57 protein-coding genes, 1 tRNA gene and 1 pseudogene (1 of these 59 running past the window's edge) are annotated in these 56,897 nt (G+C 67.4%); 23 read left to right on the forward strand and 36 right to left on the reverse strand.

Annotated elements, in window-relative coordinates:
• Positions 1-100: 100 nt before the first annotated feature.
• Positions 101-934: pseudogene (locus AU195_RS03210) on the reverse strand (type IV toxin-antitoxin system AbiEi family antitoxin); the annotation flags it as partial.
• Positions 935-1,212: 278 nt separating this feature from the next.
• Positions 1,213-2,022, reverse strand: a complete 810-nt coding sequence (locus AU195_RS03215; protein ID WP_059157625.1) for a crotonase/enoyl-CoA hydratase family protein — start codon at positions 2,020-2,022, stop codon at positions 1,213-1,215.
• A 69-nt stretch (positions 2,023-2,091) separates the two neighbouring features.
• Between AU195_RS03215 and AU195_RS03220 the strand changes: the two genes are divergently transcribed.
• Positions 2,092-3,741: an acyl-CoA synthetase gene (locus AU195_RS03220; RefSeq protein WP_059157626.1), complete on the forward strand. Its 1,650-nt coding sequence runs from the start codon at positions 2,092-2,094 to the stop codon at positions 3,739-3,741.
• Between the two features lie 2 nt (positions 3,742-3,743).
• Positions 3,744-4,865 carry an NAD(P)H-dependent flavin oxidoreductase gene (locus AU195_RS03225; RefSeq protein WP_059157627.1) on the forward strand — a complete coding sequence of 374 codons (1,122 nt, stop codon included), beginning with the start codon at positions 3,744-3,746 and terminating at the stop codon, positions 4,863-4,865.
• Between the two features lie 132 nt (positions 4,866-4,997).
• Here AU195_RS03225 and fadD17 read toward each other — a convergent pair whose 3' ends face one another.
• The 3 genes from fadD17 to AU195_RS03240 are packed head-to-tail and all read right to left on the reverse strand — an operon-like array spanning position 4,998 to position 8,788.
• A complete protein-coding gene (gene fadD17, locus AU195_RS03230; protein WP_059157731.1) occupies positions 4,998-6,500 on the reverse strand; it encodes a long-chain-fatty-acid--CoA ligase FadD17 in 1,503 nt (500 codons plus the stop codon).
• A 2-nt stretch (positions 6,501-6,502) separates the two neighbouring features.
• Positions 6,503-7,600: an acyl-CoA dehydrogenase family protein gene (locus AU195_RS03235; protein ID WP_059157628.1), complete on the reverse strand. Its 1,098-nt coding sequence runs from the start codon at positions 7,598-7,600 to the stop codon at positions 6,503-6,505.
• 9 nt (positions 7,601-7,609) lie between these two features.
• Entirely contained in the window at positions 7,610-8,788 is a 1,179-nt protein-coding gene (locus AU195_RS03240) for an acyl-CoA dehydrogenase family protein (protein ID WP_059157629.1), read from the reverse strand.
• Between the two features lie 179 nt (positions 8,789-8,967).
• Between AU195_RS03240 and AU195_RS03245 the strand changes: the two genes are divergently transcribed.
• The 12 genes from AU195_RS03245 to AU195_RS03300 all read left to right on the forward strand — a co-directional run bounded on the left by AU195_RS03245 (position 8,968) and on the right by AU195_RS03300 (position 20,744).
• Positions 8,968-9,159, forward strand: a complete 192-nt coding sequence (locus tag AU195_RS03245) for a ferredoxin (protein WP_059157630.1) — start codon at positions 8,968-8,970, stop codon at positions 9,157-9,159.
• Positions 9,160-9,173: 14 nt separating this feature from the next.
• Entirely contained in the window at positions 9,174-10,097 is a 924-nt protein-coding gene (locus AU195_RS03250) for a 3-oxoacyl-ACP reductase (RefSeq protein ID WP_059157631.1), read from the forward strand.
• Between the two features lie 261 nt (positions 10,098-10,358).
• Positions 10,359-11,123, forward strand: a complete 765-nt coding sequence (locus AU195_RS03255; protein ID WP_059157632.1) for an MlaE family ABC transporter permease — start codon at positions 10,359-10,361, stop codon at positions 11,121-11,123.
• Between the two features lie 34 nt (positions 11,124-11,157).
• Positions 11,158-12,000 (forward strand): MlaE family ABC transporter permease, encoded by an 843-nt coding sequence (locus AU195_RS03260; RefSeq protein ID WP_059157633.1) that lies wholly within the window; start codon positions 11,158-11,160, stop codon positions 11,998-12,000.
• A 3-nt stretch (positions 12,001-12,003) separates the two neighbouring features.
• Positions 12,004-13,206, forward strand: coding sequence for an MCE family protein (locus AU195_RS03265; protein ID WP_059157634.1), 1,203 nt, complete (start codon positions 12,004-12,006; stop codon positions 13,204-13,206).
• Positions 13,206-14,240, forward strand: coding sequence for an MCE family protein (locus AU195_RS03270; RefSeq protein ID WP_059157635.1), 1,035 nt, complete (start codon positions 13,206-13,208; stop codon positions 14,238-14,240). Before AU195_RS03265 ends, AU195_RS03270 begins: the two co-directional genes overlap by 1 nt.
• Complete coding sequence (locus AU195_RS03275; protein WP_059157636.1) at positions 14,233-15,291, forward strand: virulence factor Mce family protein; 1,059 nt, start codon at positions 14,233-14,235, stop codon at positions 15,289-15,291. Before AU195_RS03270 ends, AU195_RS03275 begins: the two co-directional genes overlap by 8 nt.
• A 37-nt stretch (positions 15,292-15,328) precedes the next feature.
• Positions 15,329-16,627: an MCE family protein gene (locus AU195_RS03280; protein WP_059157732.1), complete on the forward strand. Its 1,299-nt coding sequence runs from the start codon at positions 15,329-15,331 to the stop codon at positions 16,625-16,627.
• On the forward strand, positions 16,624-17,811 hold the full coding sequence (locus AU195_RS03285; protein ID WP_082702949.1) for an MCE family protein: 1,188 nt from the start codon (positions 16,624-16,626) through the stop codon (positions 17,809-17,811). Before AU195_RS03280 ends, AU195_RS03285 begins: the two co-directional genes overlap by 4 nt.
• Entirely contained in the window at positions 17,811-19,565 is a 1,755-nt protein-coding gene (locus tag AU195_RS03290; protein ID WP_059157637.1) for an MCE family protein, read from the forward strand. The genes AU195_RS03285 and AU195_RS03290 overlap by 1 nt, the downstream gene beginning before the upstream one ends.
• A 1-nt stretch (position 19,566) precedes the next feature.
• Positions 19,567-20,250, forward strand: coding sequence for an Rv1363c family protein (locus tag AU195_RS03295; protein ID WP_059157638.1), 684 nt, complete (start codon positions 19,567-19,569; stop codon positions 20,248-20,250).
• Entirely contained in the window at positions 20,250-20,744 is a 495-nt protein-coding gene (locus AU195_RS03300) for an Rv1363c family protein (protein ID WP_059157639.1), read from the forward strand. The genes AU195_RS03295 and AU195_RS03300 overlap by 1 nt, the downstream gene beginning before the upstream one ends.
• A 2-nt stretch (positions 20,745-20,746) precedes the next feature.
• On the opposite strand, the gene AU195_RS03305 is transcribed toward AU195_RS03300, so the two are convergent.
• Together AU195_RS03305 and AU195_RS25890 are read right to left on the reverse strand one after the other, a co-directional pair.
• Positions 20,747-22,210, reverse strand: coding sequence for an alpha,alpha-trehalose-phosphate synthase (UDP-forming) (locus AU195_RS03305; protein ID WP_059157640.1), 1,464 nt, complete (start codon positions 22,208-22,210; stop codon positions 20,747-20,749).
• A complete protein-coding gene (locus tag AU195_RS25890; protein ID WP_011857095.1) occupies positions 22,211-22,375 on the reverse strand; it encodes a hypothetical protein in 165 nt (54 codons plus the stop codon).
• A gap of 58 nt (positions 22,376-22,433) precedes the next feature.
• Here AU195_RS25890 and AU195_RS03310 point away from each other — a divergent pair, with 58 nt between their 5' ends.
• Both AU195_RS03310 and AU195_RS03315 read left to right on the forward strand, forming a co-directional pair.
• Entirely contained in the window at positions 22,434-23,330 is an 897-nt protein-coding gene (locus tag AU195_RS03310; protein WP_059157641.1) for an enoyl-CoA hydratase, read from the forward strand.
• Positions 23,331-23,391: 61 nt separating this feature from the next.
• The gene (locus tag AU195_RS03315) at positions 23,392-24,228 is read left to right on the forward strand and encodes an SDR family oxidoreductase (protein WP_059157642.1); all 837 of its coding nucleotides are present in this window, start codon (positions 23,392-23,394) and stop codon (positions 24,226-24,228) included.
• On the opposite strand, the gene AU195_RS03320 is transcribed toward AU195_RS03315, so the two are convergent.
• The 5 genes from AU195_RS03320 to AU195_RS03340 are packed head-to-tail and all read right to left on the reverse strand — an operon-like array spanning position 24,211 to position 29,032.
• Positions 24,211-24,615 carry a DUF6632 domain-containing protein gene (locus tag AU195_RS03320; protein ID WP_059157643.1) on the reverse strand — a complete coding sequence of 135 codons (405 nt, stop codon included), beginning with the start codon at positions 24,613-24,615 and terminating at the stop codon, positions 24,211-24,213. The genes AU195_RS03315 and AU195_RS03320 overlap by 18 nt on opposite strands.
• A gap of 17 nt (positions 24,616-24,632) precedes the next feature.
• On the reverse strand, positions 24,633-25,127 hold the full coding sequence (locus tag AU195_RS03325) for a (2Fe-2S)-binding protein (protein WP_059157644.1): 495 nt from the start codon (positions 25,125-25,127) through the stop codon (positions 24,633-24,635).
• Positions 25,120-26,010, reverse strand: a complete 891-nt coding sequence (locus AU195_RS03330; protein ID WP_059157645.1) for an FAD binding domain-containing protein — start codon at positions 26,008-26,010, stop codon at positions 25,120-25,122. The genes AU195_RS03325 and AU195_RS03330 overlap by 8 nt, the downstream gene beginning before the upstream one ends.
• Positions 26,007-26,702, reverse strand: coding sequence for an SRPBCC family protein (locus AU195_RS03335; RefSeq protein ID WP_059157646.1), 696 nt, complete (start codon positions 26,700-26,702; stop codon positions 26,007-26,009). Before AU195_RS03335 ends, AU195_RS03330 begins: the two co-directional genes overlap by 4 nt.
• Before the next feature lie 2 nt (positions 26,703-26,704).
• Entirely contained in the window at positions 26,705-29,032 is a 2,328-nt protein-coding gene (locus AU195_RS03340; RefSeq protein WP_059157734.1) for a xanthine dehydrogenase family protein molybdopterin-binding subunit, read from the reverse strand.
• 265 nt (positions 29,033-29,297) lie between these two features.
• Between AU195_RS03340 and AU195_RS03345 the strand changes: the two genes are divergently transcribed.
• Positions 29,298-30,578: a spinster family MFS transporter gene (locus tag AU195_RS03345; RefSeq protein ID WP_286149115.1), complete on the forward strand. Its 1,281-nt coding sequence runs from the start codon at positions 29,298-29,300 to the stop codon at positions 30,576-30,578.
• Here the strand turns inward: AU195_RS03345 and AU195_RS03350 are convergent.
• From AU195_RS03350 to AU195_RS25030, 12 genes are all read right to left on the reverse strand, one after another.
• Entirely contained in the window at positions 30,489-30,974 is a 486-nt protein-coding gene (locus tag AU195_RS03350) for a YkvA family protein (RefSeq protein WP_157531013.1), read from the reverse strand. The two genes, AU195_RS03345 and AU195_RS03350, sit on opposite strands and share 90 nt — an antisense overlap.
• Positions 30,975-30,983: 9 nt before the next feature.
• Positions 30,984-32,663: an alpha-amylase family glycosyl hydrolase gene (locus AU195_RS03355; protein WP_059157647.1), complete on the reverse strand. Its 1,680-nt coding sequence runs from the start codon at positions 32,661-32,663 to the stop codon at positions 30,984-30,986.
• Positions 32,660-33,649 carry a TIGR03885 family FMN-dependent LLM class oxidoreductase gene (locus tag AU195_RS03360; protein ID WP_059157648.1) on the reverse strand — a complete coding sequence of 330 codons (990 nt, stop codon included), beginning with the start codon at positions 33,647-33,649 and terminating at the stop codon, positions 32,660-32,662. The genes AU195_RS03355 and AU195_RS03360 overlap by 4 nt, the downstream gene beginning before the upstream one ends.
• A 51-nt stretch (positions 33,650-33,700) precedes the next feature.
• Positions 33,701-34,132, reverse strand: coding sequence for a hypothetical protein (locus tag AU195_RS03365; protein ID WP_059157649.1), 432 nt, complete (start codon positions 34,130-34,132; stop codon positions 33,701-33,703).
• Positions 34,133-35,084: 952 nt separating this feature from the next.
• Complete coding sequence (locus AU195_RS03375; RefSeq protein ID WP_059157651.1) at positions 35,085-35,285, reverse strand: hypothetical protein; 201 nt, start codon at positions 35,283-35,285, stop codon at positions 35,085-35,087.
• A gap of 1,256 nt (positions 35,286-36,541) precedes the next feature.
• Positions 36,542-37,372: a phage major capsid protein gene (locus AU195_RS03380; protein WP_059157652.1), complete on the reverse strand. Its 831-nt coding sequence runs from the start codon at positions 37,370-37,372 to the stop codon at positions 36,542-36,544.
• Positions 37,373-37,498: 126 nt separating this feature from the next.
• Entirely contained in the window at positions 37,499-37,996 is a 498-nt protein-coding gene (locus AU195_RS03385) for a hypothetical protein (protein ID WP_059157653.1), read from the reverse strand.
• Positions 37,989-38,336 carry a hypothetical protein gene (locus tag AU195_RS03390; protein WP_059157654.1) on the reverse strand — a complete coding sequence of 116 codons (348 nt, stop codon included), beginning with the start codon at positions 38,334-38,336 and terminating at the stop codon, positions 37,989-37,991. Before AU195_RS03390 ends, AU195_RS03385 begins: the two co-directional genes overlap by 8 nt.
• 124 nt (positions 38,337-38,460) lie before the next feature.
• A complete protein-coding gene (locus AU195_RS03395; RefSeq protein ID WP_059157655.1) occupies positions 38,461-40,245 on the reverse strand; it encodes a hypothetical protein in 1,785 nt (594 codons plus the stop codon).
• Positions 40,242-40,613, reverse strand: coding sequence for a DUF2742 domain-containing protein (locus AU195_RS03400; protein ID WP_082702951.1), 372 nt, complete (start codon positions 40,611-40,613; stop codon positions 40,242-40,244). Before AU195_RS03400 ends, AU195_RS03395 begins: the two co-directional genes overlap by 4 nt.
• Positions 40,603-41,229 (reverse strand): hypothetical protein, encoded by a 627-nt coding sequence (locus AU195_RS03405; RefSeq protein ID WP_059157657.1) that lies wholly within the window; start codon positions 41,227-41,229, stop codon positions 40,603-40,605. The genes AU195_RS03400 and AU195_RS03405 overlap by 11 nt, the downstream gene beginning before the upstream one ends.
• Before the next feature lie 71 nt (positions 41,230-41,300).
• Positions 41,301-41,543, reverse strand: coding sequence for a hypothetical protein (locus tag AU195_RS25030; protein WP_082702952.1), 243 nt, complete (start codon positions 41,541-41,543; stop codon positions 41,301-41,303).
• A gap of 494 nt (positions 41,544-42,037) precedes the next feature.
• Here AU195_RS25030 and AU195_RS26045 point away from each other — a divergent pair, with 494 nt between their 5' ends.
• Entirely contained in the window at positions 42,038-42,592 is a 555-nt protein-coding gene (locus tag AU195_RS26045) for a helix-turn-helix domain-containing protein (RefSeq protein ID WP_216636373.1), read from the forward strand.
• On the forward strand, positions 42,579-43,709 hold the full coding sequence (locus AU195_RS03415) for a site-specific integrase (protein ID WP_059157659.1): 1,131 nt from the start codon (positions 42,579-42,581) through the stop codon (positions 43,707-43,709). The genes AU195_RS26045 and AU195_RS03415 overlap by 14 nt, the downstream gene beginning before the upstream one ends.
• 37 nt (positions 43,710-43,746) lie before the next feature.
• Here the strand turns inward: AU195_RS03415 and AU195_RS03420 are convergent.
• Positions 43,747-43,818, reverse strand: a tRNA-Thr gene (locus AU195_RS03420).
• Positions 43,819-43,840: 22 nt separating this feature from the next.
• On the reverse strand, positions 43,841-44,584 hold the full coding sequence (locus AU195_RS03425; protein ID WP_059157660.1) for an MlaD family protein: 744 nt from the start codon (positions 44,582-44,584) through the stop codon (positions 43,841-43,843).
• A 95-nt stretch (positions 44,585-44,679) separates the two neighbouring features.
• Here AU195_RS03425 and AU195_RS03430 point away from each other — a divergent pair, with 95 nt between their 5' ends.
• Together AU195_RS03430 and AU195_RS03435 are read left to right on the forward strand one after the other, a co-directional pair.
• Positions 44,680-45,399 (forward strand): response regulator transcription factor, encoded by a 720-nt coding sequence (locus tag AU195_RS03430; RefSeq protein ID WP_059157661.1) that lies wholly within the window; start codon positions 44,680-44,682, stop codon positions 45,397-45,399.
• 97 nt (positions 45,400-45,496) lie between these two features.
• Positions 45,497-46,918 carry a sensor histidine kinase gene (locus AU195_RS03435; RefSeq protein ID WP_059157662.1) on the forward strand — a complete coding sequence of 474 codons (1,422 nt, stop codon included), beginning with the start codon at positions 45,497-45,499 and terminating at the stop codon, positions 46,916-46,918.
• A gap of 3 nt (positions 46,919-46,921) precedes the next feature.
• Here AU195_RS03435 and AU195_RS03440 read toward each other — a convergent pair whose 3' ends face one another.
• The 10 genes from AU195_RS03440 to AU195_RS03485 form a co-directional block, all read right to left on the reverse strand.
• A complete protein-coding gene (locus tag AU195_RS03440) occupies positions 46,922-47,326 on the reverse strand; it encodes an HIT family protein (RefSeq protein WP_059157736.1) in 405 nt (134 codons plus the stop codon).
• Between the two features lie 116 nt (positions 47,327-47,442).
• Positions 47,443-48,285 carry an SDR family NAD(P)-dependent oxidoreductase gene (locus tag AU195_RS03445; RefSeq protein ID WP_082702954.1) on the reverse strand — a complete coding sequence of 281 codons (843 nt, stop codon included), beginning with the start codon at positions 48,283-48,285 and terminating at the stop codon, positions 47,443-47,445.
• A gap of 13 nt (positions 48,286-48,298) precedes the next feature.
• Complete coding sequence (locus AU195_RS03450) at positions 48,299-48,724, reverse strand: nuclear transport factor 2 family protein (RefSeq protein WP_059157664.1); 426 nt, start codon at positions 48,722-48,724, stop codon at positions 48,299-48,301.
• A 3-nt stretch (positions 48,725-48,727) separates the two neighbouring features.
• Complete coding sequence (locus tag AU195_RS03455) at positions 48,728-49,855, reverse strand: NDMA-dependent alcohol dehydrogenase (RefSeq protein WP_059157665.1); 1,128 nt, start codon at positions 49,853-49,855, stop codon at positions 48,728-48,730.
• Between the two features lie 101 nt (positions 49,856-49,956).
• Positions 49,957-50,496, reverse strand: coding sequence for a nuclear transport factor 2-like protein (locus AU195_RS03460; RefSeq protein WP_059157666.1), 540 nt, complete (start codon positions 50,494-50,496; stop codon positions 49,957-49,959).
• A 58-nt stretch (positions 50,497-50,554) separates the two neighbouring features.
• Positions 50,555-50,767: a ferredoxin gene (locus AU195_RS03465; protein ID WP_059157667.1), complete on the reverse strand. Its 213-nt coding sequence runs from the start codon at positions 50,765-50,767 to the stop codon at positions 50,555-50,557.
• Between the two features lie 5 nt (positions 50,768-50,772).
• Positions 50,773-52,128 carry a lanosterol 14-alpha demethylase gene (gene cyp51 / locus AU195_RS03470; protein WP_059157668.1) on the reverse strand — a complete coding sequence of 452 codons (1,356 nt, stop codon included), beginning with the start codon at positions 52,126-52,128 and terminating at the stop codon, positions 50,773-50,775.
• Positions 52,125-52,949 carry an SDR family oxidoreductase gene (locus AU195_RS03475; RefSeq protein ID WP_059157669.1) on the reverse strand — a complete coding sequence of 275 codons (825 nt, stop codon included), beginning with the start codon at positions 52,947-52,949 and terminating at the stop codon, positions 52,125-52,127. Before AU195_RS03475 ends, cyp51 begins: the two co-directional genes overlap by 4 nt.
• Positions 52,949-54,154 carry a cytochrome P450 gene (locus AU195_RS03480; protein WP_059157670.1) on the reverse strand — a complete coding sequence of 402 codons (1,206 nt, stop codon included), beginning with the start codon at positions 54,152-54,154 and terminating at the stop codon, positions 52,949-52,951. Before AU195_RS03480 ends, AU195_RS03475 begins: the two co-directional genes overlap by 1 nt.
• Positions 54,155-54,200: 46 nt before the next feature.
• Positions 54,201-54,785: a TetR family transcriptional regulator gene (locus AU195_RS03485; protein ID WP_059157671.1), complete on the reverse strand. Its 585-nt coding sequence runs from the start codon at positions 54,783-54,785 to the stop codon at positions 54,201-54,203.
• A gap of 142 nt (positions 54,786-54,927) precedes the next feature.
• Here AU195_RS03485 and AU195_RS03490 point away from each other — a divergent pair, with 142 nt between their 5' ends.
• Positions 54,928-56,397, forward strand: a complete 1,470-nt coding sequence (locus AU195_RS03490) for an aldehyde dehydrogenase (protein WP_059157672.1) — start codon at positions 54,928-54,930, stop codon at positions 56,395-56,397.
• Between the two features lie 9 nt (positions 56,398-56,406).
• Positions 56,407-56,897 carry the 5' portion of an SDR family oxidoreductase gene (locus tag AU195_RS03495; protein WP_059157673.1) on the forward strand. 271 nt of this gene lie beyond the right edge of the window, so 491 of the gene's 762 nt are visible here — the first part of the coding sequence; its start codon is at positions 56,407-56,409; its stop codon lies off the right edge, out of view.

Consider the following 56,897-nt stretch of genomic DNA (forward strand, 5'->3'; position numbering starts at 1 on the left):
CCTCGACCGCAACACACGATTCGAACCCACAACACTCCTCAATCAGAAGGGTGTTGCATCGACCGCTTGAAACCGCCCCCCTGTTTTCGCGCTGAGCACACGTTCGCTGCGCCCAAGCCGCCTGTAGCCGGCGCACGATGCCGCCTTCGGTGTCGCGTGAGGTGACCCGGATGTCGATCCACCCGAGCCCGGTCACGGCCTCGTACCGGTGGATGTCCTTGTTGAAGCGGTCCGGATCGCGATGGTGGCCACCTTCGTAGTCGAGCGCGACCTTCATGTGTTCCCACCCCATGTCCACGACGGCGACGAGCTGACCGTGTTCGTCGTACACGGGGATCTGCGTCTGCGGGGGAGGAAACCCGTTGCGGATCACCAGGAGCCGCAGCCAGGTCTCACGTGGTGATTCGGCGCCCGGGTCGACGAGGCCGAGCGTGCTGTAGGCGTTGCGCATCCCGCGTCGACCCCGGTACCGCTCGGCCAGCAGTTCTACGTCGGCGATCTTCAGGTGCGTCGCGCGGGCGAGCGCGTCGATCGCCGCGACGGCCTTGTCGAGCGGGTAACGGCATGCGATGTCGAGTGCCGTGCGGGCTGGCGTCGTCACTCGAACACCCTCCACGGTCTGGACTTCGTCGTCGGCGACGCGGTCCGACCACGTCCGGAGGCCGTGTGGCGGGCGCCGGTTGGGCCACAACACTTCGGCAGGTTGCGAGGCGTCGACCCACTTGGCGCCGTGCAGCGCCGCCGCCGACTGTCCGGCGACCACGCCGTCGCGTCGCGTCCACAGCCATGCCGCCGTTGCGCGCTGCGACGCGGTCAACTCGGTGTCCCGCGGCGCATACACATCCGGGAACACCGCGCGGAAACGACTGCGCAGCTGATACGCGGTCAAAACCCCGGACGCGGTGGCCTCACTGCCGATGAATGGCTCCCCCATGCGGGGAGTGTGCCGACTGGCACCGACAGCGCACCGAACGTGCGCTCACTGCGAGAAAGGGGCGGGGTTTTCGCACCCACCGCACGTTCGGCGCACGGGGCACTGACAGCGCACCGAACGTGCGCTCACTGCGAGAAAGGGGCGGGGATTTCGCACTCACCGCACGTTCGGCACCCGACAGCGCACCGACAGCGCACCGAACGTGCGCTCAGTGCGAGAAAGGGGCGGGGTTTTCGCACTCACCGCACGTTCGGCGCACGGGGCGCCGGCCCGTGCGCCTACTTCATCTTGAAGTTGGGCGCCCGCTTCTCCTTGAACGCCCGCGGGCCCTCCTTCGCGTCTTCGGAGAGGAAGACCTCGATGCCGATCTTGGTGTCGATCTTGAACGCGTCGTTCTCGTGCAGGCCCTCGGTCTCGCGGATCGACCGCAGGATCGCCTGCACCGCCAGCGGGCCGTTGTTGTTGATGACCTCGGCGATCTCGAGCGCCTTGTCCAAGGCGGTGCCGTCGGGGACCACGTGACCGATCAGGCCGTATTCGAGCGCCTCGGCCGCGGTGATGTGGCGTCCTGTCAGCAGCAGGTCACACGCGATCGTGTACGGAATCTGCCGGACCAGGCGCACCGCCGACCCGCCCATCGGGTACAGACTCCACTTCGCCTCGGAGATGCCGAATTTCGCGCTCTCACCGGCCACCCGGATGTCGGTGCCCTGCAGGATCTCGGTGCCGCCTGCGATCGCGGGACCCTCGACGGCGGCGATCAGCGGCTTGGTGAGCCGGCGGCCCTTGAGTAGACCGTCGATGCGCGACGGGTCGTAGCTGCCGTCCTTGAACGAGTCGCCCGGCGGCTTGGCGGTGGCGGCCTTGAGGTCCATCCCGGCGCAGAAGTAGCCGCCGGCCCCGGTGAGGATGCACGAGCGGATCTCCGGATCGTTGTCGACGCGGTCCCACGCGTCGACCATGATCGAGAGCATCTCGGTGGACAGCGCATTGCGCGACTCGGGCCGGTTCAATGTCACGACCAGCGTGTGTCCGCGCTGCTCAACGAGTGCGTCGGGTTGCTTCTCGGTGACTTGTGCGTCGCTCACGGACGGTCCGCCTTCCAGCGTCGATGCCACAGACTTGTCAGGAAATGTAACACGTTCTAGTTTGGGTCCGTGGCCCTGAACATCGCTGATCTTGCCGAGCACGCCATCGACGCCGTGCCTGACCGTGTCGCCCTGATCAGCGGCGACGAAACGCTGACCTACGGCCAGCTCGAGGAGCGGGCCAACCGGCTCGCGCACTACCTGATCGACCGGGGTGTGAAGAAGGACGACAAGGTCGGCCTCTACTGCCGCAACCGCATCGAGATCGTGATCGGCATGGTCGGCATCGTCAAGGCCGGAGCCATCGCGGTCAACGTCAACTTCCGCTACGTCGAGGGCGAACTGCGCTACCTGTTCGAGAACTCGGACATGGTCGCGCTCATCCACGAACGCCAGTACAGCCCGCGGGTCGCGAACGTGAAACCCGAGATCCCGGGCCTGGAGACCGTGCTGGTCATCGAGGACGGCAGCAGCGAGGACTTCTCCGGCTACGGCGGTGTCGAGTTCTACGCCGCGCTGGAGCAGGGCTCGCCCGAACGCGACTTCGGCCCGCGCAGCGAGGACGACATCTACCTGCTCTACACCGGTGGCACCACCGGTTTCCCCAAGGGCGTGATGTGGCGCCACGAGGACATCTACCGGGTGTTGTTCGGCGGCACCGACTTCGCCACCGGCGAGCCGATCGCCGACGAATACGGCCTGGCCAAGCAGGCCGCCGAGAACGCCCCGATGGTCCGCTACCCGATTCCGCCGATGATCCACGGCGCGACGCAGTCGGCCACCTGGATGGCGCTGTTCGCCGGGCAGACCGTCGTGCTGGTGCCGGAATTCGACCCCGAAGAGGTGTGGCGGACCTGTGCGCAGCACAAGGTCAACCTGCTGTTCTTCACCGGTGACGCGATGGCCCGCCCGCTCCTCGACGCGCTGGTCGCCCATCAGGCCAACGGCGACGAGTTCGACCTGTCCAACCTGTTCCTGTTGGCCAGCACCGCGGCGCTGTTCTCACCCGCGCTCAAAGACCAACTGCTCGAACTGCTGCCCAACCGGATCATCACCGACTCGATCGGTTCGTCGGAGACCGGGTTCGGCGGGTCGAGCGTCGTGGTCAAGGGGCAGACCCACACCGGCGGTCCGCGCGTCACCATCGACAAGAACGTCGTGGTGCTCGACGACGACGGCAACGAGGTCAAGCCCGGCAGCGGTGTGCGCGGGATGATCGCCAAGCGTGGCCACATCCCCGTCGGCTACTACAAGGACGAGAAGAAGACGGCCGAGACGTTCCGCACCATCAACGGCGTCCGCTACGCGATCCCCGGCGACTACGCGACGGTCGAGGAGGACGGCAGCGTCACGATGCTCGGACGCGGTTCGCAGTCGATCAACAGCGGCGGCGAGAAGATCTACCCGGAAGAGGTCGAGGGCGCGCTCAAGGGTCACCCCGACGTCTTCGACGCGTTGGTGGTCGGTGTGCCGGACGACCGTTTCGGTCAGTGTGTCGCCGCCGTGATCCAGCGCCGCGAGGGCGCCACCCCGTCGCTGGCAGAGTTGGACACGTTCATCCGCAACGAGATCGCCGGCTACAAGGTGCCGCGCAAGGTCTGGTGGGCCGACGCGATCCAGCGCACCCCGGCCGGGAAGCCCGACTACCGCTGGGCCAAGGAACAGACCGAGTCGCGTCCCGCGGACGAGACGCACGCCAATCACGTTGGAGCCAAGTAACCATGCGTACCGAACTGTGTGACCGCTTCGGCATCGAGTACCCGATCTTCGTCTTCACACCGTCGGAGAAGGTCGCCGCCGCCGTCACCCGCGCCGGCGGGATGGGTGTGCTGGGATGCGTCCGGTTCAACGACTCCGACGACCTCGAGAACGTCCTGCAGTGGATGGACGAGAACACCGACGGTAAGCCCTACGGCGTCGACGTCGTCATGCCCGCGAAGATCCCCACCGAGGGCACCGCGGTCGACATCAACAAGCTGATCCCACAGACGCATCGGGAGTTCGTCGACAAGACACTCGCCGATCTCGGGGTGCCGCCGTTGCCGGAGGACGAGGCCCGCAACGAAGGTGTGCTGGGCTGGCTGCACTCGGTGGCGCGGTCACACGTCGAGGTGGCGCTCAAGCATCCGATCAAGCTGATCGCCAACGCGCTGGGCTCGCCGCCGAAGGACGTCATCGACCAGGTGCACGAAGCGGGTGTCCCCGTCGCGGCGCTTGCCGGTAGCGCCAAACATGCTCAACGACATGTCGACAACGGCGTCGACATCGTCGTTGCCCAGGGCCATGAGGCCGGTGGGCACACCGGTGAGATCGGCTCGATGGTGCTGTGGCCGGAGATCGTCGACGCGCTGAACGGGCAGGCACCCGTGCTGGCGGCCGGCGGCATCGGCACGGGGCGTCAGGTGGCGGCGGCGCTGGCGCTCGGCGCGTCCGGGGTGTGGATGGGTTCGGCGTTCCTGACGTCTGCGGAATACGATCTCGGACACCGGAAACCGAGCGGGGTGTCGACGATCCAGGAGGCGATGCTGCGCGCGACGTCCAGCGACACGGTGCGCAGGCGGATCTACACCGGTAAGCCGGCGCGGCTGCTGAAGACGAAGTGGACCGAAGCCTGGGACGCCCCGGAGGCGCCGGAACCGTTGCCGATGCCGCTGCAGAACATCCTCGTGAGCGAGGCCCATCAGCGGATGAACGAGTCGGACAACCCGGACACGGTGTCGATGCCGGTCGGTCAGATCGTCGGCCGGATGAACGAGATCCGTCCGGTCGCCGACATCATCGCCGAACTCGTGTCGGGCTTCGACGAGGCGTCGAAGAGGTTGGACGGCATCCGCGAGGGCTGACGGACGCTGACCGGCAGGGTCGTGTGCCGCCGTCGAAAAGTGATATCGCCGGCGCTATCTGATATCGCCGGCGCTATCGAGTTTCGGAGAGGGAGGCCGGCCGGGAATTGGTGCCGATGTGACGGATGGTGCTCAGCGCGCGATCTCGAACACCGGATCAGCACACGAGGTACCTTCCGCCGACAGGTGCCGCTTGAGCACCTTGAACGTCTCGGTGCGCGGTAGCCCCGAGCTGAGGCGGACGTACGACGGCCGCTGCTTCGGCCCCAGATCCGACTGCTCGGCGAGGAAGGCCTGGAACTTGTCGACGTCGAAGTCGGCGCCCGGCCTCAACACGAGGGCCGCCATCACCCGGTCACCCACCGCGGGGTCGGGGACAGGGTAGACAGCCACCTCGATGATGTCGTTGTGGCGCAGGAGGATTCGCTCGATCGGCGCCGTTCCCAGGTTCTCTCCGTCGACCCGCATCCAGTCCCCGAGGCGGCCCGCGAAGTAGATGAACCCGTTCTCGTCGCAGTAGGCCAGGTCACCGCTGTGGTACATCCCGCCGGCCATCCGCTCGGCCTCGGCCGCTTCGTCGTTGTAGTAACCGCGAAACTGCCCGCGTCCGTTGGGATTCACCAACTCACCGACCCTGCCGGGCGGGCACCGTTCACCGGTGTCGACATCGACGATCGCCACGTCGTCGGTCAGCGGACCGAGGGACCCCTCGGGGGTGTCGGGCGTCCGGGCGATCGCCACCCCGCCCTCGGTCGAGCCGAAACCGTCGACGACGACGACGCCGAACCGTCGCGCGAACCGGTCGAGGTCGCGGGGCGCACCCTCGTTGCCGTACAGGATCTTCAGCGGATTGTCCGCGTCGTCGGAGCGCGGCGGCGTGGCGAGGATGTACGACAGCGGCTTGCCGACGTAGTTGGCATACGTGGCGCCGAAGCGACGGACATCTGAAATGAACTGCGACGCCGAGAACTTCCGGCGCAGCGCAAGCGATCCGCCGGCGGCCACCCCCACCGCCCATCCGGCCATCACCGCGTTCGAGTGGAACAGCGGCATGGACAGATAGCAGACGTCCGACGGGCCGAGTCCGAACCGGTCGGCCAGCATCCGCCCCGGGAACGCCACCTTCTCATGCGTCACCCGGACGGCCTTCGGTTCGCCGCTCGTGCCGGACGTGAAGATCAACATGAACAGATCGTCGGGATCCGGGGACCCGAAGCGCACCGGGGCGTCGCGATGGGCGGCCAGTTCGTCGCGCCAGTCCGGGGATTCGACGTCGATGTACTCGACGCCGTCGGGCACCGGGGCGCCGCCGTCGGCGAGCACCACCTGACAGTCGGCCCTGGCGATGTCACTGGCCAACGCCGCACCGCGGCGCGTGGGGTTCAACCCGACGGGGACGAGGCCGCAAAGCGCTGCCGCGACCAGCACGCTGGAGAAGAACGGAGTGTTGCCGAGCAGAACACCCACATGCGGCGGTTTGTCCGGATCCAACCGCGCCCGCAGCGCCGAAGCCACCGCCGCCGCCGACCCGATGTGCTCGCGCCAACTGACGAACCCACAGTCGGCGTGGATGCCGCGGTCGTCGACATCGACCAACGGCGCCAGAAGGTTCGAGACAGTGGGGGCAGGGCCCACGGTCACACCGGGGTGTCGGCCAGTTCGCGGCCGATGCGCAGCAACTGTCCCGTCGCTCCGCCGACCGCGAACTCGGTCTGCTTGGCCGCCAGGAAATACCGATGGATCGGGTGGTCGGTGTCGATGCCCACACCGCCGTGCACATGGACCGCCGTGTGCGCGACCCGGTGGCCGGCCTCGGCCGCCCAGAACGCCGCACTCGCCACGTCGATGTCGGCGGACAGACCCTCCGAGACCCGCCAGGCCGCCTGGGTCAGCGTCAGTCGAAGACCTTTGATGTCGATGTACCCGTCGGCGAGCCGTTGCGAGACCGCCTGGAAGCTGCCGATCGGCCGTTCGAACTGCTCGCGTTCACGGGCGTACGTCGCGGTCAGTTCCAGCGCCCGATCGAGCACCCCGAGCTGGAACGCCGCGCGGCCGAGGCCGTGCCGGACGATCAACCAGGCGAGCACCTCGGCGTCGCCGACCACCCGGTCGGCGCCGAGTTCGACACCGGAAAGCTCCAGGTGTCCGACACTGCCGTGACCCGTGGTGTCCAGAACCTCAACCGACACACCGGGATCGCCCGCGGCGACCAGGAACACCCGCACGCCGCCATCGCCGTCGGCGGGCACCAGGAACGCATCGGCGACCGGGCCGAAGGGCACGAGCGTGCGCGAACCCGTCAGCCGGTAGCCGGAACCGTCGCTCTGCGCCTGGACCGGGCCTTGGCCCATCTCGCCCTCGAGCGCGACGGTCAGCACCTTCTCGCCCGCCACGGCCGGAGTCGCCCAATCCTGTTGCAGCTGCTCGGATCCGAAGGCCGACACCGCGCCCGCGGCGAGCACCACCGATTCCAGATACGGCACCGCGGACAGCTGACGGCCCAGCGCCACGAGCACGGCCACCTCCTCGAGCACCCCGAACCCGCCGCCGCCCAACGCCTCCGGCGCCGTCGTCGACAGCACGTCGGCGTCGATCAGCTTGCGCCACAGATCGCGGTCGAAGCGTTGCTCGAGCCCGTCGAGCTCACGCTGGTGCTCGGGTGTGCACACCGATTCGGTGATGGTCCGGACCAGGCCGCCGAGGTCGTCCGCGGCTTCGGTCGTCGAGAAATCCATGATGCTCCTCTACCGGTTGACCCGGGGCAGGCCGAGCGCGACCATGCCGATGATGTCGCGCTGAATCTCGTTGGTGCCGCCACCGAACGTCAAGATCAGGCAGGATCGGTGCATGCGCTCGACGCGTCCGCGCAGCAGCGCGCCCGGGGAGTTGGGGCGCAGCGTGGCAGCGGTGCCCAGCACCTCCATCAGCAGGCGGTAGGCCTCGGTGGCCAATTCGGTGCCGAACACCTTGGCCGCCGACGCGTCGGCCGGCGAGGGCGCCGCCTCCGTGGACGCCAACTCCCAGTTGATCAGCTTGAGGACCTCAGCCTTGGCGTGTACCCGGGCCAGGTTCAGCTGCACCCACTCGGAATCGATCAGGCGTCTGCCGTGGGCGTCCTTGGTGTTCTGTGCCCACTCGCGGACCCCGTCGAGGGCGACGAAGATCGGCTGCGCCGACACCAGCGCGACGCGTTCGTGGTTGAGCTGGTTGGTGACCAACTTCCAGCCCGCGTTCTCCTCGCCGACCAGACTCGACACCGGCACCCGGACGTCCTGGTAGTAGGTGGCGCTGGTGTCCACACCGGACATCGTGTGCACCGGCGTCCAGGAGAAACCCTCCGCGGTGGTGGGCACGATCAGCATCGAGATGCCGCGGTGTTTCTTGGCTTCGGGGTTGGTCCGCACCGCCAGCCAGACGTAGTCGGCGTAGGCGATCAACGAGGTCCACATCTTCTGGCCGTTGATGACGTACTCGTCCCCGTCGCGCACCGCGGTGGTGCGCAACGACGCCAGGTCGGTGCCCGCACCGGGTTCGGAGTAGCCGATCGAGAAGTGCAGATCGCCCGAGGCGATCTTGGGCAGGAAGAACTTCTTCTGCTCCTCGGTGCCGAACGCCATGATCGTCGGCGCGACGCTGTTGATCGTCAGGAACGGCACCGGCACGTTCGCGATCGAGGCCTCGTCGTTGAAGATCAGGCCGTCCATCGGCGGGCGGGCCTGACCGCCGAACTCCTTCGGCCACGACAGCGTCAGCCAGCCGTCCTTGCCCATCTGCGCGACGGTCTCGCGATAGACGTTGCCGCGCCCCATCTCACCGTCATTGCTTGCGAGCGCCTCGGCGCGCTCGGGTGTCATGAGCTTGGTGAAGTACGTCCGCAGTTCGCGGCGCAACTCCTCCTGCTCGGGGGTGTAGCCGATCCGCATCGCGCCGTCCTCACTGTGCCGCGTCTCGGGCGACCCTCCGGGCCGCCCGCTCCACCAGGTTGTAACACGTTCTAGTCTTGGGGTCCAGACCGGTGTTGTGCACATGCCGTCCCGGCGGGTCGTATTCTGGCCCCCAAGTTCGGGCGGGCCGTCCGAACAGCTGTCGCGAGGAGGTTGTCATGCGAGTGGAAGTCGACCGGGACCGGTGTGAGGGCAACGCGGTCTGCGTGGGAATTGCGCCGGACTTGTTCGATCTGGACGACGAGGATTACGCCGTCGTCAAGCAGGATCCGGTACCCGCCGACATGGAAGACGTGGCCGAGCAGTCGATCGCCGAGTGCCCGCGCGCCGCGCTGAACCGCAGAGACTAGAGGTATTCATAAAAGTGACGACTCCCAGTAACGACCTGACCGATCTGTCCGGCCGCGTCGCCGTGGTGACGGGTGCCGCCGCCGGCCTGGGGCGCGCCGAGGCGATCGGTCTGGCCGCCGCAGGCGCCACCGTGGTGGTCAACGACATGGCCGCCGCGCTCGACGCCTCCGACGTCCTCGACGAGATCTCCGCCGCCGGGTCGAAGGGCGTCGCGGTCGCCGGCGACATCAGCCAGCGGTCGACCGCCGACGAACTCGTCGAGACCGCCGAGGGCCTCGGCGGGCTGAACATCGTCGTCAACAACGCGGGCATCACCCGCGATCGCATCCTGTTCAACATGTCCGACGAGGAGTGGGACGCGGTGATCGCGGTCCATCTGCGCGGGCACTTCTTGCTCACCCGCAACGCGGCCACGTACTGGCGCGCGAAGGCCAAGGCCGGCGACGGGAAGGTCTACGGCCGCATCGTCAACACCTCGTCGGAGGCGGGCCTCTCGGGTCCGGTCGGCCAGCCCAACTACGGGGCGGCCAAGGCGGGCATCACCGCGCTGACACTGTCCGCGGCCCGGGCGCTCGACCGGTTCGGGGTGCGGGCGAACGCGATCGCCCCCCGGGCCAGGACCGCGATGACCGCCGGCGTGTTCGGGGATGCGCCCGACCCCTCGACCGCCGGGATCGACCCGCTGTCGACCGATCATGTCGTCACTTTGGTGCGGTTTCTGGCCTCGCCGGCATCGGAAGCGGTCAACGGGCAGCTGTTCATCGTCTACGGTCCGAAGGTGACGTTGGTGGCGGCACCCGTCGCGGAGGCCCACTTCGCGGCGGAATCCGACGCGTGGGACCTCCGAGACCTGAGCGAGACGTTGCGGGGTTACTTTGCTGATCGCGACCCCGAACGTGGATTCTCGGCGACCGCGCTGATGGAGTCGCGAGACTGACAGTCTCGGTTGTCATGCCTCAGATCGAGGTAGAACACGTTACAGAATGACCTGGATCACACCCGCTCTGACCTGCACAAACATGCCCTTCATGACGGATTTTGTCGTTCTTTGACACTGCGAACGTGTTCTAGTTAGTATGATCCGGCTCACTGAGCGCATCGTCTGAACCAGGGGTGGGAAGGCCGTCCCGGCGAGATTCGACCGAATCTTCGCCGCGACCGGAGTTCGCAGCACCCCGCCCCGAGAACGGAGCCGAGGTTGATCGAACAGCTCGCGGCGCCGGCCCGGGCGGTCGGCGGATTCGTCGAGATGTCCATCGACACTTTTGTGAAGACCTTCCGCAGGCCGTTCCAGTTCCGGGAGTTCCTCGACCAGACCTGGATGATCGCGCGGGTCTCACTGATCCCGACCCTGCTGGTCGCCATCCCCTTCACGGTCCTGGTGGCGTTCACGCTCAACATCCTGCTGCGCGAGATCGGCGCCGCCGACCTGTCGGGTGCGGGCACCGCCTTCGGCACCATCACCCAGCTCGGGCCCGTGGTCACCGTGCTCGTGGTGGCGGGCGCGGGTGCGACCGCCATCTGCGCCGACCTCGGAGCGCGCACGATTCGCGAAGAGATCGACGCCATGCGCGTCCTCGGCATCGACCCGATCCAGCGCCTCGTGGTGCCGCGCGTGCTGGCCTCGACGTTCGTCGCGCTGCTGCTCAACGGGCTCGTGTGTCTGATCGGCTTGAGCGGCGGATACGTGTTCTCGGTCTTCCTGCAGGGTGTGAACCCTGGCGCGTTCATCAACGGCCTGACGGTGCTCACCGGGCTCGGCGAGCTGGTGCTGGCCGAGATCAAGGCGCTGTTGTTCGGGGTCGTCGCCGGGCTGGTCGGCTGCTACCGCGGGCTGACCGTGCAGGGCGGCCCCAAGGGCGTCGGCATCGCGGTCAACGAGACCGTGGTGTACGCCTTCATCTGCCTGTTCGTCATCAACGTGATCATGACGGCGATCGGCGTCCGGGTGCTGGTGCGGTAGCAATCATGGGCCTTCACGCGAATAAGACGACATCATGAGTTTCGACGCCACAGTCCGACTGCGCCGCGCCTTCCGCTGGGCGCCCAAAGTCGTGGACACGGTGGGTGAGCAGGCGCTGTTCTACGGCGAGACCATGCGCTACATCCCCAACGCGCTGACCCGCTACCGCAAGGAGACCATCCGGCTCATCGCGGAGATGACGATGGGCGCCGGTGCGCTGGTCATGATCGGCGGCACGGTCGGCGTCGCGGCGTTCCTCACCCTGGCCTCGGGCGGTGTCATCGCCGTGCAGGGTTACTCGTCGCTGGGCAACATCGGCATCGAGGCGCTGACCGGCTTCCTGTCGGCCTTCCTCAACGTCCGCATCGTCGCCCCGGTCATCGCCGGCATCGCGCTGGCGGCCACGATCGGCGCCGGTACCACGGCGCAGCTCGGTGCCATGCGGGTCGCGGAGGAGATCGACGCCGTCGAGTCGATGGCCGTGCACTCGGTGTCGTACCTGGTCTCGACGCGGTTGATGGCCGGGCTGATCACGATCGTCCCGCTGTACTCGCTGTCGGTACTCGCGGCGTTCTTCGCCGCCAGGTTCACCACGGTGTTCATCAACGGCCAGTCGGCGGGCCTCTACGACCACTACTTCAGCACGTTCCTGGTACCGAGCGACCTGTTGTGGTCGTTCCTGCAGGCGATCGTCATGTCGATCGCCGTCATGCTGGTGCACACCTACTACGGCTACAACGCCTCCGGCGGGCCGGTCGGCGTCGGCATCGCGGTCGGTCAGGCCGTGCGGACGTCGCTGATCGTGGTCGTCACCATCACCCTGTTCATCTCGCTCGCCGTCTACGGCGCGTCCGGCAACTTCAACCTGTCGGGCTAGGGGGTGGCAGACATCGACGCGAAGCGCAGTCACGTACGCATCGCCGCCGCGATCCTGGCGGCGATCCTCGTTGCCGCCACGATCTTCACCTACCTGTCGTACACCGCGGCGTTCACCTCGACCGACACCGTCACCGTCTTCTCGCCGCGCGCCGGCCTGGTCATGGAGACCGACGCGAAGGTGAAGTACCGCGGCATCCAGATCGGCGAGGTCAAGGAGATCGAGTACGCCGGCGACCGGGCGAAGCTGACCCTGGCCATCCGCAGCGACGAGATGAAGTACATCCCCGCCAACGCGCCCGTGCGCATCGCGGGCACAACGGTGTTCGGCGCCAAGGCGGTCGAGTTCATCCCGCCGGAGGACGCGCAGCAGACGTCGTTGCGACCCGGGGCCGAGGTGCAGGCCTCCGACGTCCAGCTCGAGGTCAACACGCTGTTCCAGACCCTGACCGACGTGCTCGGCAAGATCGACCCGATCAACCTCAACGCCACGCTCAGCGCGCTGGGGGAGGGTCTGCGCGGCAACGGCGACGACATGGGCGCCCTGCTGGAGGGCCTCAACTACTACCTGGCTCAGCTGAACCCGAAGCTGCCCACGCTGCAGGAGGATTTCCGCAAGGCGGCCGAGGTGACCAACATCTACGGCGACGCCGGCCCCGACATCGCGCGGATCCTCGACAACGCCCCGACGATCAGCAACACGATCGTCGATCAGCAGCAGAACCTGAACACCACGCTGCTGGCCGCCACCGGATTGGCGAACAACGGCACGGCCACGCTGGAACCGGCCGCCGACAACTACATCGCGGCGATCCAGCGGCTGCGGGCGCCGCTGAAGGTGGCCGGTGAGTACTCCCCGGTGATCGGCTGTGTGCTCACGGGTACCGCCGTCGCCGTGGACCGGTTCGCGCCGATCATCGGCGGTATCCGGCCGGGCCTGTTCGTGTCGTCGAACTTCCTGCCCGGGTCACCGGCGTACACGTATCCGGAGAGCCTGCCCATCGTCAACGCCTCGGGCGGACCCAACTGCCGGGGCCTGCCGAACCTGCCGAACAAGCAGTACGGCGGCTCCTGGTACCACACCCCGTTCGTGGTCACCGACAACGCCTACGTGCCGTACCAGCCGAACACCGAGTTGCAGTTCGACGCTCCGTCGACGGTGCAGTTCCTGTTCAACGGCGCGTTCGCCGAGAAGGACGAGTACTGATGAAGCGCGACGGAAACCTGCTCAACGTCGGGATCTTCACGGTGGCGATGCTGCTCGTCGCCGCGATGCTGGTCGTGGTGTTCGGCGAATTCCGGTTCGCGTCGAGCAACTCGTATCACGCCAACTTCTCCGAGGCCTCGCGGTTGAAGGCTGGCCAGGACGTGCGGATCGCGGGCGTTCCGGTCGGCACGGTGAAGGACATCAAACTCAACGAGGACAACACCGTCGACGTCGCGTTCGACGTCAACAACAAGTACCAGCTCTACACCTCGACCAGGGCCGTCGTCCGGTACGAGAACCTGGTCGGCGACCGGTATCTCGAGATCACCAGCGGGCCGGGCGAATTGCGCAAGCTGCCGGCCGGGTCGACGATCCCCAAGCAGAACACCCAGCCTGCGCTCGACCTCGACGCGCTGCTGGGGGGGCTGCGCCCGGTGCTCAAGGGTCTCGACGGCGCGAAGGTCAACGAGCTCAGCAGCGCGGTGATCGAACTCCTGCAGGGGCAGGGCGGCGCGCTGGCGAACCTGTTGGCCACCACCGGATCGTTCAGCCAGAACCTGGCCGCGCGTGATCAGCTCATCGGTGACGTGATCACGAACCTCAACACCGTGCTGGGCACCGTCGACGAGAAGGGTGCGCAGTTCGACGCCAGCGTCGACCGGCTGCAGCAGCTGATCACCGGGCTCGCACAAGGGCGGGATCCGATCGCGGGCGCCATCGAGCCGCTCGCGACCGCGGAGAACGACCTGACCGAGATGCTGGAGGCGTCGCGCCGCCCCCTGCAGGGCGTCATCGAGAACGCGCGGCCGCTGGCCCAGCGGCTCGACGAGCGCAAGGCCGACGTCAACAAGGTGATCGAACCGCTCGCCGAGAACTACCTGCGGCTCAACGCGCTCGGTGCGTACGGGTCGTTCTTCAACATCTTCTACTGCTCGACCCGGCTGAAGATCAATGGTCCGGCCGGCAGCGACATCCTGATCCCGGTCGGTGGCCCGCCGGATCCGTCCAAGGGGAGGTGTTCCGAAAGTGGCTAGACCCGACAGCACCAATCCGCTCCGTACCGGCATCTTCGGCATCGTCATAGTGACCTGCCTGGTGCTGGTGTCGTTCGGCTACACCAAGCTGCCGTTTTTCCCGCAGGGCAAGTCGTACGAGGCCTACTTCACCGACGCCGGCGGAATCACCCCGGGCAACGACGTGAACGTCTCGGGCATCACGGTCGGCAAGGTCGACGGCGTGGAACTGGCCGGCGACGCCGCCAAGGTCAACTTCACCGTCGACCGCAAGGTGCGGGTCGGGGACCAGTCGATGGTCTCGATCAAGACCGACACCGTGCTCGGTGAGAAGTCGTTGTCGGTCACCCCGCAGGGTGCCGGATCCTCGACGGTGATCCCGTTGGGGCGCACCACGACTCCGTACACGCTGAACACTGCGCTGCAGGATCTCGGCAACAACGTGGGCGAGTTGGACAAGCCGCGCTTCGAGCAGGCGCTGGCCACACTGACCGACTCGCTGCGCGAGGCCACTCCGCAACTGCGGGGTGCGCTCAACGGCATCACCAACCTGTCCCGCAGCCTCAACGCGCGCGACGAGGCGCTCGAACAGCTTCTCGGCCACGCCAAGCGGGTCTCGGACACGCTGGCGCAGCGGGCCGGTCAGGTCAACCAGCTGATCACCGACGGCAACCTGCTGTTCGCCGCGCTCGACGAGCGGCGCCAGGCGCTGAGCAATCTGATCGCCGGGATCGACGATGTCTCCGAACAACTCTCGGGGTTCGTCAACGACAACCGCCGCGAGTTCCGCCCCGCGCTCGAGAAGCTCAACCTGGTGATGGACAACCTGCTGGAGCGTCGCGAGCACATCAAGGAGGCCCTGCGCAGGCTGCCGCCGTACGCCACCGCTCTCGGTGAGGTCGTCGGCTCGGGTCCCGGCTTCCAGATCAACCTGTACGGCCTGCCGCCCGCGCCGCTGGCCGAGGTGCTGCTGGACACCTACTTCCAGCCCGGCAAGCTGCCGGACAGCCTCTCCGACTACCTGCGCGGCTATATCTCGGAGCGCATGATCATCAGGCCGAAGTCGCCATGACGCACAAGGGGATCCAGTGAAATCGCGCGGCCGCTGGATGCGGGTGGGCCTGGCAGCCCTGCTCGTGGTGACGCTGGCCGTCGGCATCTACCTGGTGTGGCCGTCGCGGACGGGCCACAAGATCACCGCGTACTTCACCTCGGCGGTCGGCCTGTACCCGGGCGACGAGGTGCGCATCGTCGGCGTCCCGGTCGGCAAGATCGACACGATCGACCCGCGGGCCGAGGACGTCAAGGTGACGATGACGCTCGACCACGGCGTGCAGGTCCCCGCCGACGCCAAGGCGTTGATGATCGCGCCGAACCTGGTCGCCGCCCGGTTCATCCAGCTCACCCCCGCCTACACCGGCGGTCCGGTCATGGAGGACGGCGCCGCCATCGGTCTGGACCGCACCGCGGTTCCGGTCGAATGGGACGAGGTCAAGGAACAGCTCACCGCACTGAGCTCCCAACTCGGCCCGCAGGAAGGGTCGATGCAGGGCCCGCTGAGCGCCTTCGTCAACCAGGCCGCCGACACCTTCGACGGCAACGGCGACTCGTTCCGGCAGGCGCTGCGCGAACTGTCGCAGACCGCGGGCCGTCTCGGCGACTCCCGCACCGACCTGTTCGGCACCGTGCGCAACCTGCAGGTGCTGGTGAACGCACTGTCGAACAGCAACGAGCAGATCGTGCAGTTCTCCAACCACGTGGCCTCGGTGTCGCAGGTCCTCGCCGAGAGCACCGCAGACCTCGACTACACGCTGGGCACACTCAACCAGGCGCTCGTCGACGTGCGCGACCTGCTCGACGAGAGCAACGACGCGCTCATCGGACAGATCGGCAGGCTGGCCGACTTCACCCAGATCCTCACCGACCACAGCGAGGACATCGAGCAGATCCTGCACGTGACCCCCAACGGTCTGGCCAACTTCTACAACATCTACAACCCGGCCCAGGGCACCGTCGGCGGCCTGCTGACGCTGCCGAACTTCGCCAATCCCGTCCAGTTCATCTGCGGTGGCACATTCGACGCCGCCGCGACCACAGACAACTACAAGCGCGCCGAGATCTGCCGGCAGCGCATGGGCCCGGTGTTCAAGCGGATCGCGATGAACTTCCCGCCGTTGCTGTTCCACCCGATCAACAGCATCACCGCGTACAAGGGGCAGATCCTCTACGACACCCCGCAGACCGAGGCCAAGGCCAAGACGCCGGTGCCGTATCTGCAGTGGCAGAACGCGCCGGGGGTCACGCCGGATCCGGCGGCCGCGCAGGAGGATCTGAACGCGCTGTTCCTGCCGCCGGGCAACTCGCTCAACGGTGTGCCGCTGCTGCCGGCCGAGGGAGGTCCCCGATGACCTTGCGACGCAACGTGTCCCGCGTCGGCTACCGGTCGATCGCGCTCGGCGGCGGGGCGCTGCTGCTGGCCGGTTGCCAGTTCGGCGGTCTGAACTCGCTGAACATGCCCGGCACCGCGGGCCACGGCGCCGGCTCCTACAAGATCACCGTCCAGTTGCCGGATGTGGCGACGCTGCCGCAGAACTCGCCGGTGATGGTCGACGACGTCACGGTCGGGAGCGTGTCCGGCATCGATGCGGTGCAGCGTTCCGACGGCTCGTTCTACGCAGCCGTCGAGTTGTCCCTCGACGGCAACGTGAACCTGCCCGAGAACGCGACCGCGAAGGTGGCCCAGACCTCCCTGCTGGGGTCGCAGCACGTCGAGTTGTCAGCGCCGGAGGGCGAACCGGAGATCGGAAAGCTCAAGGAGGGCTCCCAGATCCCGCTCGACCGCACCGGTCGCTACCCGACCACCGAAGAGGTGCTGTCGTCACTCGGCGTCGTGGTCAACAAGGGCAATCTCGGTGCGCTGCAGGACATCACCGACGAGGCCTACGCTGCGGTCGCGGGCCGCCAGGACAAGTTCACCGACCTGGTCCCGCGCCTCGCCGAGCTGACGACATCGCTGGACCGCCAGACTGCCGACATCATCGCCGCGGCCGAGGGGCTCAACCGGTTCGCCGGAATCCTGGCCCGCAGCAGGGACAGCCTCGGCCGCACGCTCGACACGCTGCCCGCCGCCCTGGAGGTGCTCAACAACAACCGCGCCAACATCGTCGACGCGTTCGCCGCCCTGCGCAGCTTCGCCCTCGTGGGGTCGCGGATCCTGTCGCAGACCAAGGACGATTTCGCCGCGGACTTCAAGGACCTCTACCCGGTGATCAAGTCGCTCAACGACAACGCCGACGACTTCATCAAGGCTCTGGAGTTCCTGCCGACGTTCCCGTTCCACTACAAGTACCTCCGCAACGCGGTGCGTGGGGACTACCTGAACGTGTTCACCACGTTCGACCTGACGCTGCGGCGCATCGGGGAATCGGTGTTCACCACCTCGCTCGGCCTGGACCCGAACATGAAGCGCATGAGCGAGGTCATCAACCCGCCCGACTTCCTCACCGGTGCGATGGCCAACCTGTCGGGTCAGGCGGCTGATCCGTTCAAGATCCCGCCCGGCACGGCCACCCAACACGAGGCGGCGCCCTGATGCTGACCCGGCTGACCAAAATCCAACTGTCGATCTTCGCCGTCGTGACGGTCCTGACCGTCGGCGCGATCTCGCTGTTCTACCTGCACCTACCGGCCGCCGTGGGCATCGGCGCCTACAACGTGGACGCGAAGTTCACCGCGGGTGGCGGTCTCTACGAGAACGCCAACGTCACCTATCGCGGCGTGACGGTCGGCCGGGTCGAGAAGGTCGGTCTCGCCGACGACGGCGTCGTGGCCCAGATGCGGCTCAACAGCGGCACCCCGGTGCCCGAGAACGTCACCGCGACGGTGAAGAGCGTCTCGGCGATCGGCGAGCAGTACATCGACCTGGTGCCGCCGGAGCGGGCGTCGCAGTCGATGCTGCGCGACGGGGCCTACATCGGGCTGGACCGCACCGCGATCGGCCAGGACATCTCCGGGCTGCTCGAGGAGGCCGACCGGCTGGTCACCAGCGTCGGCGACAGCCGGATCCAGGATGTGCTGCGTGAGACGTTCAAGGCCTTCAACGGTTCCGGACCCGAGCTGTCGCGGTTGATCCAGTCCTCGCGGCTGCTGGTCGACGAGGCGAACGCGAACTACGACGAGGTCTCCCAGCTGATCGACCAGGCCGGTCCGTTCCTCGACGCGCAGATCCGCAGCGGCGACGACATCCGATCGCTGGCCGACGGGCTTGCCGACGTCACCAGCAACGTGGCAGGCGCCGACGCGCAGCTGCGCGCGACCCTCGAGACCGTGCCCGGCACCACCCAGGCGGCCAACACCACGTTCGAGGGAATCCGGCCGACCTTCCCGGTGCTGGCCGCCAACCTCGCAAACTTCGGGCGCATCGGCGTCATCTACAACAAGTCCCTCGAGCAGGCGCTGGTGATCTTCCCGGCCCTGCTGGCCGCGCTGAACACCGTCGCGGGCGGGGTGCCGCAGGACGAAGGCGGCAAGCTGGACTTCAAGATCCACCTCAACGACCCGCCGACCTGCTCGGTCGGCTTCCTGCCGCCGACGTCGATCCGCTCGCCGGCCGACACGACGCTGCGCGACCTGCCGAGGGACCTGTACTGCAAGGCCCCGCACAACGACCCCACCGTCGTGCGCGGCGCCCGCAACTACCCGTGCATGGAGTTCCCGGGCAAGCGCGCGCCGACCGTGGCGCTGTGCCGCGACCCCAAGGGTTTCGTGCCGATCGGCAGCAACCCGTGGCGCGGCCCGCCGGTGCCGATCGGGGAACCGATCCAGGATCCGCGGATGATCCTTCCGCAGAACAAGTTCCCCTTCATCCCGCCGCAGGTCGACCCCGATCCGGGGCCGCCGGTGGTGCAGCTCCCGCCGGGTGTGCCGCCTGGCCCGGGCCCGGCGCCGCATGCGCCGTTCCCGCTGCCGGTGCCGCCGAACGAGCCGGGTGTTCCGACGCCGCTGCCGTACTACGCCCCGCCGGACCAGGTCGTGCCGCCGTACGGCCGGCCGGCGCCTGCGCCACCGCCTCCTCCGCCGTCGCTGGCTCCGCCGCCACCGGCCGACGCTCCGCCGGTGCCCGCGCCGGAGCCCCCGCCGGGGCCCGGTCCGCTGCCGGGTCCGCTGCCCGGTCCGTTGCCCGCGGAGGCCCCGATGGCCAGTGGTCCGACGACGGCCAGCTACGACACCAGGACGGGCGTCTTCGCCGATCCCGCCGGAGGGGTTGGCGTGTACGCCCCGGGAGCTGACAAACTGGCGCCTGCGGAAAACTGGGCAGACCTGATGATGGCTCCAAGGCAGATGTGAGATGACTGAACAATCGGCTTCGACCACGAAGCCGGTGCGTCGGCGTGCGTCGCGCGCGGCCGGCCCGGCGAAAGGCAGCGTCACCGAACCGGTCGGCGTTCGGGTCGAGGCACCGGCGACCACGCGGGTGCGCAGTCCCCGGCCGGCCGCGCCGCCGGCGCGCCGCCACCCGCACCGGAAACTGGTCGCGTCGGTGGCACTGGGAGTGCTGGCGCCGGCGCTGGCCGCGGTGACCACGCTGGTCGGGGTGTGGTCGGCGCAGCAGCGCGACGCCGACGCGACGCAGGCCCGTGAGCAGCGGTTCGTCGACACCGCGGCGCAGACCGTGGTCAACATGTTCAGCTACACGCAGGACACCATCGACGAGAGCGTGAACCGGTTCGTCGACGGCACCAGCGGTCCACTGCGCGACATGCTCAGCCAAGGGGAGAACGTCGACAACCTCAAGGCACTGTTCCGCGAGACCGAAGCCAGTTCCGAGGCCGTCATCAACGGTGCCGCGCTGGAGAAGCTCGACCCCATCGCCGACAACGCGTCGGTGCTGGTCGCCGTGCGCGTGACCATCACCGACATCGACGGCAACAACCAGCCGTCGCAGCCGTACCGGCTTCGGGTGATCGTCCACGAGGACGACAACGGTCACATGACCGGGTACGACCTCAAGTACCCCGACGGCGGTAACTGATGGGGAAGTGGCCGACCCGGCTGGCGGGTGTGGTGAGCGTGCTGTGCGCGGTTGTCTTCGTGGCGCTGGCCGCGGTGGGTGGCCGGCTGTTCTGGGAGCGGGTCGAGACGCGCGGTGCCCAGCAGGCCCGCGCCGAGCTGGCCCCGTTGGCCGCCGAGCAGATCCCGAAGGTGTTCGGATACGACTACCAGACCGTCGAGCGCAGCCTGACCGAGGCGTACACCATGCTGGCGCCGGAGTTCCGCCAGGAGTTCCGCGACCGCGCCACCAAGGACATCATCCCCCAGGCTCGGGAACGTCAGGTGGTCAGCCAGGCCAACGTCGTCGGTGTCGGTGTGCTTGATGCACAACGTGATTCGGCGCAGGTCATGGTGTACCTGAACCGCACGGTCATCGAGAAGAACGGTAAGCCGATCTACGACGGCAGCCGGCTGAGGGTCGACTACTCCAAGGTCGACGGCAGGTGGCTGATCGACTACATCACGCCGATCTAGTCTCAGACGGGTTTGGCGCCGGCGCGGGTGTCGGCGAGCGCGTCGAGGAACGCCCTGGCCCACCGGTCGACGTCGTGGGCGAGGACCTGCCTGCGCAGCGCGCGCATCCGCCGGCGGCCCTCCTCGGGTTCCTGGTTCAGCGCCGCCTCGATGGCATCCTTGACGCCTTCGAGGTGGTGCGGGTTGGCCAGGTACGCCTGACGGAGTTCGGCTGCGGCTCCGGTGAATTCGCTGAGCACCAGCGCGCCGCCCAGATCGCTGCGGCAGGCCACGTACTCCTTGGCGACCAGGTTCATCCCGTCGCGCAGCGGGGTGACGAGCATGACGTCGGCGGCCACGAAGAACGCGATCAACTCGTCGCGGGGTATCGGCCGGTGCAGGTAGTGCACGATCGGGTGGCCGACGTCGCCGAACTCGCCGTTGATGTGGCCGACCTGGCGTTCGATGTCCTCCCGCATCTCGATGTAGCTCTGGACGCGTTCCCGGCTGGGGGTGGCCAACTGCACGAACACGGTGTCGTGTCGGTCGACGCGGCCGTCCTCGAGCAGTTCCGAGAGCGCCTCGAGGCGCACGTTGATGCCCTTGGTGTAGTCGAGGCGGTCCACCCCGAGCAGGATCTTGCGCGGATTGCCCAGCTCGTTGCGGATCTCGCGGGCGCGCTGGCGGACGGTGCGGTTGCGGGCCTTGCTGTCCAGTTCGTCGGAGTCGATCGAGATGGGGAACGCGCCGACCTTCACCGCGCGGAACCCGACCTGCACCTCGCCGAAGCGTGACCGCACACCCACGGTGGCACGGGAGGTGTTGGCGCCGGTCAGGCGACGGGCCAGGTAGAGGAAGTTCTGTGCGCCGCCGGGCAGGTGGAAACCGACGAGGTCGGCGCCGAGCAGGCCCTCGATGATCTCCGTGCGCCACGGCATCTGCATGAAGAGCTCGACCGGCGGGAACGGGATGTGCAGGAAGAAGCCGATCGTCAGGTCGGGCCGCAACATCCGCAGCATCTTCGGCACCAACTGCAGCTGGTAGTCCTGGACCCACACCGTGGCGCCCTGCGCCGCCGCGCGGGCGGTCGCCTCGGCGAAGCGGCGGTTGACCTCGACGTAGCGGTCCCACCACTTGCGGTGGTAGATCGGCTTGACGATCAGATCGTGGTAGAGCGGCCAGAGGGTGGCGTTGGAGAAACCCTCGTAGTAGTCGGCGACGTCGTCGGCCGAGAGGGAGACCGGGTAGAGCTGCAGACCGTCGTCCTCGATCGGGTCCTCGGGACTGTCCGGGATGCCGGCCCAGCCGATCCACGCGCCGTGGCGTTTGCGCAGCAGCGGTTCGAGCGCGGTGACCAGTCCGCCGGGACTCCGCTTGAACGACGTGCTGCCGTCGGGCAGCCGTTCCATGTCGATCGGGAGCCGGTTGGCCACCACGACGAAGTCGGAGTCTCCGGAGCCAACGCCTGGGTCGCCCTCCGAAGCCACTTACGCCTCGAGCTTCGACGGTCCGATGCCGAGCATGGACAAGAAGACGCGACATTCGTCGGCGTCGACGGCGTAGGCGGCGACGACTTTGCGGGCTTGGCGCGCGGTGCTGTCGGCCAGCGGCTCGACGTCGCCGATCTCGGCTGGATCTGACTTTGCAGGCATGTTCCAACTCTAGGCGACCGGCGCACGGGCCTGCGACACGCCCGCGTAGGGTGCTGCTGTGGCAGACGCCGAGCAGGTGACGTACGAGACCCTCGACGACGGGCGCATCGCGCGGATCTGGCTGGACCGGCCGCATACGCAGAACGCCCAGTCCCGGACGCTGCTCGTGCAGCTGGACGAGGCGTTCGGGCGCGCGGAGGCCGACGATCAGGTGCGGGTGGTGATCCTGGCCGCGCGCGGCAAGAACTTCTCCGCCGGCCACGACCTCGGCTCCGAGGAGGCCATCGCCGAACGCGGCCCCGGTCCCGCGCAGCATCCGACATTCCGGATCAACGGCGCGACCAGGCCCGCCATCGCGGAGAAGATCTACCTGCAGGAGTGGCACTACTTCTTCGAGAACACGCGGCGGTGGCGCGATCTGCGCAAGATCACGATCGCCCAGGTGCAGGGCAACGCGATCTCGGCGGGGCTGATGCTGATCTGGGCGTGTGACCTCATCGTCGCCTCCGTCGACGCGAAGTTCAGCGACGTGGTGGCGGTCCGGCTGGGTATGCCGGGTGTCGAGTACTACGCCCACCCGTGGGAGTTCGGCCCGCGCAAGGCCAAAGAGCTGCTGTTGACCGGGGACTCGATCGACGCCGACGAGGCGCACCGCCTCGGCATGGTGTCGAAGATCTTCCCGCGCGCCGAACTCGAGGACAAGACCGTCGAGTTCGCGCGCCGCATCGCCGCGCTGCCGACGATGGCCGCGCTGCTGGTCAAGGATTCGGTCAACGCCGCCGCCGACGCGATGGGGTTCACCGAGGCGCTGCGGCACGGCTTCCACATCCACGAACTCGGCCACGCGCACTGGGCGGCGCACAACGAGAACCGCATGGCGGTCGGCATGCCGCCGGACGTGCCGGACTGGCGCGAGCTGGGCGCACCGAAGTTGGCCCGGCGCGACGAGCCGTGACGTATAACTAGAACGCGTTTCAGTTCGGGGCGTGTTGAGGTCTCACGACGAAGGGGTCGCGGTGCAGCTGTCCTTGGCGGAGAGAACGTATGTGGTCACCGGCGGTGGCAGCGGTATCGGCAAGGGTGTCGCCGCGGCGATCCTCGCGGCGGGCGGCGACGTGATGCTCGCCGGCCGCAACGCCGACCGGCTCGCCGCCACGGTGGACGAACTGTCCGCCGCGGCCGGTGACGGGTCCGGCGAGGTCCGCTACGAGCCCACCGACGTCACCAACGAGGACGAGGCGGCGCGGCTGGTCGAGGCCGCCACCGCATGGCACGGCCGACTGCACGGCGTGGTGCACAGCGCGGGCGGATCGGAGACCATCGGGCCGATCACCCAGATCGATTCCGACGCCTGGCGGCGCACGGTGGATCTCAACGTCAACGGCACCATGTACGTGCTCAAGCACGCCGCCCGGGAACTGGTGCGCGGCGGCGGGGGATCGTTCGTCGGGATCTCGTCGATCGCGTCGAGCAACGTGCACCGCTGGTTCGGCGCCTACGGGCCGAGCAAGGCCGCGCTCGACCACATCATGAAGCTCGCCGCCGACGAACTCGGCCCGTCGTGGGTGCGGGTCAACGGCATCCGTCCGGGTCTGATCCAGACCGACCTCGTCGGGCCCATCCTGGAGTCGCCGGAGGTGTCGGCGGACTACCGCGCGTGCACGCCGCTGCCGCGGTTCGGCGAGGTCGCCGACATCGCGAACCTGTCGGTGTTCCTGCTCAGCGACGCCTCCTCGTGGATCACCGGTCAGGTCATCAACGTCGACGGCGGACACAACCTGCGGCGCGGCCCGGACATGTCCGGGATGCTCGAGCCGCTCTTCGGCGCCGACGGGCTACGCGGAGTGGTCTGAGCGCCGCAGACCCGAGGTCAGCACCAGCGCCGACAGCACGACGGCCACCAGGAGCAGCGCCGGGACGTCACCGAGCAGGTGTCCCATGTGGTTTCCACCGCCGAACGACTGCACCGCCATGATCGCGGCGTGCACGACACTCGAGCACACGGTGAACCAGATCAGGCTCAGGTGGGCTTCGGGCCGGCGCGCCGCGATCCAGAGGAACACGCCGAGGGTGGCGTAGAGCCCGACGATCATCATGAAGTAGTCTGACCCGTGCGGTGCGCCGGGATGCCACGCCCACCCCGACGGCCACACCAGCGCAAGAGGATAGAGCAGCAGCATCACCGTGCCGAACACGGCGAGCGCGACCCGCAGTAGGCGGTAGCTGGTCGACGGCGCCATGGTGCCATTGTGCGCGCTCAGGACGTGACGATCTCTCCGTTGCGCGTCTTCTCGGCCGCGAGCCGCACGGCGTTGACGATGCCCTGGTATCCGGTGCACCGGCAGAAGTTGCCCGAGAGACCTTCGCGGATCTCCTCGTCGCTCGGGTCGGGGTTGTCGGCCAGCAGCGCGGTGATCGACGTGACGAAACCCGGTGTGCAGAAACCGCATTGCAGCCCGTGACACTCCTTCATCGCGGACTGCACGGGGGAGAGCCGGCCGTCGGGCCCGGCGATGCCTTCGACGGTGGTGACCTCCTGGCCGTCGGCCTGCACGGCGAACACCAGGCAGGAGCGGACCGCCTGCCCATCGAGCAGCACCGTGCACGCGCCGCACGCCCCGTGCTCGCAGCCGAGGTGGGTCCCGGTGAGCCCGCAGTTCTCGCGCAGGAAGTCGGCCAACGTGATTCGCGGCTCGACCACTCCGCGACGGGTGCGGCCGTTGACCGTCACCTCGACCGGCAGCTCATGCATGGATCATCTCCTCCGAAGTCACCTGTGCGGCGGCAGACGTCAGGGCACGCGAGACCATCGCGGCACCGACCCGGCGCCGATAGCTCGCCGAACCCTGCAGATCGGCGGGCACCTCCGAGAACGCGGCCAGCGTGAGCCTGCCGACCTCGTCGGCGCTGATGTCAGGAAGCCGCGTCCCGACGAGAGCCTGTTCGCCGTCGGTGCCGCGCAGCGGGGTCGACCCCAGGCCGAGCAGCCCGATACCGCACCGAGTCACCCGGTCGTCGCCGTCGACCTCCAGAGCGACGGCTGCGCCGGCGATCGCGAAATCGCCGTGGCGGCGGGCGAATTCCTCGACCGCGAAACCGCACCGGCCGCTCCACACCGGAAACCGAACGGCGGTCAGGATCTCGTCGGCCGCCAGCGAGGTCTCCCACAGGCCGGTGAAGAGGTCCGCGGCGGCGACATCGCGGCGGCCACGGCTCGACACCGCCTCGACCTGCGCGTCGAGCGCCAGTGCCACGGCGGCGTACTCGGCGGCGGGGTCGGCGTGCGCGATCGCGCCACCGAGGGTGCCGCGGGTGCGGATCTGGAAGTGCCCGATGTGCGGGGTGGCCAACGTGAGCAGCGGCACCGATTCGGCGACCTCGTCGTCCAGTCCGACCAGCGCGTGCGGTGTCGCCGCGCGCACGACGATCTGCCCGTCGACGAGGTCGATGCCCGTCAACTCCCCGATCCGGGAGATGTCGATCAGGTGCTCGAAGTGCGTCAGCCGCATGGCCAGCATCGGCACCAGACTCTGGCCGCCGGCGAGGATCTTGGCGTCCTCGCCGAACTCGCCGAGCATCTGCACCGCCTCGGTCACCGTGGCCGGGCGGTGGTACGCGAACGGGGCGGCCTTCATGACGACAGCAGGCGAACGAGTGCGGCCTGCAGGTCCTCGGCCAGCGCAGCGGCGGGGTTCGCGCGGCGGGGGCGACGGCCGATCAGGAAGCCCACCGCGGCGCCGGCCGCCACACCGGCGACCACCGGAGCGAAGCGTTTGGCCATCGGCACCGCCACCACCTTGAGCAGATCGACCGAGTCAGCCGCGGCGGGCTGGGCGGCGGCGGTGGCCGCCTCGGCCGTGGGCGCCGTCGTCGCCTTGGGCGCGTCGCCGAGCAGGTCGGCCTCGAGGGCATTGGCGAACTGGCCGATGAGGTTGGTCGCGACGTCGGCGAGCACACCGCGGCCGAACTGGGCGGCCTTACCGGAGATGGTGAGGTCGGTGTTGATCACGACCTGCGTGGCATCGCCCTCGTCCTTGAGCTGTGCGGTGACGACGGCGGCGGCGTTGCCGTTACCGCGCGTCTCCTTGCCCGAGGCCTTGAGCACGACCCGCTGGGCGGCGGCGTCCTTCTCCTGAAACGCGGCAATTCCCTGGTAGGACACCGTGATCGGGCCGACCTTGACCTTGACCGCGCCGGTGAACTCGTCGCCGTCGACCGACAGCAGTGTCGCGCCGGGCAGGCACGGCGCCACGCGCTCGACGTCGGTGAGCACCTCCCAGGTCTTGGCGGCGGGTACCGCGACCCGGAATTCGTTGTTCAGTTCCACGGTCAGTGGTCCTCTCGCTTGGCGTGTTCGAGCAGTTCGACGATGGTCGCGGGGGTGGCGGGCAACTGGGTGACCGTCACCCCGAGCGGGGCGAGCGCGTCGTTGATCGCGTTGATCACGGCCGGTGTCGAGCCGATGGCGCCGCCTTCGCCGGCGCCCTTGTACCCGCCGACGCCCGGGCCGGGGATCTCGACGTGGCCGAACTCGATCGGCGGCACCTCGGTCGCCGTCGGCAGCAGGTAGTCGACGAACGTCGACGACAGCGGGTTGCCGTCGGCGTCGTAGACCAGGCTCTCCAGCAGAGCGCCGCCGATGCCCTGCACCGTGCCGCCGGCCACCTGCCCCTCGACGACGTTCGGGTTGATCATCGGGCCGACATCCTCGCTGACGATGTATCGGGTCAGCGTCACGTGGCCGGTCTCCACGTCCACCTCGCAGGTGCAGGCGTGGGTGGCGTTGGCCCAGTGGATCATCGCCATCGACGTGAAACGCGCGGTCGCCTCCAGCGTCGCCGCTCCGCCCGGCGGGAGATGCTCGGGCTGGTAATGCGCGCGGTAGGCGATGTCGGCGAAGCTCACGCTCTTGGCCGGATCGTCGCGCACATAGGCCTTGGAGCCGCCGAGCTCGATTGCGTCCTCGGCGACCTCGAGCCGGTGGGCGGCCATGCGGATCAGCTGCGCGCGCAGGATGGCGCCGGCCTCGTTGACCGCGCCCGCGGTCATCGGAGCGCTCCGGCTGCCCTGCGTGCCTGCGCCGTAGGGGGTGACGGCGGTGTCGCCCTGGATGGTCGACACGTCGTCGATGTCGGCGCCCAGCGCATCGGCGGTGAGCTGGACAACGGTGGTCTCCAGGCTGTTACCCGTCGACCCGCCGTTGACGTAGACGTTGATCTTGCCCGTCGGCTCCATCCGGATCGTGCAGCCCTCGGTGCCGAGGTGACCGGTGGCCGCACCGGTGGGTTCGATGTAGGCGGAGAAGCCGAGCCCGATGTAGCGGCCCTGGGCGAGTGCCTCGGCCTGTTCCTTGCGGAAGCCCTCGTGATCGAGGATCTTGACGGCCTGCTCGAAGGTGTCCGCGGGGGCGACATGGTCGTACGGCATCCCGTTAGGGTTGAAGTACGGCATCTCGTCGCCGCGCAGAATGTTTTTGCGACGCAACTCCACCGGGTCCATGTCGAGCTTGCGCGCGGCGATGTCGAACATGATCTCGCGCGCGAGCGTCTCGTACTGCCAGGGGCCGCGGTAGGCGTGCAGGCCCGCGGTGTTGGAGAACACCGTCTTGTAGTTGAAGCTGGCCTTCGGAACCCGGTACGGGCCGGGGAAGAACATGCCGATCGCCGCGGTGGTGAGCACCGGGTACGGCGTCGGATACGCGCCGACGTCCTGGGAGAAGTCGATGTCGACGGCGAGGATGGTGCCGTCGTCGTCGAACGCCATCCGTGCCGTGCCGTCGACGTGGCGGGACTGTCCGGCCGACATGAGGTTCTCGCGCCGGTCCTCGATCCACTTCAGCGCACCCGGCACCTTGCGCGCGGCCAGCATGATGACCATGTCCTCACGCATCGGCACGACCTTCTGCCCGAAGCCGCCGCCGGTGTCGCGCATGATGACCCGGACCTTCTGCGCCGGGATGCCGAGCAGGCGGGCGGTGAACGCACGGAGTTCGTGGGGTGTCTGGGTGGACGCCCACAGCGTCAATTCGCCTGTGGTGGCTTCCCATTCGACGACCAGACCGCGGGTCTCGATCGGGACGGGAACGTACATCTGCTGGTAGATGTTCTCGCTCACCACGCACGCCGCGGACGAGAACGTCTCCTCGTCCGGTGGCGCCCCGCCCATCCCGCCTGCGACGTTGTCCGGGTACTGCTCGTGGACGACGGTCTCGGAGTTCACCGCGGCGCGGAAGTCGGCCACCGCGGGCAGCGGTTCGTAGTTCACCTCGACGGCGTCGACGGCGTCTTCGGCGACGTACCGGGATTCGGCGACGACGAGCGCGACGGGATCGCCGACGAACTTGACCTCGCCTTCGGCCAGGGGCGGGCGCGGGGTGTCGGGGACGTCCTTGCCTGCGACGGCGTGCCAGGCCTCGACCGCGTCGCCGTTGAGGTCCTCGGCGGTGTACACCGCGTACACACCGGGCATGGCCAGGGCGGCGGAGGCGTCGATCCCGTGGATCCTGGCCCGGGCGAAGGGGCTGCGGACGAAGCATGCGTGCAGCATCCCGGGGCGCTGGATGTCGTCGACGAAGGTGCCGCGACCGGTCAGCAGGCGGTTGTCCTCGACCCTCGCGACCCGGGTGCCCGAGTAGCGGGTGGCGACGGTGTCGGTCATCGGTGATCGCTCCATTCCGTCGGTGTGCTTCTGCGCGTAAGTCGTGCACGCGGGACGAAGCAAGAGTGTGGTTATCGTATGTGATAAGACATCTGCCCAAAAGGGAGAGTGTCATTTCCGCAGCTAAGCGCGGTCGAGGCGAGGGAAACTCACCGCCCAGCGTGCCAGCCCGGCGTCGTCCGCGCACCCGAATGACGAACTCGGGCCTCGTCGAGCGCACGGATTCGCCTGACAGCCGCACCGCGGTCTGTCAGGCTTCCGCATCGTGGCGCTGACGACGCAGGGCACATCCCCGATCGAGGCGCAGACGCACGGACCGCGGCGGGCCTGGGCGGCCGTCGCGCTGCTGGCGGTCGTCGGCACGCTCAACTACGCCGACCGCTTCCTGCCCGCGGTCCTCGCCGAGCCGATCAAGAACGACCTGGCGTTGTCGGACACGGCGATCGGGGTGATCAACGGCTTCGGCTTCCTCATCGTCTACGCCGTGCTCGGCATCTTCATCGCGCGCTTCGCGGACCGCGGCGCATTCGGGTTGGTCGTCTCGGTGTGCCTCGGGTTGTGGGGTGCGATGACCATGGTCGGCGGGGCCGCGCAGTCCGGGCTCCAGTTGGCGCTGACCCGGGTCGGGGTGGCGGTGGGCGAGGCGGGCAGCACGCCCGCCGCCCACGCGTACGTGGCCCGCAATTTCGCTCCGGAACGGCGAGCCGCCCCGCTGGCGGTCATCACGCTGTCCATCCCGCTGGCCAGTGCGGCGAGCCTCATCGGCGGCGGGCTGTTGGCCCAATCCTTCGGCTGGCGCACCGCTTTCGTGGTGATGGGTGCCATCAGCGTGGCGTTCGCACCGCTGGTGCTGGTGGTGCTGGGACGTCGCCAGGCGATGCCCACGTTCGACCGCGGGCCTGCGCCGCGCACGGCCAAACCGTGGGATCTGCTTCGCGAGCCGAGCTACGTCCTCATCGTCACGGGTGCGGCGTGTATCTCTGTCGCCGGGTATTCGCTCACCACGTTCGCCCCGGCCTTCCTCATTCGCACCCACGGGATGTCGATCGGTGAGGTGGGCCTGCGGTACGGCATCGCCAGCGGTGTGGCCGGCATCGTGGGCCTCCTCGTGGTGGGACGGGTGGCCGACCGGTTGGCCGCCCGCGACCCCCGGTGGCTGCTCTGGTTGGTGGCGGCGATGACGGCGGTGCTGCTGCCGTGCTCGGTGGCGGCCTTCCTGGTGGGCAGTCCCACGCTGTGTGTCGTGTTCATCGCGCTGAGCTACGTGATCGGCACGGCGTACATGGCGCCGTCGATCGCCGCCATACAGCGTCTGGTCGTCCCGGAGCAGCGGGCCACCGCCTCGGCGGTGTTCCTGTTCTTCGGCGCGGTGGTCGGATCGGCCGGGCCGTTCGTCACCGGCCTCGTCAGCGATGCGCTGACCGCAGAACTCGGCAGCGCCGCGCTGGGCCGCGCGCTACTGGTCGTGGTTCCCGTGGCGCAGGTGGCGGCCGTCGTCTGCTATCTGGTCGCCAGTCGACGCTTCCTGGGGCGGATCACGGTGTGAGGTGGTCAATCCGGTGAGCCGGCACAGCGCCCGGAACCCGTCGTCGCTTCCGGGCCAGTGGCGCCGCACCACCTCCAGACCCGCCCGCCGCACCACGCCGCGCAGCACCGCCATGACGACGATCGCGTCGTCGGCGTAGCCCAGCACCGGAATGAAGTCGGGGATCAGGTCGAAGGGCAGCGCCAGGTACGCGAGCAGCAGCACCAGACGCACCCGCACCCCGCGGGGCAGCGACTTGTCGGCGGCGAGCCTGCGGATGAGGCGCAGGACGTCGGGCAGGATGCGCAGTGCCTCGCGCAGCAGGCCGTCGCGGGGCCGCACGGCGATCAGCACCACCACGAGCGCCAGCCAGGTCACCACGAGGGCGACGGCGACGCCGATCGCGAACTCCCACATGGTCAGTCCTCAGATGATGGGGTCGTCGCCCGGTCGGAGCAGTCGCAACCAGCGGTAGCCGTAGCCGTCGAGGCCGATGTCGAGCCGTCCCTTCGCGTCCATCTCGTGGACGGACAACCCGTCCAGCAGATCGACGAGCGTCGATCCCTCCGGCGCGTCCGCGATCTGGATCGGCACCATGCAGCGGTCGGCGCCGAAGTTGTGCAACGCCACCATGGTCCACCCGCTCTTCTCCCGGCAGCAGTGCGCGAGCACCGCGGGGTTGGGCTGATCGAGCACTTCGGCTGTCGACCAGCCGATCTCGGGCTGCTGGCGGTAGGTGTAGATCAGGTCGCGGATGAACCACCAGAACGACTGGTGGTCATGGCGCTGATCGGCGACATTGACCCGTTCGGGCCCGTACAGGCCGTCGGTGATCGGCCGGGGGAGCCGTCTCGGGGCGGCCCTGGAGAAGCCGCCGTTGGCGTCGCGGGTCCACTGCATGGGGACTCTCACCGCGAAGCGCCCTGGGACGTCCAGGTTTTCGGCCATCCCGATCTCCTCGCCGTAGAACAGCACCGGGGTACCGGGCAGCGAGAACGCCAGCGAGTAGACCATGCGCATGCGCCGCTCGTCGCCGCCGAGCATCGACGGCAACCGCCGCCGCAGCCCGCGGCCGTAGAGCTGCATGTCCGGTTCCGGTCCGAACGCGTCGAAGATCTCCTGACGTTCGGACTCGCCGAGTTTGTCGAGTGTGAGCTCGTCGTGGTTGCGCACGAAGTTCGCCCACTGGCTGGTCTCGTCGAGCGGCGGGCGTTCCCGCAGCGCCGCGGCGATGGGCCCGGCGTCACCGCGCGCCAGCGACAGATACATGTTCTGCATGCCGATGAAGTCGAACTGCATGTTGAGCCCGTCGCCGTCAGGGCCGCCGAAGAACGACTTCTGATCGTCGTAGGGCACGTTTACCTCGCCGAGCAGCACCGCATCGCCCACGCGCCGGGTGACGAAGTTGCGGACGTCTCCGAGGTACTCGTAGGGGTCGAACGCCCCGGGGTCTCCCGGCGCACCGTCGCGGGCGAACAGGAACGGGACGGCGTCAACCCGGAAGCCGGAGACTCCCAGCTGCAGCCAGAAACCCAACGTGCGTGAGATCTCCTCCTGCACCTGCGGATTCGCGATGTTCAGATCGGGCTGGTGTTTGTAGAAGTGATGCAGGTACCACTCGCCGGTTTTGGGCTCCTGCTCCCAGAGGCTGTCCTCCTGGTCGGGGAAGACGACATCGGACGGGCTCGACGGCGGCTCGGTCTCACTCCACACGTAGTAGTCGCGGTACGGATCGTCCTTGCTGCGCCGCGCGGACTTGAACCACGGGTGGGCGTCGGAGGTGTGGTTCATGACGAAGTCCACGATCACCCGGATGCCCTTGGAGCGGGCGGTTCGCACCAGTTCGACGAAGTCGCCGAGGTTGCCCAGGCGCTGATCGACACCGAAGAAGTCGATGATGTCGTAGCCGTCGTCCTTGCGGGCGGTCGGATAGAACGGCATCAGCCACAGGCAGGTGACGCCGAGGTCGAACAGGTACTCGATGCGCTCGGTCATGCCCCGGATGTCGCCGGTGCCGTCGCCGTTCCAGTCGTAGAAGGTCTCGATGTCGGCGCAGTAGAAGACGGCGTTCTTCCACCAGAGGTCTCCGGTCTCGATCTTCCTCATGCGATCGCCGCGCTCGGCGCCGGCGCCGTCGGCGCGAGCTGCGGCAGCACGTGCTCACCGAAGGCGTCGATGAAGCCGGCCTGCTCCTTGCCGACGAAGTGCAGGTAGAGCTCCTCCCAACCCAGCTCGACGTACTCGGCGAGCCATTCGGCGTGGCGCCCGAGATCCGCGGAGACGCGCACCGCGCCGCCGACCTTCTCGGTGGACACCGCGCCGCCGATGACGTCGAACGCCTCGACCGTCTCGGTGTCCCACGACACCGGCGGGTCGAACACGTTGTTGCGCCACTGATCGTGTGCGATGGCCATGGCCTCGTCGTCGGTGCGCGCCCAACTCAGGTGGATCTGCAGCCGGGCCGGGCCCCGCCCGCCGGCCTCCCGGTACGCATCGAGCACCGCCTTGAGTTTCTCGGGCGGCTGGTTGACGGTGATCAGCCCGTCCGCCCAGGCGGCGTGGCGGGCCGCTGTCTGCGCAGTGACGGCGGGGCCGACGAGGTCGGGCACCACCTCGGGCAGCGTCCACAACCGGGCCCGGTTGACCTCCACCAGGCCTTCGTGGCTCACCTCCTCGCCGAGCAGCAGGCGCCGGATGACGTCGACACATTCCACGAGGCGTGCGTCGCGGACTTCCTTGCGCGGCCACGGCTGCCCGGTGATGCGTTCGTTGGACGCCTCGCCCGAGCCCAGCGCGGCCCAGAACCGGCCGGGGAACATCTGCGCCAGCGTGGCGATGGCCTGGGCGATGATCGCCGGGTGGTAGCGCTGTCCGGGGGCGTTGACGACGCCGAACGGCAGACCGGTGGTCGCCAGGGCCGAGCCGAGGAACGCCCAGGCGAAGCCGGATTCCCCCTGCCGCTCGCTCCACGGGCTGAAGTGGTCGGAGGACATGCCTGCGGTGAAGCCGGCCTGCTCGGCGTGCTGGACGTCCCTGAGGAGTTGGGCGGGGTCGATCTGCTCGTGTGAGCAGTGGAAGCCGATGACGGTCATCGCCCTGGCATACCCCGGAACAGGGTGACGCCAACGTCGGCTGCCAGGGCGTCAGCCCTCGTCGCCGGTACCGCCCGGATCGCCGCTGCCGCCCTCGCCGTCACCCATGCCGGGTGCTTCGGTGTTGCCACCGGTGGTCACTCCCGGCCCCTCACCGGGCGGGACCGTGGGCGTTTCGGGCCGCGTGGTCGCGCCGCTTTCCGGGGCCGGCGCCGCGGGTGCGCCGGGTTGTGCGGGTGGCTGCGTACCGGTGCCGCCGGGGACCCCGGCACCGCCACCGGTTCCCGGAGCCGGGCTCGCAGGCGGAGGCGTCGCGGGCGAGGCCGATGTGGTGGTCGGCCGCGTCGTGGTGGCACCCGTCGTGGTGGTGGTGGTCGTCTCACCCGACTCTTCGCTGCTCCCACACGCGACGGCGAGCGGTGCGAACAGGACGGCGGCGCCGATCGCGACGACGCCGGACATGCGGCGGTACTCGATTGTCATGTCGGCCGTCCTACCCGGTGAAACGTTCCTCGAATCGCATGAAAGGCAGCGTCGAGAACGACTGGCACGGCGCGCACAGACCGGGCCCCAACCGTGGATAGCCACACCCGTGACAGTCGTCGATGGCCACCACTGCATCCCCACTGAGCACGAGCGGCAGGTTACCCAGACCGGCGGCGAATCAACCCGGGTTCGAGATGTGGAGCCCCCTGTCAGGATTGAACTGTATTCTCGCGGCTGGTCAGGGCCTCGACTACTGCTCTATCTGGGCACTTGCCTCACGCGAGATCACTGCAGGTATTTGTAACTGTGGGCAAATTGTGGGCAAGGTGTGGGCGATCGGCGAGATCTCGCGGGATGACGGGCACCGGTCAACTGGCGGTTGTGTAGAACCTAACGATCTACGGAACCCACCCGCTCTAGCCAACGTCCTACCATTGGTCTTGTTGCCGTGAGGCGGGCCGAACCATCCTTAACAGCCCTGAGCGCCTCCGATAGATATCGTGTGCAGCATGACTCGCCGGGGGCAGCAAGCAAAGCGCGAGCTTCGTCGAGCGCAACGGGAAGTCGGCGAGCAGCTGCAGTCTGATCACGGCGCGTACGAGCCCCCGCCCCGGGATGACTGCGTCTTGCGGGATTGGGAAACGCCATACGACGACGCAAACACCGTTCGAATCCAGTTCCTCCTCTGGAAGCAGGGTGGCGTTCTCGTTGACTTCGTGGTCAACGTACAAGAGCTTGCATCCGAAGGTTGGACAACCGTTGAGCACTTCGACTGCTGCCACGGTCACTGCCACCTACATCCCCAGAGCGGTGTCGAACCGGAAAGCATCACAAGGCTTGACGAGGTGGCTGACGTGCAACGCGCCTTCAGCGCGGTTGCCCACGAGGCCGATGAGCGTGCGCGTATCATCCGAGGAAAGGGAGGGTGACAATGGTTGACAATTCTCGGTTAGACGCCTTCCGTCATGAGGTGAACCTGAACCTCGCTAATGGCGCCCTGGCCGACGTTGATCTCGCAGTCACCAGCGATGACGGGGGGCACCCGGTCGTCGTTGCCCTCGAGGAGGAGCGGCTCTCCGTCGTGCTTGGTCGGGTGCGAGCCGTCGGGGGCTTCGCCAACCTCTTCGTCCTCGGCGACGGTCGCGTCCACGTCGCCTCCTTCATCGAAGAGACTTGTGCAATCGCCTTGCCGGACGACAAGTTGACCGGCGATGACAGTCCGGGTGCGGCTGCGACCGTAGGGATGTTCCTCGACTATGTTGCAAGCAGACCTGGCGGCGTCGTCGTATCAGAGGCTGTTGGGCACCCTGCACGGGCACGCGACGCCCGCATAGTGGAATTCGCCTAAACGCAACCCGGTCAGCCGGATTCACCGACAATGACCGGCACTGCGTACCGTGCCGTCAGCCGCATCTCGTCCGCGCGGCTTCAACGCCTCGATGCCACCGTCAAGTACCCAAAGCTCGTCGATGCGGCCGGGGAACGCCCGACGCGGTGTCACGCGCCGTACGGTGATCCGGTCCCTCTGTCTGCTGCGTTGTCTATGCGATCCACCATCCAGAGAACTCTTGAAGCTCGTACACATTGGCAGCTCTATGCCACCCGCGCCGAGTGTGCGGAGATGGGAGGGGATGGCGTAGGTGGGGCGGCGCTATCGGCGCTTGCCGGAGCCGGGATTTCCTACGTAGCTATACCGGCTGCTGATTTCGAAGTCGGCCTTACTGTCCGGAAGCGGCTTCTTCTTTAAAGGGCGCCGTCCACCGCGGTCGATGCAGCTTTCGCCTGTCCTGGAATTGTCGTGCGGAACATAGCGCCCGTCCGGCATCACTTCGACATCCCCACCACAGGTAGGGCATCGAGCCGGCTTGTTGCCGCTTCCGATACTTCGCATCGGCGTCTCCCCTTTGCAACGCTCTTCCATCATATGAGTGGCGTCATGCGAGGCCATGGGTCTTGCCGCGCTGAGCTTGGCCCGCCTGGGGTGTGGCGCGGAGGGAAACGCCGGAGGGGGTGTCCGCCTACGCCATCGGAGGTGACGGTGCACGTCGAGCAGATCAGAGAGTGATGCCCGCACCCGTCGTGACCTGCCCTAATACACCCGGTGGCGGGTCACCCTCGACGTGTCCTTCTCGCCACTCACGGCATAGGCGAGCAGAGAGGGAGCGGTTTCTTTTTTTGAAAAAAATCGTCAGGGGGGGGCGTCCGCCTATGCCTTGAGTGGCGACTGACCAGTGGCAATGGGGTTGCTCCCCCACCCCTCATGTGGAATTCGGCCTCTGTGTGTGAAAGCCCGCCTATGCCCTGAGGGGCGAGCGAGCGGTTTCTGGGGGTTATGGCCCCACCCTTGCGGCGGGCGTGCACCGAGGGTGGAGTCGGCACTCGCGGTCCCTCAGTGCACGTCACGGTTTAGGGGGTGACGGTGGTTGTGAGCTTGGCGATGCGGTCGGTGTGCATGACGTCCCAGCCGAGGCGGAACGTCAGCCGGATCGCGACGACATCGTTGGCGAAGAATGCGTCCTCGCTGCGAGCCAAGCGGACCGGGCTGACCGCGGCGATGACACTGGTGCGGTCGACGACGAGCAGACCGGCCGCAGGCATGGCTGGTGTCACCGACACCGGGACGCCGAGCAGGGCGCGCTGACCGGGCTGGGTGACGTCGGGGCCGATGAGTGGCTGCGCCGACGTGTCGGTCACCTTTAGTTTCGACAGGGTCGCCCACGCGTCGGGTGAGGCGATGATGTTGGTCGCCGCACCGCCAGCGGCTTCGATGCCGGCGATGGCATCGACGAGCGGGTCGAGGTCGGCGTCGACAGCGCCGCCATCGGTGATGCCGGTGATGTTGAGCAGACCGGTTGGGGCGGCGGCGTTGCCGAGATAGGCGGCGTTGGCTTTCCGCACCACCGACCGTCGCAGCGAGTTGGTGACCATGCGGGCGGCTTCGGGCTGCGCCAACGTCTCATAGCTGTACTTGCCGAGAGCGGCGACCTTGTTCGTGTGGACGACGACTTCGTCGAACTCTTGGGCGGCGTCGGGGATCGGTGCGCCTTCGGCGACGAATCCGACTGTGCCGTCATCGGAGACGTACGGAACGCGGACGGCGGGTTCGTCGCCTTCGATGCGGCCGACCACGGTGGCGGTCTGCAGGATCAGGGCGTCGGGGATGACGTCGTCGGGAACGTAGGCGGTGATGTCTGGCCGCCATGCGGCGGGGCTGGTGGGTGTGGTCTGAGTAGCCACGATGAATCGCCTTTCAGGAGAGCGGGATTGGTGGCTCGCCGCTGGCGATGCCGTGGGGTGCCCTCCTGGGGCGGTCTGTGGCGGGGGTCGAGCACCAGGCCCGAAACCCCCCTGCCACATCCCATGCTACTGCTCTCGGCCCATAACGACGTTGACCATGCTGTCGGCGCCGCTGCGTCCCGGCGATCCGGGGCTGTAGCCCTCGCGGGGCACGTGAAGCCCGGAGCGGGGCTGCGGGATACCGAACTGCTCGCGGATCTCGGCGGCGCGGGCCTGGATTTTCCCCGAGTCGAGTTCACCATGCTCATTGAGGAGATCGGAAACAGTGGTGCCGCCGGCCCACAGGGCGGCCCCTTTGGTGAGCAGTTCACCGGCTTGTCGCTCGGCTTCCGCGCGTTGCATCCCTTCGAGACGTGCTGCGAGGGTGTCGCGTTCGGCTTCGGTGTCGCGGAGTCGGCGCCGGTACTTGGCGGCCTCCCGATTCCCGTTCCCGGACTCGTCGGACTCGCTGTCGTCGGGCGGCTCGAGCGGATCGGCTTCCGGCATGTCGTCTGCCTCAATGACAGTGTCGTCGGCGGGGGTGTCGGTCGGGTCGACGTCCTGTGCGTCCGGGGTGTCAGTCATCGGTGTTGCCTTTCATGTTGGGGACGATGGTGATTCCGGGGAGTTCGTCGGGTGCGATACCGAGCCGTTCGGCCTCGGCCTCGGTGATGACGGTGCCGCCGAAGATGCCAGTCACCGTGCGGGATTCCTCGACGCCAATGGGTATGCCGTCTGGGTCGCAGATCACCTTGCCGGGAATCGTGCCCGTACAGGGCTTCCCGGTCGCTGCGGATTGGCGTTCGAGCGCCTTACGCGTCAACCCGGGGGTTGGCACGATGTCTTGCGGGGGGCGTTCGGCGCTACCGAAAACCTCACGCGCCCATTCGCGCATCTGATCGTCTTGCTCGTCGTGTTCGTGCACGTCAACTCCTATGTGTGTGAAACGAGGGTTTGAAAAAGTCTTGAGTTTTGTACAGACAGGCAGGCGCTATGCCATCCGTGCCCCTGCTGGACCGGGGGGAGGGGGTATCCCCCGTGCCTTCACGTCATGCGGATTCCTCCCCATCTGTGGGCGGGTTGATGATGTGCCAGATCCGGTTGGACTTACTGCGGCCGTGGGCGGGGACGCTCTGGATTCGGGGGCAGTCGCGGGCGGTGGCCCGTACGGTGTCCCACCCGTAGCCGGCGGCCTGCCCAGCGATGCGGACTTCGTCGGGGGTGACCTCGGTGCGGCCAAGGGTGTCGAGGTAGTCGTCAAGCCATTGGCGGACGGGCCGGTAGTTGTGCTGCCGGTCGGGGGTGATCGACCACGTGACCCTGCCGCCGGTGCGGTCGATGACGGCGATGTCGGGGTGAGCTCTAGCTGCGTTGGCGAGGGTGGACATCGTGTAGCCAGCGGCGTCTCCCGCCTGGTACACAGCAAACGCTGGGACAGTCGTGTGCCCGGCCGCCTGCAGCGCGGCTATGTGCTCGGCGAACCACTTCACTGCAGTAACCTTCGGCCGGGATGAATCGACGACCGACCTGCGGGAATCAAGGTCTGTGACGTTATCCGCCGGTTCACCGGTGAACTCCTGGTTCACCGCTGCTGACATGGGCTTTTCCGCGGTGAACCCCGGTTCACCGGTGAACTCTGAGTTGAGCGCGTAGTGAGGTGCTTTATCCCCCGGAACAATGACAACTTCACCAAGCTTCTCAAGATGAGGCAGCAAAGCGTCGAACGCTTCTCGGTAGTGCTGCTTACCCATCGCCCTACGCAGATCGCTTCTCGACATGGTGCCGTCGGCAAGGACCGCCCTGATGCGTCGGCGAACGGTGTTGGCATGTCGGTCGTCGATGATCTCGTCGAAGATGGCTCGGCCGATTGCCCGCTCTCGGACCTTCGCTCGGGTCGCCTGGCGGTCGTATTCCAGCACCGCGTTTCGGGTGGCGTCGGACTTGGCCATGATGACCTCAGATAGCTCCCAATCGACCGCGGAGACGACCATCCGGTGATCGAGAATTGCCAACGCGGCCGCGACCTTGAGCCGGGTCAATGTCCGGTGACCGTCGATGGCCTCCACTGCCCCACGTCCGCTGTCCCATAAACCGGCGTTGATGTACTCGCGGATCTCCGACGGCCCGTACTGGATCAACACCTGACCGCCCTTCAGCGCCCACGCCGGGAGCGCAATGTCGAGAACACGGTTGGGGGTCGGGCCGAGTTCCTTGGGCATGTCCGGGTCGGTGACCAACATCCACAGCTGTCGTTGCGGCGTGCCACCCGACACGTCATCGAGGAGAACGCCGCAGTGGCCGAACTGCGCACTGATGGACAGACATAGCCGATATGAGTCGGCCGGAACCGCTCGCGTGGTGGCCGCGGATGCGCCCTTGCTGCCCAACCGGTCACCTGTAAGTGCCGCCTTGACTGCAGCCCTGGTGTTGTTCCCCTGTCCGGCGTTGAGCGCGGTCAAGTGGTCGATCTCCGACACGGTGATCAGCGCTCGATCTACCCGGTCCTCGGGGTTCTTCTGCTCCTTGAAGAGTTCGGCGATACCTTGTCCGGAACCGAGCCCTTCCTCATGGATGTTGGCGGGCCAAACGACGCGGCTGAGCTTGTCAGTAATGCCCTTGCCTGCGCCTGAGCGGCCGACGAGCACAACGCCCATATTCAGAGAGGCCGGCGCTGGTGGGCCCGGAAGCATCACATGCGGGCCGGTGGTTGCGATCACCCGAGGCAGGACCGCAACCAGTAGCGCCCACGGCGCGACATAGCTGGCGCGCGCCCACTGATAGATCAGCTTGAGCTGTTCTGTGGCTGACCAGAATTCGGATTCATTGTCGGTCACGAGGCGTTCCTCAAATCGTCAATCTCGCGTCGGCGGAGCAGCTGTCGAGCAGCGTCAGACCAGTCCTCGCCCTCCCACACCGCCTCTCCTGCATCCCGGACGGCGTCTTGTCGGGCATCGTTGGTGATCGCCTCGCGGACACCGCCGAGGATTAGGGACAGCAGCTTGCGGGCGTCGGTATCGGCCATGCCGCACCACTGCAGCGTTCCCGCGATGGGCAGTTCGCGGTGGTCGAGTGCAACGCCTCGTTGGGCGGCGACGTGCGCGGCGTACCGGAAGGTTTCGTACCAATTGACTTGCCGGGAAGGGGGAGTCCCCCCGCCGGTGCTGGCGGGGGTATCCACATCTCGATTGCGGTCAACGGTCACAGGGGATCTCCTGCAATACGGTCCAGATCTTCTCCACCTGGGCGGCGTCGAGGTTCTGGGTCAAAGTTGCGAACTTGATGAACAGTTCCCGCAGTTCGTCGCGTCGTTTGTTCACCAGCCAGGCATTGCGATACACAAGGCAGTTGACGCAATCTCCGACATCCCAGTACATGCCGGTTTCGACATCGAGCCGTTCGAAGTTGAACTCGTCGGGGTCGTCGATCTGGCTGGGCGCCTTCATCTCCGTCACATCTGCACCGGGGTACCGCTCCTCGGGAACCTCGAGCATCTCGCCGCACATGGCCGGAAACTCGGTTCGGCCGGCCGCACGGGCGTCGTCCTCCACGGATTTCCACCACTTGTGGCGGGTGAACGGATTGCGTGGGAATGCCTCCCGGTACGTCCGCCGGATGTCAGCGAGTCGCTCTTCGGAGAAGTGCCCGTTGTTGCTAAACCCGAGTGCGAGCTGCTGCAGCACCTCAGCGTGGTCCCGGTAGCAATTGTCCGGCTGCAGCAGTGCGTGTCGGGTGATTCGTCTGCACGCCGAGCACTTAAGATCACCAACCTCCCGGTGCCAGTCGTTGTTGATGGGGTAGTTGAACCAGTAGTTCTCCATGCGGTAGTTCCGCGGACGTTGGCAGGTGCGGACGTTGCCGCACTCGCAGCAGAGTGCCTGTCGACGTGTGCTCATCGCCGCACCTCCACGGCTTCGAGAGCGTCGGCAACTCCATCGACCAGCACAGCAGCCTGGCGTAGGTGACCGAGTGCGGTTACCAGGTCGACGACAGCGAAGAGCGGAACGTCAGGGGACAATTCACGCAACACCGTATTGAGGTCGGCGCGGACAAGATCCACCCGATTGACGGCATTCTCTAGGATCCGCCGGGCAGCGGCCGGCTCTGGTCTGTCGGGGCGGGCTTGTGGTTTCATAGTCCTAGATCTCCTTCGGTTGTGGTGACTGGTGGGTGGTCGTTTTTCCGAAGGGCCTCGGCTGCAACCGGGGCCTTTCGCATATCCGGGGTTCGGTCGTCATCGATCAACCCGAGGTCGCAGTGGTCCTCCTGCGGCAGTTCGCGCATTAGGCGGCGTCACCGCCGTTCCGGTTGGCGGCCAGGTAGGCGAGAACGTCGGCGCGTGCATATCGGACTCGACCCGACACTTTGATCCAAGGGAGCCCGCGGCGGCGGTACCTGTCTTGGGATAGGGCGTCGACCGTGGTCTGCATGACGGCAGCCACTTGGGCAGGTGTTGCCAGCGGCGGTAGATCTTCTGGGGCGAGGAGGTCGGGCATCTCTTTCCAATCTGTTCAGAACTGTCGGTGAACTGTTTAAAGATGGCAGTGCCCCTACAGAAGATCACACTGGATGGCCGGTGTCAACAACTGCAGCTTGACTGCCATTCTTTGACAGTGGACGATGGGCGCCGTGGCAGGAAAAGAAGCGGCCCGTGGGCCGACGGGTGAGACGGTGGCTGCGCGATTGCGGGAGATTCGCACCTATCTGAATCTCACCTTCACCGAGGTTTCGGAGCGCCTGACCGCGGTCGGGTGGCCAATCAGTGCGGTCGGAGTCCGGCGCATTGAGGATGGGGACCGGAAGGTGACGGTCGACGACTTGGTCGGTTTATCTGTGGCACTTGGTGTCTCACCGATCGGCTTGCTCTCAACGAATGTTGCGGACCGCAACGACTTGGTTACCGCGACAGGCTTGTCTGATCCCATTTCCGCTGAGGATCTCTGGAAGTGGCTGCGGATGGATAAGCAGTTGGGGGAGCCCGAGGACAAGGCTGTCGCGTTGCTTGAGTTCATGCGAGTTGGCGCTCCTGCGTGGCGATGGGAACAGTTCGCCGAGGGTGCGATCGCGCTGCTTGAGCTCAACAAGGTCGAGAGAGACAGGCAATCGGGCGATCCAGACGTGAGGGAAGACGCCGAACGGCGCTTCAAGGCGATTCAGGAGAAGTACACCCGTGGCGACGATTGAGAAGTACGAGACATCCTCCGGTGCAACGCGATATCGAGTTCGATACCGAACGCCTGACCGCCGACAGACCGACAAGCGTGGATTCAAGACCAAGCGTGACGCCGAGCAATGGCTATCCGAGAACGAGGTGTCGAAGCTGCGTGGCGAGTACGTAGCGCCAGCGTTGGGGAAGATCTCGGTGGGGGAGTTGGGACCGCTCTGGTTGCAGCGCCAGCAAGGCCATATGAAGCCGAGCGGGTTCCGGTCGTACGAGTCGGCGTGGCGTATCCACGTCGAGCCCCGCTGGGGGCGGGTCCGGGTCGCCGATGTCACTCATACTGATGTCCAGGCGTGGGTGTCCGAGATGGCGTCTCAGCGTGGTGCGGTGATCGTGCAGACGGCCTACTCTGTGCTCGCCAGGATCATCGACGACGCCGTACGCGACCGGCGCCTGGCAGCGAACCCGGCACGTGGGGTGAAGCTGCCGGGTCGATCTCGCCGGAAGAACATCTACTTGACCGCCGAGCAGCTCCAGGCGCTCGCGGTGGAGGCCGGCCGATACCAGTCGCTGGTGCTGTTGCTGGGGACGGCGGGTCTTCGGTGGGGTGAGGCGGCGGCGCTTCGGGTCGAGGACGTCGACTTCTTAAAGCGTCGGGTGGTGCTCCACCGGAACGCGGTCACGGTCAACAACCGCGTGCATGTCGGCACCCTGAAATCGGGGGAGCATCGCACGGTCGCCTTGGCTGGTTTCGTCGTCGACGAGCTGGCGGCCACGTGCCGGGGGAAGGCGCGGGAGGATCTGATCTGGTCGTCCAGGACCGGGGATTATCTTGGGCCGCCGTCGTCGCACGACTCCTGGTTGTCAGGTGCGGTGGACCGGTGCCGGAGGGCGGACAAGACGTTCCCGCGGGTCACCGCTCACGCGTTACGCCACACGGCAGCGTCGTTGGCGATCTCGTCGGGCGCCAACGTGAAGGTCGTTCAGCGGATGCTGGGGCACGCTTCGGCGGCGATGACATTGGACGTGTACGCCGATTTGTTCGACTCCGACCTCACTGCAGTTGCCGACAAGTTAGACGAGAGTGTGGGCAGAATGTGGGCACGGCGGGTGTCTGGCGGGCCCACCGGACTGCAGTAGCGGCCCCTTACCTGCGCGAACGCAGGTCGAACGTTTGAGCCCCCTGTCAGGATTGAACTGACGACCTTTCGCTTACAAGGCGAGTGCTCTACCACTGAGCTAAGGAGGCGGGTGACGCAGAGTTTATCCGGTCACTCGTCGACGTCGATCACCCGTTGCGACCGCACCGGGGTGGTGGGTGTGGTCGGGGTGCGCCTGCCGAGTCGGCGGCCGGGCAGCGGGATCCGGTCGGCGATGTTGCTCAGCGGGTTCACCACCTGACTGAGCGCGATCACGGCCTCCCGCAGCGCTTCCACCGTCGGCGCCAGCGCTTCGAGGCCCGGCGTCAACCGGTTCAGGGTGTCGGCCACGTCGGCGAGCTGTTCGAGTGGGCCGTTGCGGGCGGTCAGCTTGTCGACGAGCCCGCCCTCGGCCAGCAGCCGGTCGGCGATACCGTCCTCGGCAAGCAGCCGCTCGACCAGACCGTCCTCGTCGAGCAACTGGTCGACCAGGCCGCCCGGTTCGATGGCCCGCATCAGCCCGCCGTCGTCCTGCGTCAACCGGTCCAGCACACCACCCGGTGCGGTGAGCCGGTCGACGACACCGCCCGGCTTGAGCAGGCGGTCGATGGGTCCGTCCGGGGCCAGCGCGCGGCCGAGCGGTTGGTCCTCGTCCATCAGTCTGGCCAGGCGGTTCGCCCGTTCCACGGCGTCGTTGATGCCCAGCACGGCCGCGAACGCGCCGGGGTTCGCCACGACCCGCGGATCGCCCTCACCGAGCGTCGCTTTCGCCACGCTGATCGCCGACGTGGCGATTCCCAGACTGGTCTCCGCGGCGGCGAGCCCGATGCGCGCCGGTGCGGTCGCGAGCTGCATCAGGTTCTTGCCGAAGTCCATGCCGCCAGTCTATGGACAGTGCAAGCGTGAACTCACAGAGATCTCACAGCCAACCCGCAGCATTACTCAAAGGCCCGGGGCGGGCATTGAAGTCCATGGCCATGGCTGCTCTTCCCGATACCACCCCCGAGGCGCGGGTCCTCGTGGTCGACGACGAGGCCAACATCGTCGAACTGCTGTCGGTCAGCCTCAAGTTCCAGGGCTTCGAGGTGCACACCGCCTCTGACGGGGCCTCCGCGCTCGACAAGGCCCGCGACGTCCGTCCCGACGCGGTGATCCTGGACGTGATGATGCCCGGTATGGACGGGTTCGGGCTGCTCCGCCGCCTGCGCGCCGACGGTATCGACGCCCCCGCCCTGTTCCTGACCGCCCGCGACTCCCTGCAGGACAAGATCGCGGGGCTGACCCTGGGCGGCGACGACTACGTGACCAAACCGTTCAGCCTCGAAGAGGTCGTCGCACGGCTGCGGGTGATCCTGCGGCGCACCGGCCGCGGGGCCGATGAGCCGCAGACGTCGCGTCTGAGCTTCGCCGACATCGAACTCGACGAGGACACCCACGAGGTCTGGAAGGCCGGCGAGCCGGTGTCGCTGTCGCCGACCGAGTTCACCCTGCTGCGGTACTTCATCATCAACGCCGGCACCGTGTTGTCGAAGCCCAAGATCCTCGACCACGTGTGGCGCTACGACTTCGGTGGCGACGTCAACGTCGTCGAGTCCTACGTCTCGTATCTGCGTCGCAAGATCGACACCGGTGATCGGCGGTTGCTGCACACGCTGCGCGGGGTCGGGTACGTCCTGCGCGAGCCGCGATGAGCGCTTGCGCGAAGAGCCGACGAGCACCGATGAGCGCTTGCGCGAAGAGCCGACGAGCACCTATGAGCGCTTGCGCGAAGAGCCGAAAGCCCAGGTAGTGCGCGGGGGTGTGCCGCTGCGGCTCGGTCTGGTGGCCGCGACGCTGGTGCTCGTGGCGCTGGGGCTGCTCGCCTCCGGCATCGCGGTGACGTCGATCATGCGGCACAGCCTGGAGAGCCGGGTGGACCAGACCCTGCTCGACGCCTCGCGCAGCTGGGCCCAAGCGCCGCGACAGCTGCCCGCGACGCCGATGGCAGGCCCCAACCCGGCCCGGCCGCCGTCGAACTTCTACGTGCGAGGCACCGGACCCGACGGGCGGATGTGGACGGCCGTCAACGACCGCGAGGCCGAACCGGTCCTGCCGGCCTCCAACGACGTCGGGCCCGTCCCGGTCACCGTGGCGTCGGTGAACCACTCCGACGTCGAATGGCGCGCGATGACCGTTCGCGGGCCCGCCGGGGCGCTCACCACGGTGGCCATCGACTTGTCGGAGGTGCAGTCGACGGTTCGCGCCCTGGTGTGGTCGCAGGTGGGGATCGGCGCGGCCGTGCTGCTGGTGCTCGGAGTCGTCGGCTACGCGGTGGTGCAACGCAGCCTGCGCCCGTTGGCGGAGGTCGAGGAGACCGCGGCGGCGATCGCGGCGGGTCAGCTCGACCGCCGGGTGCCCCAGCGGGATCCGCGCACGGAGGTGGGACGATTGTCGTTGGCGCTCAACGGAATGCTCGCCCAGATCCAGCGGGCCGTGGCATCCTCCGAGTCGTCGGCGGACGCCGCCCGCACCTCGGAGGAGCGGATGCGCCGGTTCATCACCGACGCCAGCCACGAGTTGCGCACGCCGCTGACCACCATCCGCGGGTTCGCCGAGCTGTACCGCCAGGGTGCCGCTCGCGACGTCGAGATGCTGATGAACCGCATCGAGAGCGAGTCGCGCCGGATGGGCCTGCTGGTCGAGGATCTGCTGCTGCTGGCCCGTCTCGACGCGCAGCGACCGCTCGAGCAGCATCGGGTGGACCTGCTCACGCTGGCCACCGACGCGGTCCACGACGCGCAGTCCATCGCGCCCGAGCGCACGATCACGCTGCAGGTACTCGACGGCCCCGGGACGCCGGAGGTGCTCGGTGACGAAGCACGACTGCGGCAGGTGCTGGGCAATCTCGTGGCCAATGCGCTGCAGCACACCCCGAAGCGCGCAGGCATCACGGTACGGGTGGGCACCGACGAGCGCAGCGCCGTCCTGGAGGTGTGCGACGAGGGGCCCGGTATGACCGAAGAGGACGCGCGCCGGGTGTTCGAGCGCTTCTATCGCACCGACTCCTCCCGGGCCAGGGAAAGCGGCGGGACCGGGCTCGGGCTGTCGATCGTGGACTCACTGGTCCTGGCTCACGGCGGGACGGTGCGTGTGACGACCGCGCCCGGGCAGGGCTGCCGCTTCTCCGTGAACCTGCCGCGGTTCAGTGACGTGCCGGTCGAAACCGCTTGAGGGTCAGACCAATTCGGCGAGAGCGGCCTTGATCTTGGCCTGTGCCTCGTCGAGGGATTCCGGCGACGGGTTGTTGTCGACGTTCGCGAACCCGAAGTCGGTGAGGTTGTAGGCGGGGAACACGTGCACGTGCAGATGCGGCACTTCGAGGCCGGCGATGATGACGCCTGCGCGTTCGGCGCCGAAAGCCTTGACGACGGCCTTGCCGATCAGCTGTGACACCTCCATCACGCGGGCGAAGACCGGGGGTTCGATGTCCTGCCACTGGTCGATCTCGGCGCGCGGCACCACCAACGTGTGTCCCTGCGTCATCGGCGCGATGGTGAGGAACGCGACGATCTCGTCGTCCTCGTAGACGAATCGGCCCGGCAGTTCTCCGTTGATGATCTTCGTGAAGACGGTCGCCATGGCCTCGAGCATAGTGAGGCGCTGACCGGCGAACGTGCGCTGAGTGCGAAGCAGGGGCCGGATTCCCGCAGTGGGCGCACGTTCGGCGGGCAAGCCGCCGCCGACCCGCGGAACCCTCAGCCGCCGAGGAGTTCGTGCAGTTCCTCCACGGTCCACGGCGGTGAATCGTGATGGTCGCGGTACCCGAGGAAGCCGGGGGACTGCCGGGCGAACTCGCCGACGAACCCGCCGGCTGCGATGAAGATCCGGCCCGTCACGCCCCGCGAGCGGTCGCTCACCAGGTAGGCGTACGTCGGCGCCACGTACGCGGGTGGGGCGGCGTCCAGGGCGCCCTGCAGGCTGACGTCGTCGAGTAGGCCGCGGCGGTTCAACTCCGTGACGTGCGCTTCGTATTCGGCGCCGGTCGACAACCGGGTCTTGGCGCCCGGGCACACCACATTGGCGCGCACGCCATGCTCCTTGAGCTCCGCGGCGATCGCCAACGTCAGCCCGTTGACCGCCCCTTTGCCCGCCGGATAGCCGGTGCCGCCGTAATCGCCGAGAAAGGCGAACGAACTCGTGTTGACGATCGCCCCGCCACCCTGCGCGACCATGCGTGGCGCCGCGGCCCGGCACGTCTCGAACACCGTGCCCAAGTGCGCGTCGAGCAGTTCTCGGAACTGCGCCGAGCTGACGGTGAGGATCGACGAACCGGGCGGTTCGGCGGTGCCCGCACAGTTGATCAGGATGTCGATGCGCCCGAATTCGCGGACACAGCGTTCGACCAGCGCGTCGGCCGTCTCAGGGTCGGCAGGCGAACCCGCGCAGCCGACACCCGAGACCCGTTGTGCGGCACGCTCGACCGCGTCGGCGTCGCGTCCGCTCACCACCACCCCGGCGCCGTGCGCCGAGAGCAGCTCGGCCACCGCGAGGCCGATACCGCGAGAACCACCGACGACGACCGCCCCGCGGCCCGCCAGCGGTCGCGACGCGCTAATCGCCCTTGGCCTCTTCGAACGTCATCGAATCCATGTTCCAGTAGCCACGCAGGTTCGTGATGAGGCCGGTCTCGTCGACCCGGTAGGTGAACACCCCGCGGACCGTCGCGACGAAACCGTTCGGGAACTCGGTGCGCAACACCAGGATGTAGGCGATCTCCGACGGCGAACTGGACGGGAACGTCGCCTCACATGTGACGGTGAGCGTGTTCGGCCCGATGTTCGTGTCGTAGAACGCCGCGACCGCGTCCTTGCCGCACACCCCGTTACCGTCCGGGTTCGTGACCGCCTCGCCGATCGGGTCCTCGATGACGACGTCGTCGGCCATCAGGGCCAGCCAACCCTCTTTGTCGCCGGACTGGACGCAGCGCCACGACGCGCGCGACGCTGCGACCACCGGTGACTGCTCGACCGTGGTCATGGCTTACCAGTCGTTGTCGGTGTAGCGGATGACGCCGCGGATGTTCTTGCCCTCCAACATGTCCGAGTAGCCCTCGTTGATCTGCTCCAGCTTGTACTGCCGGGTGATCATGTCGTCGAGGTTGAGCTTGCCCGCCTTGTACATCGACAGCAGCTGCGGAATGTCGAAGTGCGGGTTGCCGCCACCGAAGATGGTGCCCTGCAGGTTCTTCTGCAGCAGGGTCAGCATCGCGAGGTTCAGCGTCACCTGGGTGTCGAGCATGCTGCCGATGGCGGTCAGCACGCAGGTGCCGCCCTTCGACGTGAGGTTCACGTAGTTGTCGACGTCGTTGCCGTGCAGTTCGCCGACGGTGACGATGACCTTCTTGGCCATCAGCCCGTGGGTGACCTCCGCGATACCGGCGAACGCCGACTCCAAGTCGGGGTAGGCGTGGGTGCCGCCGAACTTCAGCGCGGCGTCGCGCTTCCACTCGACCGGTTCGATGACGAAGATGTTGCGCGCGCCCGCGTTGACCGCCCCCTGCAGTGCCGACATGCCGACACCGCCGACGCCGACCACCGCGACGTCGTCGCCGGGCCGGATGTCACCGGCGCGAACGGCCGAGCCGTAACCAGTGGTGACACCGCAGCCGACCAGGCAGGCGACCTCGAACGGCACCGACGGGTCGATCTTCACCACGGAGCTCTTGTGCACCACCATGTACGGGCTGAAGGTGCCGAGCAGGGTCATGGGGAAGACGGGTTGTCCATTGGCGTGGATGCGGTGGGTCCCGTCGGAGACCGCGGTCCCGTTGAGCAGACCGGCACCCAGATCGCACAGGTTGCGCAGCCCGGCCTGACACGACGGACAGCGGCCGCAGGACGGGATGAACGACAGCACGACGTGGTCGCCGGGGGCGAGGTCCTCGACGCCCGGTCCGACCTCGGTGACGACGCCGGCGCCCTCGTGCCCGCCGAGCACCGGGAAGCCGGCCATCGGGATACCACCCGTGACCAGGTGATGGTCGGAGTGGCACATCCCCGACGCTTCCATCCGGATCTTGACTTCGTCCTGAACCGGGTCGCCGATCTCGATCTCCTCGATCGACCACGGTTTGTTGAACTCCCAGATGAGGGCGCCCTTGGTCTTCATATTGCCTGCTTTCCTTCGGAGAACGTCTCGGCCACCAGCCTAGTGACGTGGATCTCAGCGGATCTCTCGACGGGTGTCAAACTACACATCCCTCGTCGTGGTCACCAGATCGGGACGGGTGCCTGCCCCAGCGGGTAGTAGCCGGGCAGCCTCTCGCCCGACAACGACCGCTCGATCCGCTTCTGCATGGTGGGGGTGAGGTCGCCCGACTCGATCAGCTTCGAGTACCCCTTCACCACGTGGCCGAAGTCGAAGAAGTCGCGCTGCCACTCGATCAACAGGTTGTCGTCGAGCCGGAACCAGCTGCCGCCGATGCCGTAGATCTCGTCACGGGACCCGTCGCTCTTGTTCGCGATCTGCTTCCAAAAGCCGACGATCTCGTTCTGCTTCTCGTCGATGAGCACCTTCTGGTACTCGTAGACCCAGTTCTCCAGCCCTTCCATCTCCAGGCCCAAAGCGACCTCGGCTATCTCCTTTTTGCCGACGCACATCACGTCTTCCTTGGGGCCGATGTTCCAGCCGTAGGTGGCGTCGTCGGTGTAGAACTCCGCCAGCGGCTTCCAGTCGCCGGCTGCCTCCGCGTCCTGATTGGCCTTGAGCCAGCGCTCGACCCAACCCTCGAGGTCCTCGCGTGACGCCATTCTCAGTTCTCCTTCTCCACATTGATGGTCGGTCTCCTCACCTTCGCTCGTTCCTCGCTCAGGTGTCGTCGACCTCCACGATGGACAGCGCCCTGGTCGGGCACATGTCGACGGCCCGCTCGACATCCTCGCGGAGGTCGTCGGGTGGTTCTGGGTCGAGGATCTCGACGATGCCGCGTTTGGGCACCCGGAACACATCCGGTGCCTCGAGCTCACACATCGCGTGGCCCTGGCACAGATCGTCGTCGAGTTCGATGCGGTAGCACCCCACGGGGTTCAGCCCTTCACGCGCTTGCGGTAGCGCACCTTCGCCGGCTGCGCCAGCTGCACGACCATCTTGGAGTGGTCGTTGCGATAACTCTCCGACGGCTGTGACATCTCGAACTCGTACTCGCGCAACAGAACCGAGAAGATCGCCTTGATCTGCATCTGGGCGAACGCGGCTCCGACGCAGCGGTGCTTGCCCGCGCCGAACGGAATCCACGTCCACCGGTTGGCCAGATCCTCCTGTCGCGGCTTGTTGTAGCGATCCGGGTCGAAGGCGTCGGGATCGGGGAAGTCCTCGGGTATGCGGTTCGAGATCGCCGGCGACGCCGCCACCATCTGGCCCTTGTGGATCGGGTAGCCCGCCACCTCGAACTCGTCCTGCGCGACACGCATCAGGATGATCAGCGGCGGGTGCAGGCGCAGCGTCTCCTTCAGCGAGTTGTCGAGTTTCGGGATCTGGCGCAGCGCATGGAAACTCACCTCCTGGCCGTCGGCGTAGAGCTCGTCGAGCTCCTGCTGGACCTGGGCGTACACCTCGGGGTGGCGCAGCAACTCGATCAACGTCCAGGACGACGTACCCGAGCTGGTGTGGTGGCCGGCGAACATCAGCGAGATGAACATGCCGGTCACCTCGTTGGCCGAGAACCGGTTGTTGCCGTCCTCGTCCTTGATGGAGACCAGGACGTCGAGGAGGTCGCGATCTTCTTTGCCCTTGGGCGGGTTGGCGATCCGGCCGTCCATGATCTCCTGCACCAGCGCGACGAGTTTGACGCGCGACTCGTCGCGGATGCGGAAGCTCTCGATGTCCAGGTAGGGGTCGACGTAACACAGCGGGTCGGTCCCCCGTTCCAATTGGTGGTAGTACTGGGCGAAGCGACTGTCCAGCTGCTCGCGGAACTTCAGCCCGATGAGGCACGCCGTCGACGTGTAGATCGTCAGCTCCGAGAAGAAGTCCAGCAACTCGATCTCACCTTCATCGCCCCAGTCGGCGATGATCTTCTTGACCTCGTTCTCGATGGTGGCAGCGTGGCCCTTCATCTGCTCACCGCGTAGAGCGGTGTTGTGCAACATCTCGGCCCGACGCTCCGGGTCGGCGTCGAAAACCACACCCTCACCGAAGATCGGGGTCATGAAAGGGTAGGCCTCGGCCTGGTTCAGCTCACTGTCGCTGGAGCGGAAGAAGAACTCGTTGGCCTCCGACCCGGACAGCAGGACGACCTGCTTGTCGGCCAGCTGGAACCAGCCGACATCCCCACACTCCTGCCGCACTCTCGCCATCAACCCGATGGGGTCGGTGCGGAACTCCTCGAGGTGTCCGTGTTCCTCTTCGCCGCCGGAGACCCGGGGCACGATGGCGGTGGTCACGAGTTCAGTCCTCCCTCGTCGAGTGTGAGTCGTTGGCGATCTTTGACCTCGGCCAGCGGCGCCTCGGGCTGCAGCTCCATGTTGGCGATGAAGCCGCCGCGGGGGGTCTCGGCGACGAACGTGATGGCCCGGGCCAGATCCGCGGCGCGCAGGAAGTAGTCGTGCCGCGCCTGACCCCACTTGGCCCAGTCCTCGAGCGCCGGTCCGATCAGCTCGGCGGGCAGGCTCCAGCCCATCGACGTCTTGGTCGGGCCGGGGTGCACGATCGAGGCGCGCACGCCGGTGCCCTCGAGCTCCATCTGCAGATTGGTGACCATCGCGACCAGGGCGGCCTTGGCCGCGCCGTAGGCGCCCATGTGCGGCCGCTGGCGCAGCGCCACATCGGATCCGACGAAGATCAGATCGCCGCGCTGACGAGCGATCATGCCGGGCAGCACCGCAGAGGCCACGCGGTTGGCGCCGATCAGGTGGATCTGCACCTGGGATTCGAACTGTTCGGTGCTGATGTCGGCGAGCTTGCCGAAGTACGTGTCGCCGGCGCCGGCGACCAACACCTCGATGTCGCCGAGTTCGGAGGTCGTCTGCTCCACGGCGGCCTTCACCGAATCCGGATCGGTGACGTCGAGGTGCACCGCGATGGCCTCGCCACCCTCGGCGCGGATGGTGTCGACGATCTCCTGGCACTTCTCGACCCGGCGGGCTCCGAGTGCGACCGGGAAGCCATGTGCCGCAAGCTCGATCGCCGTCGCGGCACCGATGCCGGAGGATGCGCCGGCCACCAGGGCGGGGCGGCGGTCGGGCAGGGGGTCGAAACGGGGCATCAGCGAATCTCCACGTGTATCGGAAGGTGAGCGAATCCACGCACATTGCTCGAATGGACTCGGACGGCGTTGGCCTCGTCGACCTCGTATCCGCGGATTCGTTTGAACAATTCGGCCAGCGCCACGCGCGCCTCCATACGCGCCAGGTGCGCACCGAGGCAGAAGTGGGCTCCGCTGCCGAAACTCATGAGCTTCGACCCGATCTCCCGTCCGATGACGTAGTCGTCGGGCTTGTCGAAGACGCGCTCGTCGCGGTGCGCCGACCCGGGCAGCAGCAGCAGCACGTCGCCGTCGGGGATCCTGGTGTCGTGGAGCGTGAGTTCGCCGGAGACGGTGCGGGCCAGGATCTGGCTCGACGTGTCGTAGCGCAGCGTCTCCTCCACCCACAGCGGTACAAGGTCGAGGTCCTGGTACACCGGTGCCAGCTGGTCGGGGTTGCGGTGCCCCCAGAAGGCCGCGTTGGCAAGCAGTTTGGTGGTCGTCTCATTACCGGCGATGACCATCAGGAACATGAAGCCGATGATCTCGTCGTCGGTGAGGCTGTCCCCGTTGATCTCGGCCTCGAGCAGCGCCGAGGTGAGATCGTCGGTCAGCTTCCTGCGCCGCTCGGCGACCATCTCCTGGTAGTAGACGATGAGGTTGAGTGACGCCTCGACAGCGGAGGCGGGAACATCGGTGACGCCCTCCTCACGGTGCATCACCGCATCCGCCCAGGCCCGCACCTGCACGCGGTCGGCGGTGGGGACACCCATCAACTCCGAGATGACGTCCATGGGCAGCTTGCCGGCGAATTCGTCGACGTAGTCCACGGTTCCGTCGCCGGCGTCCTCGAGCATCGCGTCCAGGTGCCGGACCGCGATCTCGGTCACGCGCGGTTCGAGTTCGCGGATGCGCCGCGGGGTGAAGCCCTTGGAGACCAGCGTGCGCAACCGCAGATGGTCGGGATCGTCCATCGCCAGGAACGACATCGTCTTCGACGCGTGCGGGCCGCGCGACGCCGGATCCAGTGAGACGCCGAACTTGTTGGACAGCGTGGTGCTGTTGCGGAAGCCCTGCAGTACGTCGGCGTGGCGGGACAGCGCCCAGAAGCCCAGGTCCTCGTTGCGGTACAGCGGAGCGTCGTCCCGTAACCGCTTGTAGTACGGATACGGGTCTTCGTGGAAGTCGTAGTCGTACGGGTCGAGTATCACGTCAGTGGTCGTCACTGTGCGTCTCCCAAGCTTCCGTCATTGGTCCTCTCCGAGACTTCCGTCATTGGTCCTCTCCGAGGACGAGACCGACGACATATGTGAGCCGGTCGGCGATCTGGTGGTAGGTGAAGGCCCCGCTGCCGGCGTTGACCAGCGCGCCGAAGAAAGTCATCTCCAGCGCCGACACCTTGCGGGGTTCGGCGCCGGGCCCGATGGCGGAGGTGATGCGCTTGTGGATCTCGGCGCCGATGCGGTCACGCGCCGTGCGGACGGCGGCGTCGCTGTTGCTCAGCAGGGCGGTGGTGCAGGCGGCCGCGACCTCGGGTTCGTCGGCGAGGATCAGCGTCATGCTGCGCAGGGCCTTGTCCACCCGCGTCGCCATGCTGTCGTTGACATCGGTGAAGTAGGGCACCTGGCGGATCAGGTCGAGGTAGACCTCAGCGATCAAATGATTCTTCGAGGAGAAGTAGGTGTAGGCCGTGGCCGGGGCGACCTTCGCGCGCGCCGCCACCGCGCGCACCGTCAGGTCGGCATACGACGATTCGCGCAGCATCTCGACCCCGGCGGACAACACCTTGCGGAAGGTCTCCTCCTGCCGGCGGTTGCGCGGCACCTCTGGGACCGCAGCCACTGCATCGCTGGACACATGTCCAAGTTAGCCGACCGGCAGGGAGCGAAGCAAGCGTTGGTTTCCGACGTCGAGTGCTTGCCACCTGGATGGATCGGCGTCTAAGGTTCGAAGAAAGACAGCCGGACAGTTGTCCAGTCAAGCGGGAGTGGGAGTGCGGATGGCGATACTGGCCAACGGCGAGAGCCGACTGCTCATCGACGGAAAGCTGGTCGCGGGCACCACGGGGACGTTCCCCACCGTGAACCCGGCCACCGAGGAAGTGCTGGGCGCTGCGGCCGATGCGGACGCCGACGACATGGGCCGTGCCATCGCCGCGGCGCGCTCGGCGTTCGACGAAACCGACTGGTCGACGAACACCGACCTGCGGGTGCGCTGCCTGCGTCAGCTCAAGGACGCGCTGCGCGAGCACGTGGAAGAGATGCGGGAACTGACCATCGCCGAGGTCGGCGCGCCCCGGATGCTGACCGCCGGTGCGCAACTGGAGGGGCCGATCGACGACCTCGGCTTCGCCGCGGACACCGCCGAGAGCTACGAGTGGCGCACCGATCTCGGGCACGCCACCCCGCAGGGCATCCCCACCCGGCGCACGCTGGCCCGCGAGGCCGTCGGTGTCGTCGGCGCGATCACGCCGTGGAACTTCCCGCACCAGATCAACCTCGCCAAGGTCGGGCCGGCGCTGGCCGCGGGGAACACGCTGATCCTCAAACCCGCACCGGACACCCCGTGGTGCGCGGCGGCCGTCGGCGAGATCATCGCCGAGCACACCGATTTCCCGCCCGGTGTCATCAACGTCATCACCTCCAGCGACCACGCCGTCGGCGCGCTGCTGTCGCAGGATCCGCGGGTCGACATGGTGTCGTTCACCGGGTCGACGGCGACCGGGCGCGCCGTGATGACCGACGCCGCCGCGACCATCAAGAAGGTGTTCCTCGAACTCGGCGGCAAGTCGGCGTTCCTGGTGCTCGACGACGCCGACCTGGCCGGCGCCTGCTCGATGGCGGCGTTCACCGCAGCGATGCACGCCGGGCAGGGCTGCGCGATCACGACCCGCCTGGTGGTGCCGCGCGCCAAGTACGACGACGCCGTCGAGGCGGCGGCGGCCACCATGGGGTCCATCCAGCCGGGCGACCCGACCAGCAAGCGCACGGTCTGCGGGCCGGTGATTTCGGCCCGCCAGCGCGATCGGATCCAGGGCTACCTCGATCTGGCCCTGCAGGAGGGCGGCCGATTCGCCTGCGGCGGTGGGCGTCCGGCCGACCGCGACACCGGGTTCTTCATCGAGCCGACGGTGATCGCGGGTCTCGACAACAACGCCCGGGTGGCGCGCGAGGAGATCTTCGGCCCGGTGCTGACGGTAATCGCGCACGACGGTGACGACGACGCCGTACGCATCGCCAACGACTCGCCCTACGGGTTGAGCGGCACGGTGTTCAGCGGAGACGACGAGCGTGCCCAGACGGTGGCCGCGCGACTGCGGGTCGGCACCGTCAACGTCAACGGCGGCATCTGGTACTCCGCGGACGCGCCGTTCGGTGGCTACAAACAGTCCGGGATCGGCCGGGAGATGGGTGTGGCCGGCTTCGAGGAGTACACCGAGATCAAACTCATTGCGACGGCAGCGAATTAAGGAGCTTCGATGGTCAACTACGGCGACGAGTTCAAGGACAAGGTCGCGATCGTCACCGGCGCGGGCGGCGGCATCGGCCAGGCGTACGCCGAGGCGCTGGCGCGGGAGGGTGCCGCGGTCGTGGTCGCCGACATCAACGTCGAAGGCGCCCAGAAGGTGGCCGACGGCATCAAGGGTGAGGGCGGCAACGCGCTGGCCGTGCGCGTCGACGTCTCCGATCCGGACTCCGCCAAAGAGATGGCCGCGCAGACGCTCTCGGAGTTCGGCGGTATCGACTACCTGGTCAACAACGCCGCGATCTTCGGTGGGATGAAACTCGACTTCCTCATCACCGTCGACTGGGACTACTACAAGAAGTTCATGAGCGTGAACCTCGACGGCGCGCTGGTGTGCACCCGTGCGGTCTACCGCAAGATGGCCAAACGCGGTGGCGGCGCAATCGTCAACCAGTCGTCGACCGCGGCGTGGCTGTACTCGAACTTCTACGGTCTGGCCAAGGT

The sequence above is a fragment of the Mycobacterium sp. IS-1496 genome, assembly GCF_001499995.1.
Lineage (GTDB): Bacteria > Actinomycetota > Actinomycetes > Mycobacteriales > Mycobacteriaceae > Mycobacterium.

Excerpts from the sequence above, each read along its gene's own strand:
- AU195_RS03280 (WP_059157732.1), top strand. The coding sequence starts at position 15,329 with ATGCGGGTGGGCCTGGCAGCCCTGCTCGTGGTGACGCTGGCCGTCGGC.
- AU195_RS03475 (WP_059157669.1), bottom strand. The coding sequence starts at position 52,949 with ATGCCCCGTTTCGACCCCCTGCCCGACCGCCGCCCCGCCCTGGTGGCC.
- AU195_RS03355 (WP_059157647.1), bottom strand. The coding sequence starts at position 32,663 with ATGAGGAAGATCGAGACCGGAGACCTCTGGTGGAAGAACGCCGTCTTC.
- AU195_RS25890 (WP_011857095.1), bottom strand. The coding sequence starts at position 22,375 with ATGCCTGCAAAGTCAGATCCAGCCGAGATCGGCGACGTCGAGCCGCTG.
- AU195_RS03325 (WP_059157644.1), bottom strand. The coding sequence starts at position 25,127 with ATGCATGAGCTGCCGGTCGAGGTGACGGTCAACGGCCGCACCCGTCGC.
- AU195_RS03385 (WP_059157653.1), bottom strand. The coding sequence starts at position 37,996 with ATGACTGACACCCCGGACGCACAGGACGTCGACCCGACCGACACCCCC.
- AU195_RS03235 (WP_059157628.1), bottom strand. The coding sequence starts at position 7,600 with ATGGATTTCTCGACGACCGAAGCCGCGGACGACCTCGGCGGCCTGGTC.
- AU195_RS03225 (WP_059157627.1), top strand. The coding sequence starts at position 3,744 with ATGCGTACCGAACTGTGTGACCGCTTCGGCATCGAGTACCCGATCTTC.
- AU195_RS03295 (WP_059157638.1), top strand. The coding sequence starts at position 19,567 with ATGACTGAACAATCGGCTTCGACCACGAAGCCGGTGCGTCGGCGTGCG.
- AU195_RS03330 (WP_059157645.1), bottom strand. The coding sequence starts at position 26,010 with ATGAAGGCCGCCCCGTTCGCGTACCACCGCCCGGCCACGGTGACCGAG.
- AU195_RS03450 (WP_059157664.1), bottom strand. The coding sequence starts at position 48,724 with ATGACCACGGTCGAGCAGTCACCGGTGGTCGCAGCGTCGCGCGCGTCG.
- AU195_RS03270 (WP_059157635.1), top strand. The coding sequence starts at position 13,206 with ATGAAGCGCGACGGAAACCTGCTCAACGTCGGGATCTTCACGGTGGCG.
- AU195_RS03300 (WP_059157639.1), top strand. The coding sequence starts at position 20,250 with ATGGGGAAGTGGCCGACCCGGCTGGCGGGTGTGGTGAGCGTGCTGTGC.
- AU195_RS03405 (WP_059157657.1), bottom strand. The coding sequence starts at position 41,229 with ATGGAGAACTACTGGTTCAACTACCCCATCAACAACGACTGGCACCGG.
- AU195_RS03350 (WP_157531013.1), bottom strand. The coding sequence starts at position 30,974 with ATGTGGGAGTTCGCGATCGGCGTCGCCGTCGCCCTCGTGGTGACCTGG.
- AU195_RS03490 (WP_059157672.1), top strand. The coding sequence starts at position 54,928 with ATGGCGATACTGGCCAACGGCGAGAGCCGACTGCTCATCGACGGAAAG.
- AU195_RS25030 (WP_082702952.1), bottom strand. The coding sequence starts at position 41,543 with ATGAAACCACAAGCCCGCCCCGACAGACCAGAGCCGGCCGCTGCCCGG.
- AU195_RS03340 (WP_059157734.1), bottom strand. The coding sequence starts at position 29,032 with ATGACCGACACCGTCGCCACCCGCTACTCGGGCACCCGGGTCGCGAGG.
- AU195_RS03360 (WP_059157648.1), bottom strand. The coding sequence starts at position 33,649 with ATGACCGTCATCGGCTTCCACTGCTCACACGAGCAGATCGACCCCGCC.
- AU195_RS03290 (WP_059157637.1), top strand. The coding sequence starts at position 17,811 with ATGCTGACCCGGCTGACCAAAATCCAACTGTCGATCTTCGCCGTCGTG.
- AU195_RS03440 (WP_059157736.1), bottom strand. The coding sequence starts at position 47,326 with ATGGCGACCGTCTTCACGAAGATCATCAACGGAGAACTGCCGGGCCGA.
- AU195_RS03430 (WP_059157661.1), top strand. The coding sequence starts at position 44,680 with ATGGCCATGGCTGCTCTTCCCGATACCACCCCCGAGGCGCGGGTCCTC.
- AU195_RS03425 (WP_059157660.1), bottom strand. The coding sequence starts at position 44,584 with ATGGACTTCGGCAAGAACCTGATGCAGCTCGCGACCGCACCGGCGCGC.
- AU195_RS03460 (WP_059157666.1), bottom strand. The coding sequence starts at position 50,496 with ATGGCGTCACGCGAGGACCTCGAGGGTTGGGTCGAGCGCTGGCTCAAG.
- AU195_RS03320 (WP_059157643.1), bottom strand. The coding sequence starts at position 24,615 with ATGGCGCCGTCGACCAGCTACCGCCTACTGCGGGTCGCGCTCGCCGTG.
- AU195_RS03455 (WP_059157665.1), bottom strand. The coding sequence starts at position 49,855 with ATGAAGACCAAGGGCGCCCTCATCTGGGAGTTCAACAAACCGTGGTCG.
- AU195_RS03240 (WP_059157629.1), bottom strand. The coding sequence starts at position 8,788 with ATGCGGATCGGCTACACCCCCGAGCAGGAGGAGTTGCGCCGCGAACTG.
- AU195_RS03260 (WP_059157633.1), top strand. The coding sequence starts at position 11,158 with ATGAGTTTCGACGCCACAGTCCGACTGCGCCGCGCCTTCCGCTGGGCG.
- AU195_RS03245 (WP_059157630.1), top strand. The coding sequence starts at position 8,968 with ATGCGAGTGGAAGTCGACCGGGACCGGTGTGAGGGCAACGCGGTCTGC.
- AU195_RS03365 (WP_059157649.1), bottom strand. The coding sequence starts at position 34,132 with ATGACAATCGAGTACCGCCGCATGTCCGGCGTCGTCGCGATCGGCGCC.
- AU195_RS03285 (WP_082702949.1), top strand. The coding sequence starts at position 16,624 with ATGACCTTGCGACGCAACGTGTCCCGCGTCGGCTACCGGTCGATCGCG.